The sequence below is a fragment of the Flammeovirga sp. MY04 genome, assembly GCF_001682195.2.
GTDB classification, from domain to species: domain Bacteria; phylum Bacteroidota; class Bacteroidia; order Cytophagales; family Flammeovirgaceae; genus Flammeovirga; species Flammeovirga yaeyamensis.
Genome location: NZ_CP003561.2, coordinates 1,740,515 through 1,798,185, shown reverse-complemented (window position 1 = coordinate 1,798,185; position 57,671 = coordinate 1,740,515). Strand labels below are relative to the sequence as shown.

Annotated in this window: 36 protein-coding genes (1 of these 36 cut by a window edge); 20 read left to right on the top strand and 16 right to left on the bottom strand. The window is 35.4% G+C overall.

Going from position 1 to position 57,671, the window contains the following annotated elements; all coding sequences use genetic code 11:
* Together MY04_RS26430 and MY04_RS26425 are read left to right on the top strand one after the other, a co-directional pair.
* Positions 1-2,345, top strand: partial view of an RHS repeat domain-containing protein gene (locus tag MY04_RS26430; RefSeq protein WP_158297934.1) — the end only. 4,897 nt of this gene lie to the left of the window's left edge; 2,345 of the gene's 7,242 nt are visible here — the last part of the coding sequence; its start codon lies off the left edge, out of view; it ends in the stop codon at positions 2,343-2,345.
* On the top strand, positions 2,335-2,946 hold the full coding sequence (locus MY04_RS26425) for a hypothetical protein (RefSeq protein WP_066216018.1): 612 nt from the start codon (positions 2,335-2,337) through the stop codon (positions 2,944-2,946). The genes MY04_RS26430 and MY04_RS26425 overlap by 11 nt, the downstream gene beginning before the upstream one ends.
* A gap of 172 nt (positions 2,947-3,118) precedes the next feature.
* Here MY04_RS26425 and MY04_RS26420 read toward each other — a convergent pair whose 3' ends face one another.
* Positions 3,119-3,358, bottom strand: a complete 240-nt coding sequence (locus MY04_RS26420; protein WP_158297933.1) for a hypothetical protein — start codon at positions 3,356-3,358, stop codon at positions 3,119-3,121.
* Positions 3,359-3,450: 92 nt separating this feature from the next.
* Positions 3,451-5,142, bottom strand: coding sequence for an AAA family ATPase (locus tag MY04_RS26415; RefSeq protein WP_066216015.1), 1,692 nt, complete (start codon positions 5,140-5,142; stop codon positions 3,451-3,453).
* Positions 5,143-5,319: 177 nt separating this feature from the next.
* On the opposite strand from MY04_RS26415, the gene MY04_RS26410 reads away from it, so the two are divergent.
* From MY04_RS26410 to MY04_RS26395, 4 genes are all read left to right on the top strand, one after another.
* Entirely contained in the window at positions 5,320-7,647 is a 2,328-nt protein-coding gene (locus MY04_RS26410) for a WD40/YVTN/BNR-like repeat-containing protein (protein WP_066216012.1), read from the top strand.
* 323 nt (positions 7,648-7,970) lie between these two features.
* Positions 7,971-10,283: a WD40/YVTN/BNR-like repeat-containing protein gene (locus MY04_RS26405; RefSeq protein ID WP_066216011.1), complete on the top strand. Its 2,313-nt coding sequence runs from the start codon at positions 7,971-7,973 to the stop codon at positions 10,281-10,283.
* 163 nt (positions 10,284-10,446) lie between these two features.
* The gene (locus MY04_RS26400) at positions 10,447-12,366 is read left to right on the top strand and encodes an ADP-ribosylglycohydrolase family protein (protein ID WP_066216010.1); all 1,920 of its coding nucleotides are present in this window, start codon (positions 10,447-10,449) and stop codon (positions 12,364-12,366) included.
* Between the two features lie 13 nt (positions 12,367-12,379).
* Positions 12,380-13,873, top strand: coding sequence for a hypothetical protein (locus MY04_RS26395; RefSeq protein ID WP_066216007.1), 1,494 nt, complete (start codon positions 12,380-12,382; stop codon positions 13,871-13,873).
* Positions 13,874-13,948: 75 nt separating this feature from the next.
* Here MY04_RS26395 and MY04_RS26390 read toward each other — a convergent pair whose 3' ends face one another.
* The 3 genes from MY04_RS26390 to MY04_RS26380 are packed head-to-tail and all read right to left on the bottom strand — an operon-like array spanning position 13,949 to position 16,668.
* Positions 13,949-14,521 carry a LutC/YkgG family protein gene (locus MY04_RS26390; RefSeq protein WP_066216001.1) on the bottom strand — a complete coding sequence of 191 codons (573 nt, stop codon included), beginning with the start codon at positions 14,519-14,521 and terminating at the stop codon, positions 13,949-13,951.
* Complete coding sequence (locus MY04_RS26385) at positions 14,508-15,884, bottom strand: LutB/LldF family L-lactate oxidation iron-sulfur protein (RefSeq protein WP_066216000.1); 1,377 nt, start codon at positions 15,882-15,884, stop codon at positions 14,508-14,510. Before MY04_RS26385 ends, MY04_RS26390 begins: the two co-directional genes overlap by 14 nt.
* Positions 15,885-15,894: 10 nt before the next feature.
* On the bottom strand, positions 15,895-16,668 hold the full coding sequence (locus MY04_RS26380; RefSeq protein WP_066215997.1) for a (Fe-S)-binding protein: 774 nt from the start codon (positions 16,666-16,668) through the stop codon (positions 15,895-15,897).
* A 647-nt stretch (positions 16,669-17,315) separates the two neighbouring features.
* Between MY04_RS26380 and MY04_RS26375 the strand changes: the two genes are divergently transcribed.
* The gene (locus MY04_RS26375) at positions 17,316-17,870 is read left to right on the top strand and encodes a chalcone isomerase family protein (RefSeq protein ID WP_066215996.1); all 555 of its coding nucleotides are present in this window, start codon (positions 17,316-17,318) and stop codon (positions 17,868-17,870) included.
* Between the two features lie 115 nt (positions 17,871-17,985).
* On the opposite strand, the gene MY04_RS26370 is transcribed toward MY04_RS26375, so the two are convergent.
* Positions 17,986-18,843: an AraC family transcriptional regulator gene (locus MY04_RS26370; RefSeq protein WP_066215993.1), complete on the bottom strand. Its 858-nt coding sequence runs from the start codon at positions 18,841-18,843 to the stop codon at positions 17,986-17,988.
* Between the two features lie 124 nt (positions 18,844-18,967).
* Between MY04_RS26370 and MY04_RS26365 the strand changes: the two genes are divergently transcribed.
* Positions 18,968-20,245 (top strand): L-rhamnose isomerase, encoded by a 1,278-nt coding sequence (locus MY04_RS26365; RefSeq protein WP_066215992.1) that lies wholly within the window; start codon positions 18,968-18,970, stop codon positions 20,243-20,245.
* An 11-nt stretch (positions 20,246-20,256) separates the two neighbouring features.
* Positions 20,257-21,684: an FGGY family carbohydrate kinase gene (locus MY04_RS26360; RefSeq protein WP_066215991.1), complete on the top strand. Its 1,428-nt coding sequence runs from the start codon at positions 20,257-20,259 to the stop codon at positions 21,682-21,684.
* 178 nt (positions 21,685-21,862) lie between these two features.
* Here the strand turns inward: MY04_RS26360 and MY04_RS26355 are convergent, their stop codons facing one another.
* Entirely contained in the window at positions 21,863-22,966 is a 1,104-nt protein-coding gene (locus MY04_RS26355; protein ID WP_158297932.1) for a helix-turn-helix domain-containing protein, read from the bottom strand.
* 580 nt (positions 22,967-23,546) lie between these two features.
* Between MY04_RS26355 and MY04_RS26350 the strand changes: the two genes are divergently transcribed.
* Genes MY04_RS26350 through MY04_RS26330 form a run of 5 tightly spaced genes read left to right on the top strand, consistent with a single transcriptional unit; the run spans position 23,547 to position 32,933 of the window.
* Positions 23,547-26,759, top strand: coding sequence for a choice-of-anchor D domain-containing protein (locus MY04_RS26350; protein ID WP_066215987.1), 3,213 nt, complete (start codon positions 23,547-23,549; stop codon positions 26,757-26,759).
* 31 nt (positions 26,760-26,790) lie between these two features.
* On the top strand, positions 26,791-28,227 hold the full coding sequence (locus MY04_RS26345; protein WP_066215985.1) for a sulfatase: 1,437 nt from the start codon (positions 26,791-26,793) through the stop codon (positions 28,225-28,227).
* Entirely contained in the window at positions 28,205-29,134 is a 930-nt protein-coding gene (locus MY04_RS26340; protein WP_066215983.1) for a DUF4380 domain-containing protein, read from the top strand. The genes MY04_RS26345 and MY04_RS26340 overlap by 23 nt, the downstream gene beginning before the upstream one ends.
* 1 nt (position 29,135) lies before the next feature.
* On the top strand, positions 29,136-31,397 hold the full coding sequence (locus tag MY04_RS26335; RefSeq protein ID WP_066215979.1) for a GH92 family glycosyl hydrolase: 2,262 nt from the start codon (positions 29,136-29,138) through the stop codon (positions 31,395-31,397).
* Between the two features lie 12 nt (positions 31,398-31,409).
* Complete coding sequence (locus tag MY04_RS26330; protein ID WP_066215977.1) at positions 31,410-32,933, top strand: sulfatase family protein; 1,524 nt, start codon at positions 31,410-31,412, stop codon at positions 32,931-32,933.
* 45 nt (positions 32,934-32,978) lie between these two features.
* Here MY04_RS26330 and MY04_RS26325 read toward each other — a convergent pair whose 3' ends face one another.
* The 3 genes from MY04_RS26325 to MY04_RS26315 all read right to left on the bottom strand — a co-directional run bounded on the left by MY04_RS26325 (position 32,979) and on the right by MY04_RS26315 (position 37,130).
* Positions 32,979-34,091, bottom strand: a complete 1,113-nt coding sequence (locus MY04_RS26325; protein WP_158297931.1) for a hypothetical protein — start codon at positions 34,089-34,091, stop codon at positions 32,979-32,981.
* Positions 34,092-34,204: 113 nt separating this feature from the next.
* On the bottom strand, positions 34,205-35,350 hold the full coding sequence (locus MY04_RS26320) for a C45 family autoproteolytic acyltransferase/hydolase (RefSeq protein ID WP_066215973.1): 1,146 nt from the start codon (positions 35,348-35,350) through the stop codon (positions 34,205-34,207).
* A 547-nt stretch (positions 35,351-35,897) separates the two neighbouring features.
* Positions 35,898-37,130, bottom strand: a complete 1,233-nt coding sequence (locus tag MY04_RS26315; RefSeq protein ID WP_066215971.1) for a C45 family autoproteolytic acyltransferase/hydolase — start codon at positions 37,128-37,130, stop codon at positions 35,898-35,900.
* A 234-nt stretch (positions 37,131-37,364) separates the two neighbouring features.
* On the opposite strand from MY04_RS26315, the gene MY04_RS26310 reads away from it, so the two are divergent.
* The 4 genes from MY04_RS26310 to MY04_RS26295 all read left to right on the top strand — a co-directional run bounded on the left by MY04_RS26310 (position 37,365) and on the right by MY04_RS26295 (position 44,053).
* Complete coding sequence (locus MY04_RS26310; protein WP_066215969.1) at positions 37,365-38,333, top strand: helix-turn-helix domain-containing protein; 969 nt, start codon at positions 37,365-37,367, stop codon at positions 38,331-38,333.
* A gap of 152 nt (positions 38,334-38,485) precedes the next feature.
* Positions 38,486-40,213 carry a sulfatase-like hydrolase/transferase gene (locus tag MY04_RS26305; protein ID WP_066215966.1) on the top strand — a complete coding sequence of 576 codons (1,728 nt, stop codon included), beginning with the start codon at positions 38,486-38,488 and terminating at the stop codon, positions 40,211-40,213.
* A gap of 146 nt (positions 40,214-40,359) precedes the next feature.
* Positions 40,360-43,452, top strand: coding sequence for a T9SS type A sorting domain-containing protein (locus MY04_RS26300; RefSeq protein WP_084006151.1), 3,093 nt, complete (start codon positions 40,360-40,362; stop codon positions 43,450-43,452).
* Between the two features lie 145 nt (positions 43,453-43,597).
* Positions 43,598-44,053 (top strand): helix-turn-helix domain-containing protein, encoded by a 456-nt coding sequence (locus tag MY04_RS26295; protein WP_066215964.1) that lies wholly within the window; start codon positions 43,598-43,600, stop codon positions 44,051-44,053.
* Positions 44,054-44,123: 70 nt separating this feature from the next.
* Here MY04_RS26295 and MY04_RS26290 read toward each other — a convergent pair whose 3' ends face one another.
* From MY04_RS26290 to tnpA, 6 genes are all read right to left on the bottom strand, one after another.
* Positions 44,124-44,822 (bottom strand): SIMPL domain-containing protein, encoded by a 699-nt coding sequence (locus tag MY04_RS26290; RefSeq protein ID WP_066215963.1) that lies wholly within the window; start codon positions 44,820-44,822, stop codon positions 44,124-44,126.
* A gap of 147 nt (positions 44,823-44,969) precedes the next feature.
* Entirely contained in the window at positions 44,970-45,764 is a 795-nt protein-coding gene (locus tag MY04_RS26285; RefSeq protein WP_066215961.1) for a hypothetical protein, read from the bottom strand.
* Between the two features lie 37 nt (positions 45,765-45,801).
* Complete coding sequence (locus MY04_RS26280; RefSeq protein ID WP_066215959.1) at positions 45,802-46,314, bottom strand: hypothetical protein; 513 nt, start codon at positions 46,312-46,314, stop codon at positions 45,802-45,804.
* Between the two features lie 103 nt (positions 46,315-46,417).
* The gene (gene tnpC / locus MY04_RS26275) at positions 46,418-47,845 is read right to left on the bottom strand and encodes an IS66 family transposase (RefSeq protein ID WP_066215956.1); all 1,428 of its coding nucleotides are present in this window, start codon (positions 47,843-47,845) and stop codon (positions 46,418-46,420) included.
* Positions 47,846-47,869: 24 nt separating this feature from the next.
* Positions 47,870-48,211, bottom strand: a complete 342-nt coding sequence (gene tnpB / locus MY04_RS26270; RefSeq protein ID WP_066215954.1) for an IS66 family insertion sequence element accessory protein TnpB — start codon at positions 48,209-48,211, stop codon at positions 47,870-47,872.
* Positions 48,211-48,498 (bottom strand): IS66 family insertion sequence element accessory protein TnpA, encoded by a 288-nt coding sequence (gene tnpA, locus MY04_RS26265; RefSeq protein ID WP_066215952.1) that lies wholly within the window; start codon positions 48,496-48,498, stop codon positions 48,211-48,213. The genes tnpB and tnpA overlap by 1 nt, the downstream gene beginning before the upstream one ends.
* A 250-nt stretch (positions 48,499-48,748) precedes the next feature.
* Between tnpA and MY04_RS26260 the strand changes: the two genes are divergently transcribed.
* A complete protein-coding gene (locus tag MY04_RS26260; RefSeq protein ID WP_084006150.1) occupies positions 48,749-52,849 on the top strand; it encodes an InlB B-repeat-containing protein in 4,101 nt (1,366 codons plus the stop codon).
* A gap of 300 nt (positions 52,850-53,149) precedes the next feature.
* Complete coding sequence (locus MY04_RS26255; RefSeq protein ID WP_158297930.1) at positions 53,150-57,460, top strand: InlB B-repeat-containing protein; 4,311 nt, start codon at positions 53,150-53,152, stop codon at positions 57,458-57,460.
* Positions 57,461-57,671: the final 211 nt, after the last annotated feature.

The following is a 57,671-nucleotide window of genomic DNA, read 5'->3' as shown; positions in this document are numbered from 1 at the left end:
ACGAAGCCATCATTCAAGACCAAGAATATGAAGGTTATTACTTAAAAAACAGAGTTGCTTGGGTAAAAAGTGAATCGAAAAATGACGAAGAGGAAGCAATCACCCTTTATGATTACGACCCTCACGGAAACGTAAAAGTACTTTATCAACACAACCCTGATGACGATGAAAATATTGCCTTTAGAAAAGTCAGTTACCGTTACGATTTACTCAGTGGAAATGTCAATAAAGTGTATTTTGGCAAAGGTACACCTTCTCAATTTATTCATCAGTATTTCTATGATAGCGACAATCGATTAATTGAAGTTGCTACTTCCACTAATGATATTGATTGGCGCAATGAAGCCAATTATGTGTATTATCCTCATGGACCACTAGCTAAGGTAATTGTGGCTGAAGACATCCAAGAAGTGGATTATTATTACACCTTGGAAGGTTGGATTAAAGGAGCCAATATTGGAGAAGAAGAACAACAGGTAGACTCACCAACGGATATTTTTAGTTATGCACTAGGATATTATTCGGACGATTACCAACCTATAAGTGGGAATTTGAAAGCGGATATGCACACTAATATTAACACAGTGAATAGCCTTTACAATGGTAATATCGCCCAAATGATTACCAAGTTACCTAAAATAAAAGAGGGTGCGACGATCTCCTACGAAGCACAAACGATCAACTACAAATACGATCAGTTAAATCGTATCAAATCGGCTACGTTGGCCAACCAAACTAAAGCTTTAGGAACTTATTCTTATGATGCTAACGGTAATCTTCAAACGCTTCATCGTCATACTTCTCAAAATGAGGATCTTCATCATCTGACGTATCATTATCAACCCGGTACGAATCGTTTAGATCATGTGAAAAATTCAGTTTCAGTTGTGCCTGATGAAGGTTATGAAGCCTTTGTATCTCAAAATGAGAATAATTACCAATATGACTTAATCGGAAATTTAATTTCTGATGCATCAGAGTTAACCAAAATAGAGTGGAACTTACAAGGTAAAGTATCCAAAGTTTATCAATATGAAAACAGGGCACAATTTGATGGAAATACAAATCCTAATAAAGTGGTAACCTATCGTTACGATGCCAATGGCAATAGAATATCAAAAATAGTAACTGGAGGAAATAATCAATCTAAAAATGTGTATATTCGTGATGCAAGTGGAACCACCATGGGTATCTCGAAAGACGATGTATTTACAGAAATACCAATCTACGGCAGCAACCGCCTAGGGCAGTTCGAACCAAAAACCACTCATGATCTAAACCATACAGGCACAAATCACCGCCGTTATGAATTTAGCAATCATCTTGGTAATGTTTTGGTAACACTAAACGATCTTGGTCACGTACTTTCTTATTCTGATTATTTTCCCTTTGGGTTGACCATGAATGAAAGGTCTTGGAGTGAGGAGGGGTATAGGTATGGGTTTAATGGTAAAGAAAACGATACAGATTTAAGCAAATCTCAGCTGATACAGGATTATGGTTTTAGGGTGTATAATCCGGTGATTGGGAAGTTTTTGAGTGTGGATCCTTTGACGAAAAGTTATCCTTGGTATACGCCTTATCAGTTTGCGGGGAATAAGCCAATTTGGGCAGTCGATTTAGATGGGTTAGAGGAATTAATTTATACATTGTCATTTAGTCAATATGAAGGAGATGTGGCACAAACAATATCAAATAGTGAATATTTAAAAAATATAATGAATTCGATTTCTAAACCAGAGAAAAAAAATGATATCAAAATATATTTTGCTATTAACCCAAATACAACTGGTAATGAATATGGAAAAACTATTGATTTAGTTAAGTCAGCTGAAACTTTAATTAAGATTAAAAGGAAATATGGGGATATTATAGATGACCCCAATCCAGAGCGATTTCTTGATTTTCAAAATAGCAATTTTAAAACAGCTATGTATTATCTAGATGCAAGTGATAATTTTGATCGTTTGGGTTTAACTCCAGAAGAAGTTGTAAATGAGAAAAGAAATAATCCTAATTTAGAAATGTATCTAATAAATATTCAAGGTTCAAAATTTGCCGAAAATGAATGTAATAAAGTTATGAAAACATTTTATCATGAAATAGAATTACACTTGAGAAGAATATTAGGTCTTAGAAGTAATCCTAAAGATGATAACCGAAAAAATGGTGTTGTAGATCATGATTGGGGATATAAATTCACTGAAAATGAGAATTATTATGAAGAACGAGGATTTTCTCGTGAATATCTTAATAATGGATTTTCTCCAAAAAAAGAAATAACTATACCTAATAGTCCACAAGGTCAAATTAATTCAGAAGTTGATAAATCATATGAAAAATAAAATAATAATTCTGATCTTATTTTTATTATCATTAAAAGTACATGCACAGATAAATCAAACTTTTTATGTTGCTAAAATAGACATATATGTAACTATAGAACAAAAAAAAATAAAGGAAACGCTTTCAGATATTAATGAAGCTTTAGTTTATTTCCCTTTAAGTTGTTTATATTATAAAATTCAAAATGATACTCTTTTAGTATCCGATGAAAGATTGATTAAAAGTCAGTTGACAAATAATGTTGCAGTATTAATGATTGCAGAATATAAAGGCAAAACTGAGGATTATGTAAATAATTCCATGTTTGCTTCTTTCTTTCATGGTTATATTGAAAAAAAATGTTATAAAAAGGATTTTGGTTGTTCCGAACAAGCATATTTACAATCTTACATTAGTAATGAAAATCTTTTTTTAATTACTAAAGAAGGTAAAGTAAAAAATTTAAATAAAGGGGAATTTATTGAAGATGGTAAGGGTAAATTCCGTTTAACATACAATGGTTCAGATCCTAATTTAGGAAAATATAAAGAAGAGTTTTTAGTGAGTTTCCAGAAAATTCACCATATAAAGTTAATTTCACATGCAAACCCTTGTTATTAGTTGACAACTTTATTTTCGGTATCAATTTCCAACAGTTCCATTTTTTTGATTCTATATTATTATGAAGAAGCATTATCCCTCATTTTTAGTAATGTTAAGTGCTAGCGTCATTAAGAACTATTTATTGATTAAGTTTCTGAACTTAAAACTATAATTACCATTCTAAACTTCGTCACACACCTTTCCGAGAAACCTCTTTCACTTCATCAATACTCAAACCAGAATACAAAGCTACTTTCTCAATGTCTAATCCATCATTCAGCATAGATTTAGCGATTTCAATTGCCTTTTTCTTTTCACCAATTTCCCTCTCCTTAATAATCGCCTCCACTTCTAAAGTACGTTCCCTACTAGCTTCGTCCATAAGGTTCACAATATGGTTTTTGTAACTTACTTGTTCCGATTTAGACATCTTATCTACTTTTAAAATTATCTTTAATTTCGTTGTTTTTGAAGTAATAAATCCACTCATCTAGTGTATTTCGAGCGACATCATCAAACTGATTACTCAGAAACAAACTCCGTCACACAACTTACTTCTTTTCCATCAAAAGCGACCCCAACAAACATAAGTTCAGTTTTGTTATTTTCTTTTAGGGCAGTGATATATTTAGAATCATGTATTTGTTGCATTGCCTCTTTGGCTAATTCTTGAAGAGGAGGTGAACTTGGTCGTAATTTTTTAAATTCTAAGATCCAGCCTCTAGGGTCATGAGTATCTTTTGGATAGATCATTAAATCAGCTCTCCCAAGACCCGTTTCAGGGTTAGATTTTACAATAAATCGGGTAGAAAGATGGGCCATTAATCCTAAGATAAAAGCATGATAAACTTTTTCAGGAAGAGATCCGCTGTGCTGAACATCATGAAAACTAAATGATGTGAGCATATACTCAGATAAGGCTTTTTCAAAATCTATTGCATTTTGTTCTAAAAGAGCAGTTAAAATAGTACTCTCACTCACTACATCAGATTTTGATAATAACCGCTCTAGCATCTGTTTGTAAACGGTTTTGACCTCTTTATTGGGGATTTTTAATCCATGAATTGCGATTCCATCAATTCTTTTAGTGTAGTCAGTCGTCAAGTAACCATTAAATAATAAGAGACCTAAAACGGTTTTTTCTCTACCCATTTCAAGGTCTTGAAAGATGGTAGTTTCATCAATTTCAGATTCCATTACTTGATCATCAATAAAGCCGGTCAGTTTTTTTTCTAGATCAGCATTAGCATTATTGAGTAATTCCCCAATTAATTCGTTTGCTGAAGTATTGACCCAATAAGGTTGTGGGTATTCCTCCATTTCGTCGGCAAAATTGATCACAGACCAAGGGTTATACACTCTACTGTTTCCAAAATTATAACCGTTATACCAACTTTTTACAGTAGCTATACCCTCTTTATTACCACCATCAATAAGCAATTGCTCGACTTCCTCTTCAAGTAATCCGAAATGACTAGAGAAAGGTTTACTTAATACAGAATAGATTTTTAAATTATTTAAGCCCGAGAATATACTTTCTTTTGCCACTCTTAGTATTCCTGTTATGACACCTTTAAATAAATAATCATTGTCTTTAAAACCTGCAGATAAAAATCCCCTCATAAAAGAGATCATTTCCTCATAATATCCAGCTTCCCAAGATTTAATAATACATGAGTCGTATTCATCGATAAGTATGACGACTTTTTTTTGGTGTAGTTTATATAAAATTCTAGAAAATCTACTTAGAAATAATGATAATTGGTTTAAAGAAAATCGATTATTTTTAAAATCATTAATATAGTAGATATCATCTTGATCAAGGATAGATTCATTATTGGCAGTATTATACTTACTAATAAAATCTTTAATTAAATCTGTAATCTTTGCAATAGCTCCTTCAAAAGTAAGCTCTTTTACATCTTTCAGAGATAAATAAATGACGGGATGTTTGCCTTGGAATTGCCAAGCTTCGGTATCTTTAATTTTAAGGTGCTCAAAAAGTACTTTATGTTCATCAGCTTTAATAATATCAAAAAAGGCATGAAGCATAGACATATTTAATGTCTTGCCAAAACGTCTTGGACGAGGTAATAAAATAGATTTTGCACTTGTATTTACAATATCTTCTATAAATAAAGATTTATCTATATAGTAAAATCCATCGTTAATTATTTCCTCAAAATTTGATATGCCTATCGGATATTTTCTCATGCTTTTTGATTGTTTGTGTAAAGATAAGTAATAATCTTGTTAGATAAGTTATCAGATACATTTTCATAAGAAACACTTTCTTCTTTCAATTTCGTCTATACTATCATAGATTTTATAAAACCAAAGACTTTTAAAAAGTAAACTAACTACATTCCATTATCAAAAAATCGAAATGAGATGAAAACTAGTCACTACTTACAAATTTTATTATTCTTTATCACCTCTCCAGTCTTTGCACAATGGGTATCGATCAATCCAGGAGCAGGTGGGCAAGTGCAAGATGTGGTTTGCGATCCTAATAATGTAGGAACGTTATATATCCCTTCAGATATGGAGGGAGTCTACAAGTCAACCAACAATGGGGAGAATTGGCATATGACTGGAAAGTTGGTGAACAATAGGGTGTACAGCGTGGCAGTAAACCCCGAAAATTCTGAACACATTTATGTGGGTACTTTAAATGGTCTACAAACGAGTAATGATGGAGGTGAACATTATCAATTTATTGAAAAGTCTTTAGGAAAGTCCTTTGGAGAGATTAAAGTCAATCCTAATAATCCAAAGCAGATTATTGCAGGAGTGGGTTGGAGAGACGATTACGATTTTGCTCACTTTTTTGGAGATACGATTGATGGATATATTGAAATTTTCATCAGTAATGATGGAGGGGAAAGTTGGGAGAGAAGAAAAGTGAATCCCAATCAAGTACCTGATAAAAACATTTGGACTATATCATTTCACCCAACTCAAAAAGAGACTTGTGTAATTGGGGCATCCGATGGCATTTATATCTCTGAAGACAATGCACAAACATTTACCAAAATAGATGGCCCTGTTGAGGCTAAATTGTGTAGAGGAGTGGGTTTGTCGCCTGATGGAGCAGTAATGTATGCTACTTATGCTTACGAAGGAAAAAAGAGCTATCCTTTTGTAAAAACATGGAATCAAAATCAATGGATAAAAATTGATAAAGGAACAGGTGTGGAACTTCCATTTATTAATTGGTGGTACCCTGAAATCGATCCTAGATCAACGAAAAATGAGCATAAACTTATATTACCGGTAGAGGGGAGTAGAAACGGTCTGTTTGAAGGGACTTTCATTTGGGAAAACGACTCTTTAGTTTCCTATGCTTATGAATGTATTTGGGAAGGAACAAAAGGGTACGATTTCGGTTGGGATATGGCCGATCCAAACCCTCGTTTTGCCCATTATACACCGATCAAATGGCAAAGAGCAATATGGAGTACTACTAATGAGAACTTCTTTGAAGGGATCTCGTCGAACGATGGAAAATATTTGTGGAGAAACAAATACTCAAATCCTCATTTGGAACATATTGTCGATTTTTACGGAGAGAAATATCCTACCTATAGTTCTAAAGGAACAGAATCGACTTATACCTACGATATTTTAGTGCATAAGAATTATGTACTTCAGGCACAAGGTGATAATGGAATGATGGAAAGTTGGGACGGTGGTAAAAGTTGGTCGAACCTTCAGCATCGCCAAGATACGACTTTGAACTTATCAGATGTACAATCATGTGTCCTTGCTAAGATTGATGGTAAAGATGCCGTAGTTATTCAAGCCACTGGTGGATATGGCGGTCGTGCAGTAGACGGAAAATTGTATTACAAAATACTAGAACATTGTTCTCCAAAAGATAAATGGATATTTTTAGGAGGAGGACAAAATCATGTTTTAGGGTTACCCGATGGTGTATTTAGAGAAATTAATGTCGATCCAAATCACCTAGAAAGATTATATGCATTTAGTACTAATAATGGTTTATATAGAATCAATAATCTAACGGAAGCTGTCAAAGATCTAAATTATAAAGCAGAAAAAATTTCTAATGGTGTGGCTGATAAAGCCTTGACTTCAAAGTGTATTCAAGTCGATCCTAATGATGAAAACGTAGTGTATTTTACCGGAACAAGTGGTCTAACAGGTGTCTTCAAAGGAGTATTTGATAATGGCAAGTGGTGTTGGGATCGAATCTATAAAGGAGGTTCTTGGGAAGCCGAAATTGTTGCTTGGAATAGAGGTGGGAAAACCTATTTGGTGTATGAAGGAGAACCTTGTAAAGGAGGATGCGATTATGTTGTTGCCTTGTCTACTGATGATGGGAAAACTTGGAAAAATATATTGACAAAGCCTGAAGCAATGGAGTTAAGAGGGGATAAAAACGATGAGTGGTATCCCCACATAAAAGAAGATTATGTATTCCAAAGCAAAGGTGGTATTGCAGCAACAGAGAACATGATAATAGCCAATTATTATAATCATAAACATCAGAATGGCTGGGGTGTTTTTATGGGAATTATTCAAGATGATGACAGTGTGATATGGACCGATATTACAGACAATTTACACTACATCGGATTAACAAGTAGTCGTATTGTTCAAAGAGAAGAAGACTATTATTTCTATATCAGCACGCCAGGTGCAGGTGCTTGGTTTAGAAAATTACCTATAAATCAAGACATCAAAGTAAACTAATTATTTTCTATGGATTTGATTTGTTTATATCAAGATAATCAGAAGGTTATGGTAAGTAAATTCATTTTTCTTTTCCTTTTGTTTTTTATGAATTTCTTCGTTTTATGAAAACGAAAGGCTTTCCATTTCACTTCCTTCTACTTTAGCATTATCAGTTTTGAACAGATCAAATGACTTTTAAGTAGTTGTACAACTACTTATATAGATTGAAAATCAAACTGACTTACTTAATTATATTAATCTGAGTTCGACGAACTCAGGTTATTACTTTGTTAGCAAACAAATGTACTTGTTAGAGTCACATAAAAAATGATGTAAAACTTATGAAAAAATTAAAATCGATATTATTACTAACTACTATTTTATGTGCTTCTACCTGCTTCGGGCAATGGATTTCGATCAACCCCGGTGCAGGAGGGCAAGTACAGGATGTAGTGTGTGATCCCTCAACTCCCGGAACATTATATTTAGCCTCTGATATGGAAGGGGTTTACAAGTCGACCGATAATGGAGAGTCGTGGCACATGACGGGTCAGTTAGCTCAAAATAGAGTGTTTGCTGTAGCCGTTAATCCATCGGATCCGAATCATTTAACAGTGGGAACATTTAATGGTTTAAATACATCTTATGATGGAGGTAAAACCTATCATTTTGTAAAAAAAAGTATTGAAAATACCATTGCATCTGCACGTGTAGATCCTCACGATAACAATGTAGTGTTTGCGGGATATGGATGGAGAGATGATTATAACTTTTTAAAGTTTATCAATATCGTAAAAGGAGGAGTGCCAAAGTACTTCGTATCTAAGGATAAAGGTAAAACATGGGAGACTATTGTTTTAGATCAATTTCAATTAGAAGATAGAAATATCATAGATTTTGTTTTTCACCCAAAGAATAAAGGAGAGATTTATATTTCTATGTATGGTGGTATTCTTAAAACCACAAACTATGGGAAAGACTGGAAATTATTCCCATATCCTAAAAAACAAAGCGGTCACAGGGGTTTATGTATCTCTCCTGATGGTAGTGTACTTTATGGTATTTTTACTGAAAAAGGGAAAAATGGTTTGCCTTACTATACCTCTACCAAGAATATTAATTGGAAACTTGTTGATAAAGGAAATGGGGTAGCATTAAAACCATTAAAGTTTTGGTATCCTGAAGTGGATGTTAGATCAACAGAAAATCAACATAAATTAATTCTATCTTTAGAAGGTGATAGAAATGGACTTTACGAAGGCACTTTTAATTTTGAAAAAGGAAAACTAAAAGAGTATAGCTATCAAATTATTTGGCAGGGACAAGGTGATTATGACTCGGGTTGGGATTATGCAGAACCCAATCCAAGATACGTTCACTACACGCCAAAATCATGGGATAGAGCTATTTGGTCAACTACCAATCAAACAATATTTGAGGGAGAAGATCAAAAAGGAAAGTATAAGTGGAATAATAAATACTGTATACCTCACGAAGAATTCAAAATACATCATTTTGGCAAAACTTTTCCAACCTATTCAAGCAGAGGAACAGAAAGTACATATACCTACGACATCGCAGTAGCAGATAATTATGTAATACAAGGACAAGCAGATAATGGATTAGTGGAAAGCTGGGATGGCGGTAAGTCTTGGACTAACTTGTTCCATCGTCAAGGTGCAATTGCTCTATCAGATGTACAATCTGTTGAGATTGCTCAAATGGGTGATAAGAAAGTGGTACTTGCACAGGCAACATCAGGTTATGGTGGGCATGCAAAAGATGGACGTATTTACTATAAAATTTTAGAACATTATTCGCCAAAAGACCAATGGCATCTATTGGCTGGCGGTCCCGAGAATAAATTAGGAATGCCTGATGGTATTTATCGAGAAATCTATGCAGATCCTCACAACCCTTCTAGAGTATACACATTTTCATCCAAATATGGCCTGTATGTGATTGATGATTTAGAGAAAGCTATCAAAAACTCTGATACTTATAAAGGTAGATTGATTACGGGTGATGATCTAAAAGTAATCGATGGTGTAAAGACCATTCAGATACATCCAAATGATCCGAATATACTTTATTTCACAGCATCAAGAGGTGATTTAGGAGTGTTTAAAGGAGTAAAAAAAGGAGATGAATGGACTTGGAATAAGATCTTAGATGGAGGCGATTGGGATGCTGAGTTAAGTGTTTGGGCCAACAATGGTAAGACCTATATGCTTTATGAAGGACCAACTGTAAAAGCAGAGTTAAATAATGCAGATTATCAAATTCTATTATCAGAAGATGATGGCAATACTTGGAAAGAGATTTTTACGCCACAGATGGCCAAAGAATTTAGATTAGAGAAAAATAAATCATGGTACAGCTATGTAGAAAACAGCTACAAGTTTACCAGTAAAGGAGGTATCGTTGGTTTTGATGATAAAATCATCATCAATTACTACAATCATAGACAGCAGAATGGTTTCGGTGTATTTATGGGGACAATTCAGGCTAACGGAGAAATTAATTGGGAAGATATTACAGGAGACCTACACTTTGTGGGTCTTACATCTAGTCGAATAGTAAAATCAACCGAAGGGACTTTCTTTTACATAAGTACTCCTGGTGCGGGTGCTTGGTATAGAAAACTTCCCTAAAGAATGTGTGACGAAAATTAAGCTGCCTTTTAGGTGGCTTTTTTTATATCCTGAACTCCGATTTTTACTTTCTTTCTTCGTTTTTGAGAATCAAAAGTCTTCTAAATACATAAATAACCACTTTTGAGAAACAGACGAGTAATCAATTTTTTGAAATAGATATATGTTAAGCAAAGAAGAATTTTACAACAAGATCCTAGGAGGATGGTTAGGAAAATGTGCTGGAGGTATCTTAGGAGCTCCAATCGAAGGCTACAAGTGTTTTAATGATATTGAATTATCTGATAAACTTTTCGAAACAAACTTCCCTAACGACGATCTTGATTTGCAAATACTATGGTTAGACATGGTTGCTAAAAAAGGTCCAAACGTTAGACGTGCCGATTACACTTGGCATTGGGACAATCATGTAGACTTTCCTTGGAATGAATACGGTGTGGCTACAAGAAACATCAAAATTGGTTTAGACAATCCGGATACAGGTAAACATAACAACCCATATTGGAATGAAAGTATGGGGTCTCCTATTCGTTCTGAAATTTGGGGAATGTTGTGTGCCGGTAATCCGGAAAAGGCTGCTTTTTATGCAAAGATGGATTCACAAGTTGATCATCATGGATTTTCTGATGATGCGGAAGCGTATTTTTCTGCAGCAGCTGCCATCGCTTTTACAAACTCAGATACCAATGCAATACTTAAAGAGGCATTAAACTACATTTCAAAAGACTCTTTGATGTTCGATTTGGTGAATAAGGTGATGTACTGGCACGCCACTTTTGAAAAAGAGGTAGTCACAGGAAAAATCAAAAGTGTTTACGGAGATGCAGATTTCACATCGGCTCCAATGAATATAGCGTATACTATTCTAGCTTTGGTGGAAGCACAAGGCGATTTTGATCACTGTATTGAAGCATTACACTATGGTCATGATTCTGATTGTATTGTAGCCACTGCAGGTGCGTTGATCGGTATTATTAGAGGAGCAGACGAAATTCCAGCATTATGGAAAAAACGTATAGGTAATGCCTTGGTAGTAAGTCCAGAAATTACAGGCATCGATTGTCCGGATACCATTTCTGATTTAACAGAAAAGACGGTTCAAGCAGCTAAGTTATTCCAATTTGAAAATCAAATAGTTGATTTTTCTGAAGTGGAAACGTTGGAAGTAAAACATCAACCTACATTCGCATTACACACTGAAGTTACTATTTTCCCGAACTTCGAAAAACAAACCAATGGAACAGTAGAAGTAGTCATCGAAAACTTTGAAGAGGTGACTAAAACGTATTTTGTAGAGTTGACATCAGATTATTATGACCCTCAGAATGCGAGTATTATTGATGTGCCACCGTCTTCAATTGCTAAGGTAGAGTTACCATTGAACTTAAATGGTAAAAAGGTTGAGGGAGTGATTTCAGTTGGTTATACAATTAAAATTAATAAAGAATTCGAATTCCAGAAGGGCATTCCTTTCTATGGACAATGGAGAATGTTCGGACCATTTATTCAAGACGATGCAAGCTTAGCACCAATGAATGTAAAATACCCTGACCATGGGTTACCAAGCATGCCTTCGGCTACCTATATGAACCACGATTTACAATGTGCGAAGCAAGAGTATTTATCTCAAGATTATTTTAAAAACTTATCAGAGATGGATTTAAATGCACAGCCGTTTGAAGTGAAAACAATCACCCCGAGTGCCATGACTGTCGATTTATCTCAGTACTTTTATGGTAAAGGTGAACGATCGCTTTACTTGCAAACCACAGTGAATACCAAAGAGGCTATCAAAAAATGGTTATGTTTCGGTAATAGTAACTTTATTACTGTTTGGTTAAATGGTGAGGAAATCTTTAAGAATTCTAAGCAAATGAGAAGGTGGCCATCCACTTTTTACACAGAACTAAATCTTAAAGAAGGAGAGAATTTAATTGTGATGCGATTGGATGTTATCAACGATGATTTTGTCCTTGATATCGGTATGAAGGATCACAACGAAAGACATCCTCATCAAACACAATGGGCAGTAGATTTGAACTTTTCTACCCATTCTGTTAAAGAAGAATTACTTGAAGTATAACAGACAATAGATCATGATAAGATTACCTAAAATTGTAGTTCTTATGTTCTGTATGGTTTGTGCTCAATTCACTTGGGCACAAACCTTTTCAATAGGAGATAAGAAAAAACTGAACAAAGATGTGATAGGTGTAAATGCCAACCTAACTAGCATACAAAAACCTCAAACCAATAAGAAACTGATCGAGTCGATAAAAGATTTAAATATTAAATCGATTCGTTATCCTGGTGGAACGATTGGCAATTACTGGGATTGGGACAAAGGATGGCTGGATAGTAGTATACCCGACGAAGTGATGATTAAGTGGGTGGTGGAACAAAACCTAACAAAATCAAAACAGAGGTATACCGTAGAAGACTTTTGCGAATTGGTAAAAACAACCAATACAGAGGCCATATTCATGTTGAATATGTTAAGTAAAGATTTAGATCACTCTATTCGAAACTTAAAGAAAGCGAGAGATTTAGGTGTTGATATCAAATATGTTGAATTAGGGAATGAAATCTATTTTAACCTTCCGCTACCAATGAAAGTTTATCCCACTCCAGAAGTATTAGGCGATACTTGTAAAATTTGGATAGATGCGCTTAAAAAGGAATTTCCTGGAGTAAAGTGTGCTGTAATTGGTACAAATATCGAAAGAAGAGAAAGACATATCGATTGGTCGAACAGAGTGTTATCTAGATGTCCTAATGCAGATGCGATTACCTTCCATAAATATAGTCCAGCAAGTTTAAATGGAGCACAAGAAAGAGTGAATATCACTGCAGGTACAGAAGGACAAACTGATAGTAAAACAGCGACAAGACAATGGCCATCCTCAGAAATATCGTATGCAGATTGGGAAAAATCTCTATTAAAAGACGATAAGGCTAGAACCAATATGTGGGTAACCACCCAACACAATGCGGAAGGTTATAAAAAGATGAAGCTTAAAAAAGACCTTCCAATTTGGATTACCGAATTCAATATGAGGGATGATAACTCTATTGTTTTAGGGAGTTGGGCACAAACTTTAATCGTTAGTATTTACTATTTAGAGTTTATGCATGCAAATGTTGAGGTGACGAATATCCATAATGTGATCGGTGCTTTATTTGCTCAAATTGATGCTCAAAATGATACCTATTCTAAAAAGCAATATCCTTTGACAGCAGGAGGAATATCAACTTCATTATTTGCTCAGGCCACTGAAGGGATGTCACATAAAGCCCCCTTATCATTTGATAAAACACCCATATTAGTCAACGATAAGGACGAAGAGTTTTTAGGTTTAAAAGGGTATTCTTTCTTTGATGAAGAAGGAAAAGAAAGATACATCATGATCAATTTTACAGAAAATGAATTGGTTCTTGATGCACCAGCAAATCTTAAAGGGAAAATTTCAAACTCTTATACCACTGATTTAGCAAATCAAGTAGTAGGATGGGAAAGTATAACGAACAGCAAATCTAAAATCAAAAAGAAAATTACTTTACCTGCTTTCTCCATTACTCTTATTCAATAAAACCTGACGTAGTTAGATCTAGGTTAGTAAATGAGACTTGTACGGACGTAGCACAGCTACGTCCGTACAAACTATTTATCCATATAAAAACACCTTCAAAGATCGAGCTCCGTGAGCTCCTTTTACTAAAGATTGCTCTATATCAGCCGTCTTAGAAGGACCAGAAATAAATACTCCGTACCCATGATTTTCTGGTTGAATGTTATCATAAGCTTCGTGCATATTCCATACAATATTTTTCTTTGAAAGAACGATGATTAAGTGCTCCCCAATACACGTTAAAGCACGATGGGGTAGTTTATAATCATTCACCCATATTGCCCCATTTTCTGCCACACCTAGTTCACCTTTTAAGATGGAAAGTGAGATGTCTTTAAGTTTCTCTTCTTTGATTTTCTTTCTATAAGGCAATTCACAAAACTGTGTAAATATCAATTGGTTATCATATCCTAGATGACTAATAATAGGAGGGAGATCTTCCAAGTTTTCACCATTAATTACTTCTACACCCAATTGATAAAGCATATCGGTAAAGTAATTTAAAATATCATATGATAACCCTTGAAAATAGGGGATCCTTGGCAGTTCGACTTCAGGTATTTTTGTGTGTTTAATAGTATCTAAAATACTTGATCTATTGTTCTTCATGTTTGTTTCGTTTCTTATACCAGTGAGAAAAAGTTTGTTTCGGTTGTGGTAGATCCCTGTCTTTTCCCCATGTATTGAATGGATTATTTAAAATTACTTTAGGCGACTTCAATAACGTAGTTCCAAGCAAACTAACTATTTGAAATATTTTAGGATGTCCCATGACTTTACCTGTAATTTTCATGGACCATTTTTTGGATGGAGGAAGATGCCCTTTATCCCCAATAATCTGTCTCCATTTATACAATTGGGTATGTATATCAATTTTTACAGGACATACATCTGTGCAGGAACCACAAAGCGTGGAAGCAAACGGTAAAGAACTGTATTTATTTAAGTCCTGTCCAGGAGAAAGTATTGCTCCAATAGGGCCCGGAATACTATAATTATAACTATGTCCACCACTTCTTCTATATACCGGACAAGTATTCATACATGCTCCACATCGGATACAGTTTAACGAACTCCTGAAGTCGGGTTTACTAAGTTGTTTTGTTCTACCATTATCTACCAAAACGATATGTAATTCCTTCCCTTTTTTTGGTTTATGAAAGTGAGAGGAATAAGTAGTTATTGGCTGCCCTGTTGCACTTCTTGCCAGTAAACGAAGAAAAATACCTAAGTGCTTTTTCAATGGAATGATCTTTTCGATACCCATACTAGCGATATGTATTTTGGCTAGATTAGCTCCCATATCTACATTTCCTTCATTCGTACACACCACAAAACCTCCTGTTTCTGCCACAGCAAAATTGACTCCTGTAATGGCGGCATCAGCGGTAAGAAATTGTTCTCTGAGGTGTTGTCGTGCAGCCAAAGTAAGGTAGGAAGGATCAGTAGCCCCTTTATCAGTTTGTAAATGCTGATGGAACAGTTCACCTACCTCTTCTTTCTTTTTATGAATAGCAGGCAATACGATATGACTAGGTTTTTCTTTCGCTAACTGAACGATTCTTTCCCCTAAATCAGTATCAATTATTTCAATTCCCTCATTTGATAAATACGGATTGAGACCACATTCTTCTGTAAGCATGGATTTACTCTTTACGACTTTTTTAGCCTCATGCTTTATCAAAATATCTTTCACAATTTGATTATGATCCTCAGCATCTTTGGCCCAATGTACTTTTATGCCATTTTTTTTCGCTTGTTTTTCAAACTGAAGTAGATAATCATCTAAGTGAGATAAAGTATGTGCTTTAATCTGAGCAGCCAACTCTCTTAAAGTCTCCCATTCTGGAAGTTGATGCACGGATTTATCTCTTTTTTCTCTGACAAACCAAAGTGTTTTATCATGCCATGTAACTCTTTCTGATTGCTTATTAAAAGCTTTCGCCTCGTCTGGGTGTGTTGATATTCCCATAGTAAATCATTTAAGCGTGAGTGGTAAGTTTTTGTGCCTTTTGTTCTGTTTTCTTTTTGATATCAGAAGAAAGAATTTGAGAAAGATGTATGATTTTAATATCAAGTTTTTGTCTATGAATTAAACCCTCTAAATGCATTAAGCAACTCATGTCTCCTGAGGTAATATACTCTGCTCCATTATTCATATAGTCCTGTATTCTATCATTCCCCATACGAACAGAAACATCGCTTTCTGTAACACTAAATGTCCCTCCAAATCCACAACACTCATCTCTTCGGGAGGGAAAGATTAACTGAATTCCATCGACCATTTTTAGAAGTTGTCTTTGTTTATTGGGAAGACGTTCTACTTTTTCAGAACAGCTTCCTAGGCGCATACCTCTTAAACCATGACAACTTTTGTGCAGTGCTACTTTATAAGGGAAATAACTTTCTAGAGAACGAACCTCTACGACATCATATAAAAATTCTGTAAGATCATACGTCTTGTCTATAACTTCTTTGGCTTCAGGAAATAGTTTTACACCATGTTCTCTAAGGTGTAAAACACAGCTTGCAGATGGTCCTACGACGATATCATATTTCTGGAAAGCTTCAAAGAAGACTTTAATAGCACCAATGCTATCTTTTTCACATCCAGAATTAGCCATAGGTTGTCCACAACAAGTTTGTGAAGTTGGATATTCGACCTCACCAAATTGTTCCAATAGTTTTAGAGTAGCCATTCCAACTTCTGGATATAGTTGGTTGACATAGCAGGGTATAAATAATCCAATTTTCATTTCGTTTGTTCTTTACTAAGCATATACTTTTGATTTCCCCATTTTTACAACTGTAGCTTTATCTCTTTACAATAAAAAAGAGACAATAAATGTATTTTGATTTTAAACTTAATGGAGCGTAGCAAACAGAAAAGTCTATAGGAATTTTCTGTAGTTCTTTCATCAAATAAACACAAGGTAATATTACTTTATCTTTGGAAAGATTTACTTGTGATTTAATAATCTGAATATTTTCATTGAAAATAGGAGTTTAAAGAAAAATGAATTTAGAAAGTTTGTTTTGTTATTGACTGTTTGCAATGTTAAGTAGCAGGTAACATTACGCACTATTCAATTGTATAAGTTTTTTAGTTATCACGATTAAAAAAAATGAATATTGGGTGATATGTCATAGATATAAAACTATGAAGAGTTCTTAGAGACTCCTTCGGCTTAACACAAAGTGCAGAATAGAGATGAGTATTTGTGCTTAAAGTAATTTGTTATATAACAATATGAAATATCATACATCTGTTTACAGGATAACAAATTGAATAGTAAACAAACATTAACAATGTAGATTTAGCGCAACAATAAACACATTTATTAAATTTTGTACATTGCATTATATAAATAAGATATTGTATTTTAAGCTTAATAATTTTTTAATGAAAACGATTTTCATATTTACTTTTACTGTATTTACTACTTTATTTTCTCTAGGTCAAACTACCGAAATTTCAAACGTCACCTTACAAAATTATATTAATGTCCATGGCAAAAAAATGGAACTAAATGGTGCAGGGGTAAGAACTAAATACTTTCTCCCAATGTATGTAAGTAGCTTGTATTTACAGGACAAATCAAGCAATCCGAATGATGTATTGTATAATGTAAAACATAAAGTAGTACAACTTGATATCATTTCTGACTTTGTGACAAAAGAACGAATTGAAGAAACAGTAAAAGAGGGTTTTGAATATTTTAGAAATTCTCTAGAAATTGATGATGAAATTAATATGTTCCTTAGTGTTTTTAAGGATGAAGTAGTGAATGGCGACAAGTTTCAATTTGTTGCGGAAGACACCCTCTGTAGAATTATAAAAAATAACAATGAGTTGCTTGTTATAGATAATATCAATTTTCAGAAAGCACTTTTTTCCATTTGGTTAGGAAATAAACCAATTAACGATGAACTAAAGGATGAAATGTTGGGGAAATAAGCGTTTAGAATAACAAATGTAACTCTTGGACCTGCTATATTTTACTTACTGCTAAGTTATACATATAGCAGGTCTATACATAATAGATTATTTCAAGTATTATTTATTTAAATAATCAACTACGATACTCCTTAGGCGAAACTCCAGTCTTCTGCTTAAACAATCTAGAAAAATAATACACCGAATTAAAGCCCAATTCAAAAGCCACCTCTTTCACTTTTTTCTGATGCCCCACTAATAATTCTTTAGCTTTAATTATTTTTAGGTTTAGATGATACTGCAATGGAGCCAATCCAGTCAACTCTTTAAATGCTTTTCTAAAGTAGGAATAGGAAATGTTATTTTCGTCACAGAATTCTTGGAAATCCACTTCAGTGTACAATGCCTCTTGCATCTTAATTTTAGCTTGTTCTACAAGTTTTTCTCCTTGTCCTAAATCATTTCTCTTTTTTGAAAGCTGAATGACATGTCCAATAATCTGAAGTATAATTCCACAACCTATTTTCTGATAACCTAAACGTTCCTCTTTTACGATATCAAATAGATCATGAAATAGAGAAGTGATTTGTCCTGATGCAGAGGTGGAAATGAGTTGGGTATTTTGAAATGTTTCTTGTTGAATGACATTGCCCATCCAATCACCATTAAAACCAATGTAATATTCTGTCCACCCCGTTTTTTTATTCGGTTGATAGCGGTGCCATTCACCAGGTCTTAAAAAGATAATGTTCCCCTTTTGAACTTCATATGTTGATTCTTTATTCTCAAAAATTCCTTCTCCTTCAACAATATAGAGTATTTGATATTCACGAAGAACTCTACCTTTCTCCCATTTAAAAAAATACCCTGTAGGATGTTGAGGATCGGGATAAGCTTGCCCGGCTTGTACAGTAGCTTGTCCGACTACATTAATATATAGTCCCCAGTTTATATCTTCCTCACTAGGTATCAAATAGTTGTTTAAATCCTTCATATATGCAATATATACATGATATTAATATATATCAAATATCAAAATGTGCAAACTTTTTCCCAAAACGTGTATTTATTGTAACAAGTACATTTATTTCCTTTGTAAAGGACAAATTACTAAAGCGATGAGCAATCAGACTATTATAGAAACGTATAAATTAGCAAAAGACGTCTATTCTAACTATGGAATAGATACAGATAAAGTATTGGAGTCACTTCAAAACTTGTCTATTTCTTTACACTGTTGGCAAGCCGACGATGTGGGAGGTTTTGAGACCAAAGTATCTTCGATGGGAGGGGGTATTCAGGTCACTGGAAACTATCCTGGAAAAGCTAACACAGTGGAAGAAATGAGAGCAGATTTGGAGAAAGTACTCTCACTTTTACCAGGAAATCACAAACTGAACTTACATGCAATCTATGGAGAGTTTAATGGCGAGATGGTCGATAGAGATCAGATTGAAGTAAAACATTTTCAGGGTTGGATCGATTGGGCCAAAAGAAATAATGTAGGTATTGATTTTAATGCTACTTGTTTCTCTCACCCAAAAGCGGAAGATGGTTTTACACTTTCTAGCAAGGACGAAGAAGTTAGAAAATTCTGGATCGAACATGTAAAACGTTGTAGAGAAATCTCAAACGAGATTGGTAAACAACTAGGACAACCTTGTATCCATAATACTTGGATTCCAGATGGTTCTAAAGACATGTGTGTAGATCGTCTTGGCCATAGAACTCTTCTAAAGGCATCTTTGGATGAAATTTTCGAAACGGAATACGATTCGAAATACATGAAGGATGCAGTGGAAAGTAAGTTGTTTGGTATTGGTAGTGAATCAATGGTAGTAGGATCATATGATTTCTACTTAGGGTATGCCATCAAAAACAACAAATTGATTTGTTTGGATAATGGTCACTTTCACCCGACAGAACAAGTGGGCGATAAGATCTCTTCAGTTTTACAATTTGTAGATGAGATTCTTCTTCACATGACAAGAGGTGTACGCTGGGACTCTGATCACGTCGTTACTCTTAATGATGAATCTACACTAATTGCTCAGGAAGTAGTTAGAGCAGGAGCATTAGATAAAACAAACGTTGGTTTAGATTTCTTTGATGCCTCTGTTAATCGTGTAGGTGCATACGTTACTGGCTGTAGAGCTGCAAGAAAAGCATTCTTATTGGCTTTACTTGAGCCAACAGATTTAATTAAAGCACATGAAGAAAAAGGAGAGAATTTCGAAAGAATGTTCTTACTAGAGCAAGCGAAATCGTTGCCTTGGGGTGCTGTTTGGGATTACTATTGTTTACAACAGCAAACGGCTTTAGACAGCGAAATTATTGATGTTGTTCAGGATTACGAAAAGTCACACCTTCTTCACAGAGGGGAAGTACTAGTGTAAAGGAGTACATTATGTTACAAGAAGCAATTGCCGTTTTTGATATCGGTAAAACAAATAAGAAACTGCTGATTTACAATCAGCAGTTTCAAGTAATTGATCACAAAGAGATCAAACTAAAAGAGAAAACAGACGAGGACGGAAGTCCATGCGAAGACATCGATGTATTGGTGATATGGATGGTCTCCTCTTTTTCAGAAAAACTACAATCATCAAAATATAGAATTGTTGCCTTAAACTTTTCTTGTTACGGTGCCTCTATGGTGCACCTTGATAAACAGGGAAACAGAATAGGTAGCTTCTACAATTACTTAAAGCAAACATCAGAAAACTTTTATCAGGCCTTGTATCAAAAATATGGAGGTGCTGATGTATTCTCAGAACAAACGGCTTCACCAATTTTACAATTCCTGAATTCAGGTTTACAATTGTACTGGATGAAGTATCATCGACAAAACCACTGGGAAGAAGTGGCTCATTCGCTACATTTTCCTCAGTATTTGTTCTATAAATTTACCGGTTTACAAGCAACAGACATTACTTCAATAGGATGTCATACCGCTTTGTGGGACTTTAAAAAAGACGATTATCATCAGTGGGTGAGCGACGAAGAGTTGTCGTTTCCTAAGATCGTAGATAATCGATTTATAGGTAGTATAAAGAAAGAAATTACACATCAAGAGGTAAATGTTGGTATTGGTATTCACGATAGTACAGCCTCTATTCAACCTTACCAGAAGATAAGTGATGGTGCTCCTTTCTTGTTGATTTCAACAGGAACATGGGCAATCAATATGAACCCAAATTTCAATGGAGACTTATCATTATCACAATTACAAAATGATTGTCTATTGAATATAAATACAGATAGAAATAAGATTCTATCGTCAAGGTACATGTTGGGAAGAGTGCACGATGTTTACTGTGACTGTTTACGCACATCATTTGATCTTGAAGAAAGTTTCTATCGATTTATAAGATTTAATCAAGCGCATTATCAAAAGGCATGGGAAGAAATGAATAATGGAAACTACATTATTCAAAACCTGAATGCCTACACAGAAGAAGAAGCAAAATGTAATTGGCCCGAAGGAGAATCCATCGACTACTTGTATCATCAATTAATGTTAGAATTAACCTTAAAAGAAATTGATCAAGTGAAAGAAATAATGGAAGAGGGTCAGACTTACGAAAAAATATATATCAGCGGAGGGTTTGTGAAAAATGAAATCTTCACCAAGACCATCGCTACAGTGTACAAAGAAATTGAGGTAAGTACACTGTCGTTAGACAATACGTCTGCCTTAGGTGCAGCTTTAATGGTAGTTCCATCACATTGGGAACAAACAATTCAATGCGATGAATTTAAGATAGCACCTTTAACGAATTTAGACTTTGATGTGCCTGTATTAGTGGACAGAGCAGGTATATCTATTTCATGATCTCTCTTTTTTAAAGATAAGCTCATGATAAAGCATACTTAGACAGTAAAAAAAATAATAATTCATTTCAAAGTATGGTTCAGCCTCATAGTGTTACTATGAGGTTGTTTTGTTTGTATAAAAAAGACCCTACCACATAAGTGATAAGGTCTAGTTCAACATCAGAAAGTTAAATATTCTAAGCTGCTTTTTCTTTTAATTGTGAACGATATTGTCTTGGAGTCATACCAGAATGTTTCTTAAAGTTCACATAGAAAACAGATTCAGATCTAAAACCAGAATCCACTGCAATAGCGAAATTGGTCATTTTTTTATCGGTATCTTCAGCTATTAGGTGCATGGCATGTTGAACACGTTTCTCGTTGATGAACTCACTAAACGATTTTCCTAGATGGTCATTCAATAGTTTTGAAAGAAGGTACGATTGAATTTCTAGTTGTTCAGCCAATCCTTTTTCGTTTAACTCAGTTTCTAAATGTACTTTTTCAACATCAATAAGCTGATTTAAACGCTCAACATAATATTTATAGATTGAATTATCTTCTTGTTTGTCTTCCAATTTAATCTCAATAGTATTTCCTGAGAATGCCTTCGGATATTTCATTACAAAGAACATTGTTACTAAGATAATGCTACTGTTAAAGATGATATAATTGAATTCAATAATCTGACGAATCACCTCCTGTGTAGGATTGTTTGATAATGGAATGACAAATGAATGATAGGATAATAACAAGAAAGCTACCCAAAGGCTTAAACCGATAAACATTAATAAAATGTTCGGCCAAAGTAAGTCCTCTTTTTGTTTATTCTTAGCAGACGCTTTAGCTAGCTTTAATTGCTTATACACTTTGTAAAAAACAAACGATTTCCACATGACAATACCTGCAAGTAATCCGATATGGAAAATCGAACCAATAAAATGACTAAAAGTAAATGGTTGGAAAGAAGTAATATAAGTAATTGAACAGATGAGTGAGATGACTGCTGGAGCAAAAATATAGTAATCCTTTTTGTTTAAGGTCTTACCAAATAATTCCCAAACATACCATAAGATTAAGCTTGGAAGCATAAAGTCCAACATGTCAGATACAAACATAAATTCTGGCATATTGTGCTTTAAATCGGTAAAACGATTTAAGTATTGCAATAGAGTATTTCCACCCAAAGTTAAGAAGATGCCAGATAAAATATAGTTAAGTCTGCTTTTGTTTACAAAGCTTATAGCTATTGCTGTAAGCGTGCTTTGCACAAAAGACCATAAGAATAGAATTAGTGCCATAATTAATATTTTTTTAGTGAAATCGTAGATTGAAATTCCCATGCTTAAATAAATTAAGACATGTCTAGTTTATAGAGTGATAGTACTGTTCATTTCATACAATAGAGTATTTATTAAGAGTTTAAATTAAAATTGTCGGACAAAATTACTAGTAGTAGCGAAAGCAAATAGCTTATTATAGAAAGTTAAACGTTTTGTTTACGCTTATAAAGGTAGTTATCTATTCTTTTTTATCAAAATGCTATGCTTTTGATAATGCGTTGTTTTTTACACTTTTTGGAGATTGTTGAGTTAGTTGTGTCGTGTTGGTTATTTATGTTGTACGGTTGTAATCTGCTTTAAATAGTGTTTAAACCTTATTTTTTAGGATGTTGATCAGTTTTTTTTGAAAATCCGAAGACTTTTAAATCCATATTTTTTTTTCTGTGGATTTCCAAATCCGATGAAAATTTATTCCACAAAAAATCTCTTCTTGTTCTGATTTATAAAATAGAATATAAGAGCATTTTCTATTGTTTTTCTTTGTAATGTGAGAAGATGAACAGGTCTTTTTGCCTCTAATAATAGAAATGGATGAACTATGAAATATACAATTTTTTACATTATACTATTTGGTCTTGTCAACTTAACGGCAAACGCACAGATTTCGATTTCAGGGGAAGAAGAAGGAGTGAAAATATTACCTGATATGGCAGGTTATAATAACAACACTACGAATATATTTAATCCTTGGTCCAACGATGCGAGAAGAAATACATGGGTAAAAACAAACTCTCCTTTAATAAGGTATCCGGGTGGTACAGTAAGTACTTATTGGGATCATAGAAAAGGACGTTTATTTGGTATGCCTGAAGGAAATGAGATTGATATTACCAACTATGATTTAAGACCTTTCGTTCAGAGGAAACATGTGATTAATTGGGTGACGACTTTTACAAGAGGATCAAACCCAATGTATGATCTCAAACTATTGTATGATGAGATGAATGGTGATACCAATGTTATGTTTGTTTTAAACATGGTGACACCTGGAGCTGATTATTATGAAAAACTATGGGGACGTTCTGTAAATCAATCTCCCGAAAGCGACGATTGGTGGGCAATGATGGACGACCGTTTTGCAAATGCTTTAGCTATGTTAGAACAAGCCGAGCAAAATGGAATTCCTGTAAAATATATTGAATTTGGTAATGAGTACTTTTTTGGAATTGGACCATCAGGAACAGGTTCCAATGGAGGTGCAGCTGTAGAACCCTATTCGGCAGGGTCTTCGAGCGATTCAAAAATGAGAGGAGCTTTTCCTGGTGATGGCGTCAGTTATGCAACTGCTGTAAATAATTGGGCAGCTAAATTAAAAGCATTGTATCCCAATGCTCGATTAGCAGCGACAGGATCGGATAATAATTCAGACTCACCATCTCGTAGAAACAGTTGGAATGAGAAAGTAATTACTCAAATAGACCGCGATTTAGTGGAAGCCGTTTCGTTTCACATTTATGGTGGAGTACACGAAGGAAGCGTTACTGAAGATGCGACTGAATTAGGACTTGCTTTAAAATCGCTGAAAGAATCTTGGGAATTCGATAGCCTTCGTTCTAAAATGCCAGACGACATGGAATACTGGTTCACAGAATTTGATTTATCGAGTAATAATTCTGCACAAGGCGAAAAAACTTGGGGCTTAGGTTTGGCTACTATTTTCCAGTCCAATAACTGGATGAAGAACGGTAATCTAGGTTTATTGGCATTTCATCAATTTGCTGATGGAGGAAGTAATAATAGGTTAACAGGTTTTGGAAGAGCTTATGCCATGTATTCTTGGGCATCAAGATTTTGTACTAAAGCACAAAAACTACAATTTGATGGAACCACAGACTTAACCACCGGAATTGCCAATGTTCAGGGTTGGAAGTTTTCAAATAATCCGTTGAATAACGACAAATATTTACTTATCAATTTCTCTGGAGAAGCTCAAGATTTAACGGTTGTTCCTGAATTGGTTGGACGGGATTATCAAATAGCGAGCTCTTGGCTTGGAAGTTTTAATGATGCCGATGTGGAAGATGGACAATTGGAGAACACCATAAGTATGCCTGCTTTCAGTATTCTAATTGCAGAAACAGCTGCAGATAATCAATCAGCTAGAATTGGTGTATCTATCGATAATCAATCAATGGATAATGATCAAATAGTGAATTTGGGTATTGTTCCTTTAACTACTTCAACATCAAAAGTGATCGAGATTTCTAATAACGGTCAGGAAGATTTAGTATTGGATAATGCATTGGTAACAATAATTGGAGATACAGATAATGAGGTCACTATTCAGTTAGATCAATTGACAGGTAGAATTTCATCTGGAACATCAGAAAGCTTTACACTTGATTTTGAAGGGAAGTTAGAAGGTGCAAAAAAATTCTCTTTGGAGATCGTAAGCAATTCTGTAGCAAACAATAAATTCACCATTCATTTTCAAGCCAATGTAGAGGAACTTTCACCTTCATATACTTTATCGTTAAATGCTAAGGATATTTTAAATAACACCACTCATGACTTTGGAGACTTTACCAATGAAAGTGCTGCAATTAAGCGATCAATAGGGATAAAAAATACAGGTAACCAAGATTTAATCATCGATGTAAATGCTACCCAACTAACGGGACATGCTGACTTTATGTTGGAAAAACTGCCTGCACAGATCAAAGTAGGCACTACTGATTACGTAGAACTTATCTATACTCCGAATGCTGTTGGAGATATTTCTTCTACTTTAAATGTGATCTTCGAAAACTACGATGATGATGTGGAGTTGACTTTCGAAGCGTCGAAAACTGATATTGAATACACTTATAAAGTGGAGTATAAATATAACGGTACAGTACTAGAAAATAATGCCACTATAGATCTAGGTGATTTAGAATACAATGGAGGTGAGGAAATAGTGAGCATTGAAATGAAAAGCTTAGGAAATACAACCATTCTTGTAGATCAAAACCAAAGTAAAATTGAAGGTTCGTTGTATAATCTTCAAGCCTTACCAACTGATATTGACCCGAATAAATATAAGTTGATCATGGTACGTTTCCGTCCTTTGAGTTATGGTAATTATGATGCCAAGTTAACAGTGGTAACAAATGCTGAAAATAATAGCACTATGGTCATTAATTTCAAAGCGGCTGTTATCAATAAGAATCCTTCTTTTGTACTATCTGTAGAAAATGAAAAAGTGGAAAAGGAGTTTGATTTTGGTGAATATGATGCTTCTGATAATGTAAAACATTTTGAGATTCAAAACGACGGATTTGTTGATTTAGAAATAAATGAAGTAAAGATTACAGGAGAAGATAAAGATCAATTTATTCTAAATGTTGATGGCCTTAATAATGTACTCGAGCCATCTCAAAGCACTGATTTTTCAATAGAATTTAAGCCAACTCAATCGGAAGTTTCTGCGGAATTGAGCATCTCTTCTAATGTTGGATCGACTCCAAAAACATATAGAATTAATGGTACGGGAGGAAATATTACCTCAATTTATCCAACGACTTCTAAGGTGGATATTTACCCAACAATTTGGAAGTCAGGATCAACACTTCAGTTTAAGCTGCCCCAAGAGGAATTGTACTTATCCGTTATTTCTGTGATAGGAGAAGAAATAATTTCTATAACTGGTAAGCTCTCTGATGTTCAAAAAGCCATTCAGGACATTTCTTATTCACTACCAAAAGGACTCTACATTTTCCAAGTTCAATCGGGTAACGAGCATTTTGCCAAAAGAATAGTAAAACAATAATTGGCTAAAAACTGATAAAAAATCGAATGTTATGAAAAAGATCTTCATTCTATTTGGGCTATTGCTGGGACACCAGGTTTTTGCTCAAAACGATAAACCCAATATTGTTTTTATTTATATCGACGATATGGGTTGGGCCGACCTAGGGTGTTATGGGAATACCTATCATGAAAGTCCAGCAATTGATGCCTTTGCAAAACAGGGTATTCGATACACCAATGCATATGCACCTGCTCCTGTATGTTCGCCAGCGCGAGCCGGAGTCTTTTCAGGAATGTATCCAGCTAAGTTGGGTATTACCGATTGGATGCCAGGACATTGGCGTCCTTACGAGAAGAAATTAGCAGTAATTAACCGGACACAATATTTACCACTTGAGATCGAAACTTTTGGTGAAGCACTTAAAGATGCTGGCTATAAAACAGGTTATTTTGGAAAATGGCATTTAGGTGATGATGAGGAACACTTTGTGGATAAACAAGGCTTCGACGATATTGTCATGTACCAAGGCGGTGGAAGACATTATAAACTGTCAGACAAATTTTATCCGAAACAAGAAATTGATGATGAAGTCTATTTAACAGATGCCCTTACTGATTATTCTTGTGACTTTTTGGAGAGAAATAAAGACGAGCAATTCTTATTGGTCATTTCTCATTTTGCAGTGCATATTCCTCTGCAAGCACCAGATAGTTTAGTACAACATTTCGAAGAAAAATCAAAGACAATGCCGGTCAACAATCCATTGTACGGAGGCATGATCAAGTCGTTGGATAATAACATAAAAGTGGTGTTAGATAAACTGGATGAACTCGGTTTATCGGAGAATACTTTTGTGGTCTTGTATTCGGATAACGGAGGTCTATATCAGCCGTACGATTTAAAATATCTAGAGTTTTGCGGTAACATACCGGTGACATCAAATGCTCCTCTGAGAGGTGAAAAAGGCAATTTATATGAGGGAGGAGTAAGAGTACCAATGATGGCAAGATGGCCCGGTAAAATATCACCAAATACTGTGTCAAATACTTCTGTAAGTGGCATCGATCTTTTTCCAACTTTCTTGGAATTAGCAGGTGTGAAGAAAGGCAATCGACCATTAGATGGTCAAAGTTTAGTGGCCACATTCTCAGGAAAAGATGTAAATCATGATAGGCCATTGTATTGGCATTATCCCGTTTTTCATCATGGAGATCCAGCTTCTTCGGTACGTATGGGCGATTATAAGCTCATCAAAAATTATGTAACTGAAGAGGTGGAACTGTACAATTTGTCGGATGATATTGGAGAACAAAACAACCTTTCTGATACCCATAAAAAGATGAAAAAGAAGATGTTGAAATCTTTAGAAGCACATCTTGATAAAGTAAAAGCAGACTTACCTACAGACAATCCAAATTTCGATCAGGAGAAACGATTGGAATGGGGTGTACATCCAGATAAGCATGAAAAAAAAGCAAATAAATAATATTGTATTACTCTTACTGATTGTTTTTCCAATGTTGAAAGTAGAAGCACAAAAACTTCAATCAGAAAGTACAGAAGTCACTTTTGATATAGAAAGAGGAGGAAGGATTGCCCAAGTTACTTTTAACGGGACACCTCTTTTATTCGATGGTCATAAAGAACTAGGAGGTTCGGTATGGTGGCCGGCACCTCAAACTTTATGGGGTTGGCCTCCGCCGGAAGAAATTGATTTAGCAACCTATAGTGTGGTGTCAACATCAAGTACTCGATCTGAATTTGAAAGTAAGGAATGTCCTTCTATCGGGATTCAATTAAAGAAGGAATATAAGCTGAAGAATAAGCATCAATTATCGATTACTTACACCGCTACAAATATCTCGAATAAGCAAGTAGATTTTGGTCACTGGGAAGTTTCTAGAGTGCCAAAAGGCGGGGAAATAATGGTAAAAGTAGATCAACGTTTTGATGATAATATTCCATTAGCAAATGAAAAATACCTCTACATAGATCATCAAAAATTTGACAAGATCTATGATCCTAAAAATGAGATCATACATTTTAATATTGGTGATGAGGATTTAGAATTACCTTATAAAGGCAAAAATAAATTATTTATAGATAGCAAAGGTTGGGTAGCGTACTTGATTGATAATGTACTATTTATCAAAGTGATTAAAAACGAACCTTTGGCAAGTATCACACCTTCACAAGGGGAAATAGAAATCTATGTTTCTCCCATTTTACCTATGGTTGAGGTCGAGCAACATTCGGCATATCAACATCTCTCACCCCAAGAAACCTCCTCATGGACGGTCGATTGGTTGATGTATGAGGTCAACCTAAATGATAAAGAGTTATTACTCGAATTTATTGAACAAACGGTAGAGAATTTTAAAGCAACTAATTAATATGAGAAAAATTATTATTGCTGTAATTTTAGGAGCACTATTTTGGGAGTGTCAGCCTAAACTAAGCGAACATTTAGTGATAGATAAAAAGGATTATACCCAAAAAGTAAATCCTTTTATTGGAACAACAAACGAAGGAAATACACACCCGGGGGCGATCTTACCTTGGGGAATGGCTTCTGCACTTCCACATACAAAGAACTTTAGAGAAAAGGCCAATGGACCTGCATACTATGAGTATGGTGATAAAGAAATATTTGGTTTCGGAAGTGTGAATTTATCTGGATTAGGATGCCCTATTGCGGGAGCCGTTCCATTAAAATTATCAAGAGGTGTGTTCGATTGGGAAATTGATAATTTTGCATCTACTTATTCTAATGAGGAAGCACATGCCGGTTATTATAAGGTGACTCTCGATAAGCATCAAATAGAGGCCGAAATGACAGCCACTCAGCGTTCGACTTATTTTAGATTTAATAATCAGAAGACAGACGAACCTTTCAATTTATTCCTTGATTTAGGAGCGAATACATCACATAAAAAAGGAGGGAAATTAAGATTGGTGAATCCTCAGTTAATTACTGGAGCACAATACGATGGTGGTTTTTGTGGTTTTCCTAAATCTACAGAAATATATTTCGCTATTGAGGTAAGTGTATCGACAAGAAATGTAGAGATTTATGAAGATCAAAAAGCGGTGAAAGGCAATGACGCGGAAGGTAATAAAGCAGGGGTGGTTTGGACCTTTGATAAAAACACAGAAGAGGTAGAAGTTAAGGTGGGTATTTCTTTAGTCTCGACTGAGAATGCTTTAGAAAATTTAAGAAAAGAACAAGGGGGTTATACTTTCGAGGAAGTACATCAGTTAGCGGTTAACGAGTGGAATGAACAATTGTCTAAGGTAGAAATTGAAACTTCTAATGTCGATAACGAAACTATTTTTTATACCGCCCTGTATCATTCATTACTTCTTCCACACGTAGTAAGTGATGTAAATGGTGAGTATTATTCGAGAGAAACAGAGCAAGTTTTAGTAGCCAACGATTACACTAGATATAGTACTTTTTCTTTATGGGATACTTACAGAACACTACATCCTTTCTTGGCTCTTATGTATCCGAAAGAACAAAGAGATATGGTGGTGACTATGGTCGAAATGTACAAGGAATGTGGACGTTTACCGAAATGGGAACTCTTTGGTTACGATACTTTTTGTATGGTAGGCGATCCAGCAGTTCCAGTAATTACTGATTCATTTTTAAAAGGGATTACCGATTTTGATACAGATTTAGCATTAGAAGGAATGTTGAAATCGGCTTTAGATACCAACGATAATTTAATTAGACCGGGTATCAAACAATACATTAATCATGGATTTATTCCTATTGATGATCGAGGTGGAGATCCTAAGAAATTTAGTTGGACCAACGGTATTGTTTGGGGGCCTGTATCCACCACACTAGAATACAATTTAGCTGATTTCAATATCGCTCAATTGGCCAATGCGATTGGTAAAAATCAAGTAGCGGAAACGTTCTATCAGAGAAGTCAGTCTTTCAAGAATTTATACGATCCTAAAACGACTTTCTTTAGACCTAAGATGAAAAACGGAGAATGGTTGGAAAGTTTCGATCCTACCGACAGATTCTTTGATATCCGTTGGGAAAGAAGTGGAGGTAAAGGCTTCGTAGAAGGAAATGCATGGCAATACAATTTCTTTGTGCCACATGCTATGAAGGAGTTGAAAGCATTAATGGGCGAAGAGGTTTTTCATAATAAGTTGTCGGAACTATTCGAAAATGGAGAATATGATTTGACCAACGAGCCAGATATTACTTTCCCTTATCTATTTAATTATGTAAAAGGGAAAGAATCGAAAACCCAAGAATTGGTGAGGAATCAAGGAGATTTACATTTTACAAATTCACCTGACGGTATTCCGGGTAATGATGATGCAGGTACTCTTTCAGCTTGGTTAGTATTTTCACAACTAGGTTTCTTTCCAGATGCACCAGGCATTCCAACCTATCAGTTAACCACACCAAAATTTGATAAAGCAATATTGCATTTAGATGATTATATTTATAATGGGAAAACGATAGAAATTGTAAAAACGGGTAAAAACGAAAGATTTTTTAATCAAATCACAGTAGGTGATAAAACCCGAGATGAAATCTATCAATTGTCGCATTCGGAGTTAGTGAATGCCGGAAAATTGATATTCCATACGAATTCTGGACAATTATCAGAAGTAGAGAATTAAGCTAGACATGAAATGAAAAAAAGAAATATAATCCTTCTTTCCCTTTTTATTGTAGGCTTGCTTTATGCTAAAACGGAGAAAGACAAGACAAAAAATAAATTGCCCAATGTGGTACTCATCTTAGCCGATGATTTTGGGTATGGTGATATATCAGCACATCAAAGTGACTCTAAAATTGAAACTCCAGCATTGGATAAACTGGTCATTTCTGGGTTATCCTTTTCGAATGCACATGCTGCCTCATCAGTTTGTACTCCTTCAAGATATTCCTTATTAACCGGTCGATATTCTTGGCGTTCTAAATTACAAAGTGGAGTTTTATTTGGATACGATCTTCCATTAATTCAGAATGAATACACCTTAGGTAAAATGTTTAAGGAAAAAGGGTATGCGACAGCATCAATTGGTAAGTGGCACCTTGGATTACCTTGGCAATTAAAAGAAACATCAAACTACAAGAAAAGAACACAAAAGAAAATCTTCTTCAATGTACTAGCAAAGGAAAAGGATGTTGATTTAACGGCATCATTTACAGATACTACTTGGCATCATAAAATTGGTTTCGATTACTTTTATGGCACAAGTGCATCTTTAGATATGCCTCCTTATGTAATGGTAGAAAATGGAGGGTTATCAGCTCCTTTAACACATTCTATCAACGATTCGGGTCCAAGTGAATTGTATAATAAAGGAATTTGGAGAGGAGGACCGGCAGCAGAAAATTTCGATCATAATGATGTATTGCCTGATATCGTTCAAAAAACGGCATCATTTATAAAAGAAAACAAAGACCAACCGTTTTTTGTGTACATGCCTATTACGGCTCCACATACTCCTTGGCTACCTGATGAAAAATTCAAAGGCAAATCGAATGCAGGTAAATACGGCGACTTCTTGTACATGGTCGACGATGTAGTGGCTCAAGTCATGAAATCTCTCAAAGAAAATGGTGTAGAGGAGAATACGATCGTGATATTTACTTCAGATAATGGAGCACCACTAAAGAATATTCAGAAGTATGGAGGGAATGGACATCATGCTAATGCACATTTTAGAGGGCAGAAAGGTGATCTATACGAGGGAGGACATCATATTCCGTTGGTGATGCACTGGCCTAAAGGCATCAAAGCAAAGCAAAAGTCAAACGATTTGATTGTACTTACTGATATACTTTCCACATTATCAGATATTATCGGAGGTGATGTGCCATCAGGGCAAGCAGAAGACAGTCATAGTTTTGCTAAAGTCATCCATCAAGAAGCTGATTTTGAACCAAGGAAAACAGCCGTTTATCATTCCCAAGTGGGCCTATTTGCTATTCAATCTGGAGAGTGGAAATTGATAGAAAATTTAGGATCAGGAGGTTTTTCCAAACCTCGTTTTGTAGAATCGGAACCAAAGCACCCTAACAAACAATTGTATAATTTATCTATCGATCCACAGGAATTCGATAATCGTGTAGTCGATACTCCAGAAGTTGCAGAGGAATTACAACAGTTATTGGACGATATTCGAAAACATCAGACTATAAACTAACAACCACTCATGATGCCACTCTTTTCAGTTGATAGGAGTGGCATTTTACCATCCTCTGATCATATCGAACCCAATACGAACACCCGCACTAATTCTTATTCTTGAATTAAAGAATTCGTTTTGATCATATGTTTTATATTGATGTGAATCAGAAGCATAAGCTCCAACTAAATGAAACCGGAAGTTTTTATCAGAAAATGGATAATATTGTAATGCCACTTCTAACGTATGAATATTTGCAGTTTGTAGATCTGCATAATCACCATTGATTTTATCGATCATCCTATCGCTATTAAACTGAATGTTATCATAAATATATTTGATATATGGCCTAAACTTTTTGCCATAATACATCAGACGGATAGGGACAGATTGATAGATGGCATTATCAGTAAAATTGGGCATATTTTTCACATAAGCGTAATCGGTATCCAATTGCCAATTCTTCCAACTCCACTGTATACCCAAGTTGATGGCATAAGGTGTTGAAGAAAAACTTTTTGATAAATCGTTGATCGTCGTATAACTCGCAAAGGTTTTGATTTTGTCGTCCATCAAACGACCGTACCAATAAAAGTTATATTGTAAATTAATTTGCTGCCCTAAGGAATCCACATTGGCATTCACGATTTGCATACCTACTCTCTGTCCAGTTTTCGATCGGTATTCTGAAGTGACACCCGTTTTAAAAACCCCTAATTGATTTCCAATAATCGAATACGTATATACATCGTTTGGGTTGTAGGTTTGTTCCACCGTACCCACATTTAAGAAACTTCTACCGGCTTTAAAATGCCATCTTCCATTATGGGTGGTATAATGTACATTGGCATATAAAATATCGTCATTCAGGTTGTTCATTCCCACTCTTGCATCGTTAGGTGAATAGAGAAATTGAAACCCAAAATACTGGTTGAATTTCCCCTCTAAACCGATTCTGAAATTTGAAAACTGAAATCGCTGATCGTTGTAATAAGGATCAAATTGTTCTTGATATCGAGTATTCTGGAAATCTAAACGACTATCTAATGTGAACTTCAAGCTGTCTTGAAAACTTTTCCAACTTTCGTTCAACAAGTGCTGTTTTGGATCATCAGAAGCGAAGGAAAGATGTAGGGAGGAAAATAAAATTAAACAGAAGGAAAGCAGCTTTTTCATAGGAGTGGATGATAAAGTAAGAGGTAAGAAGTAAAAGGGAAGGAGTGGTTTCGTATCGATCACCCCGGAATTCCAGAGCAATTGATACGAGACCACTTCTTCTTTTTAGAATCTTAGTTCCAAAGTTTTTTCAAATCGATCTCAGTCCAGTCTGCAAAGTATTCTGGAACTGGAATTTTGATCCATACTTTTTGATCGTTGATATCAAATACTGTTTGATAGTTAGTAAGATCGGCATCCTGTAATGAAGGTTTTGTACAACCGCCATTTTCTTTGAAAGTACCGTCTTCGTTAAACAATCTGATATCCATTAAATCACGCGTCATTTGTGCGTCTACATGACCACGATTTTCTCCCAAACGATCAGTCATATTTGAGAAACGTCTCATTGAATTACTCACAGTCTCTCTTAAACCAAGACCCCAATCGTCGTTAAAGAAAGAATTGGCCACAACTAAAGTATCGTCTTTTGCTCTACGAATTCTGTTACCACCTAGAGATGAACCTTCAACAGAGGCAGCCTCGTTTTTATCAGCAAGTGTGAAAATGATGGAAAGGCTATTCTGCATACCATTAAATCTACTTTTTACTGACTGAAGGTCTTTAGTTTCACTTAAAATATCAGTTAAAGTATTCAAAATTGAAGGTCTTTCAAGGAAGACTAAAGAACCACCCATACTTGTGCCATCATGTACATCAAGATAAACACCATGCTCGTTCATAGCAGTAAAAGCACAGTACATGCCAGGCCATCCTGCAGTACCTATTTTGTAAGAACCATCATTTGGTTTTCTGACTGTAAAAACGGTAGGGAATTTATTAAAGGCAGGGCTCCAATCGAGGTTACGACCAATGTACATTCCACCATCTTTCGATTGTTCACCGTAAGAAACAATTGAAGTACAACCAGCAAAAGAATGAAGTTTCTCTTTGTAGATACCATATTCCATAATCTGATCTAGTAGCACTACGTCTTCTAAGCTCCAACCAGTGCCTAAAGCTACACCATCGTAAAAGTCTTTCGTTCTAATTGTTCCCGTTCCATATGCTCTATTTACCCATAGGTCTTTAGCCGCTTGGTCAAGGTATCCATTTTCAATTTCTGGACGAACAACTAGGTCAAATGTTTGTTGCATAGATGCTAACATTAGAGCACCATATTGCTCACCCATTTCGATGTTAGATCCTTCCAATACTGGAATCAAGAAGTTGTTTGCTTCATAAAGTTTACCCGCTTTGAATTCTTTTACTAGTTTCATTTTCTTTTCTTTTTAACAATGATAAAATAATTAATGTAATGTTCTCAGGTGAAGTGTTTTAAGTAGGTTTCCCGATTGATTACATTACAAATATCTTGCTTTCTGAAGCCAAAGATTTGTACGAATTCTTTAAGCGGTTGTCAAAAATCGTCAGATTGTTTTTTTGATGAAAAAAGGGGAGAATGAATAAAATAATACATAAAAAAAACGGGGCTTTCTCAAGGCCCCGTTCAAGTCAATCTAAATACTTTCGAAAAACAATCCGTAAAGGAAAGGATGGGTTGAATTTCGATTTTTTTTCATGAACATCAAATACTCTCATCTTTATTTGATATCACTTTGTAATTAAAGGGTTAAACGTCTATTTCCCTTTTGATTACATGACAAATATCGTGGAATCACTTATTAATCCGTTGTAAAAAATCGTCATGTAGTTATGCTTTTTCGTTAAGTTGATCGTTCCATTTCAATAATAAAAATGCATAAAAAAACGGACCTCAACATGAAGCCCGTTTAATCAATTATCAATCTTAAATACTAAAATATATTATTTCCATAATTCGTTTAAGTCGATCTCAGTCCAGTCAGCAAAATGTTCAGTAACTGGTATTTTGATAGCGATTTTTTGTTTATTGATATCAAAAACTGTTTGATATACAGTGATATCCGCATCTTGTAATGCAGGTTTAGTACAACCTCCATTTTCTTTGAAAGAGCCATCTTCATTAAATAATCTGATATCCATCAATTCTTTGGTTACCTCATAATCAATTTTTCCTTTGTGAGCAGCAACTTGAGCTTCCATGTTGGAGTATCTTCTTAAAGAATTACTTACAGTTTCTCTTTTACCTAATCCCCAATCATCAACTAAGAAAGTATTTACAACAGTTAAAGATTCACCTTTTGGTAGACGCACTCTATTTCCGTTCAACGAAGAAGCTTCTACAGAAGCAGCACTGTTTTTATCCGCTATAGTGAAAATAATAGAAACACTGTTATTCATACCATTGAATCTTGATTTTACAGCGTCAAGAGAAGGAGACTCGCTCATAATATCGATTAGTTCGTTTAAGATAGAAGGTCTTTCTAAGAATACGACCGAACCACCCATACTAGTACCGTCGTGAACATCAATATAAACCCCTTTTTCGTTCATTGCCGTGAAAGATGCATACATCCCAGGCCATCCAGTAGTGGCCATTTTATAAGAACCATCGTTAGGTTTTCTAACAGTAACAACTGTTGGGAATTTTAAGAATGCTTCCGACCAGTCCATATTACGGCCAATGTACATTTCACCATCCTTAGAGTTTTCTCCCCAAGCCGCAATCGATGTACAACCCGCAAATGAGTGAAGTTTACCATAGTAGATACCGTACTCCATCACTTGGTCTAAGAAGACAACATCGTTAAGTGACCAACCGGCCCCTTTAGCAACACCTTCATAGAACTGTTTCGTTCTCATCGAGCCAGTACCGTAAGCACGCGTCACCCAAAACTGAATAGTTTCTTGATCTAAAATTCCTTTATCCAATTCTGGTTTTATCAGAAGGTCAAATGTCTTTTGCATTTCGTCTTTCATCAAACCTCCATATTGTTCACCCATTTCTTCGTTGGAACCTTCAATAACGGGAACTAAGAATCCATTGGCTTCATAAAGTTTTCCACCTTTATATTCCTTTATTAATTTTAAATCAGATGATGAATTATTTTGTGCGATAACATTTGCAGAGAATAATAATCCTAGAACAACGTAGAAGTAATTTTTTAAAGTTTTCATTTTCTTTTTATGTTTTAATTGAAGATATATTTTCCTTTGTAACGTTCACAGGAGAAGTATTTCCCGATTGATTACATTACAAATGTCAGACTTTTGAAAATGAAAGATTTGTACGATTTCTCTAAGCAGTTGTCAATTATCGTTAAACCAAAAAAATCACTGATAATAAGCCCTTACTATATGATTTCGAAGGATAGAATACTATATTAGTTACAGGATTTGACATTAAACCATATGGAAGATAAATACATTCTCTCAACAACTGATACGAACCACCAAAGTGGTTACGAACAAATAGCAAAAGAACTTGGAGGTTCTTGGGATGGGGAAGAACTTTTGATCAATAATAGTTGGTTAGAAGTAAAGGCCAATTCAATTTGCTTCTTAGAAGATATGTTTATTGACATCTTTAATCTCTATAGTAAGAAACCCATTTTGGTAAAATACAGCCCAGACGATGAGAAACATTTTATTATTGTTCGTATTGGTTTTACAGGATCATTTTATAGCAAAGAGCAAACAAAGAAATTTACCAATCTTGGTGTATTTATCTATAATTCTAGTCAGAAGTTTGAACTAGAGTTTCCTGTTGATGCACATTGTCAATGGATCACCTTACGTTTTTCTTTAGAGCTATTCAACAGCTTTAATACACCAAATCCGGATTATAAACTAAAAACACTTTTTGATAATAAATCGCCATGGTTACAATATTTTTCTCTTGATGTAGAGATAGAGAACCATGTGAAAACCATTATTGCCAACGTAGAGAAGGATAAAAGAAGACACATTACTTTCTTTAGTAGATCGGCCGATATTATGGGTGCGATAATAGAGAAGATGGAGAAAGAGTCTTCTAATATAAAAACCAATATCCATCCTGAGGATTTAAAGGCCATGATGCAATTAAAAGATACCTATCTTTCTGATTTTTCTGAACAACCTAATCTCACTGAATTAAGCGAGGAATATGGAATGAGTGTTTCGAAATTGAACCGTATTTTTAAATCTATCTTCGATCAACCGGTGCTTCAGTTTTATAATCAAATGAAAGTAGAGGAGGTACACCGTCAAATCTCTTATACCGATAAAAGCTTAACCGAAATTGCCTTCGATTTAAACTTTAGTCATATCGCCCATATGAGTAAGGTGTTCAAAAAATATTATGGATTTCCGCCTTCGGATCTGAGGGATAAAAAATAGGTGATTGTTTATTTTGGAAATAATTATATCAATTAAAATTTATAAATACCCCCAAAGACATATTAAGTCCACCTAATTCTATTCTAGTTTATCAATTAAAAGTCTTTTAAGGCAGAGAAGTGAGAATTTGCGATAGAAAATTAAACATCATCATGAGAATATTTTTTTATTTATCGCTTCTCACTTTTTTATTGACAAACTGTAATACATTAAAAAAGGAAAAAGCAACTGTTGCATCAGAAACGGACCGACCTAATATCATTTGGTTGGTAGCAGAAGATTTAAGTCAGCGTTGGGCCTGCTATGGAGATTCTTTAGCGTATACGCCTAACATTAATAAATTAGCCAATGGAGGTGTGGTTTACGATAATGCCTTTTCGGTGGCAGGGGTGTGTGCGCCAAGCCGATCTTCGATAATAACAGGTATGTATCCGACTACTATTGGAACACAACATATGCGTCAGAGTAAGAGTGTGATTCCAATGCCTGGATTCCCCAATTATAATGCAGTTCCACCATCAGAAGTAAAGGCTTTTCCAGAGTTACTTAGAGCCTCTGGGTATTGGACGGCGAGTTATAGAAAATTGGATTATCAGTTTGGTGATCCGTTTACAATTTGGGATGAAGTAGTAGATTATCCATCATGGAGAGATCGTTCGGAAGAAGACAAAGATCGTCCATTCTTTATTTATTATACATTTGAAATTACTCACGAAATCAATATTTGGCCAGACAGTACAAAAGAACGTTTCTTCGAGGACTTTAATATTGATGTCAGTAAATTGGCTCCCGATGTGCAAAAAAGACCTCCGTACGATGAGTCGAAAAAGGTAGCTTTAGAAGACGTGACTGTTCCTCCATATTATCCTGATAATGATATTTCGAGATCACATATAGCCCGTTTATATGATAATGTAAGTCGTATGGACGTACAGATCGGGAATATCTTGAAGCAATTGAAAGAAGATGGCTTGGAAGAGAATACCATCATTATGGTGACATCAGATCACGGTGACTGTTTACCAAGAGCAAAAAGATGGATATACGATAGCGGTACTAAATGTCCATTGGTGGTGTATATGCCAGAGAAATATCAAAATGAGCATTTTCAACCGGGAACAAGAAATGATGATTTAGTGAGTTTTATCGATTTTGCTCCAACGGTTCTAGAATGGGCTGGTGTTGAAAAACCGAGTTGGATGCAAGGTCGTTCGATGGCTTCATCATTAATAGAACAACCAAGAGATTATGTATATGGTGCGAGAGATCGTATGGATAATCGTTACGATGTGAGAAGAACAATTCGAGATAAGAAATATAGATATGTGAGAAACTTCCAACCAGAGGTGAATTACAGCCAGCAAATTACTTTCTTAAATCAAATGCCTCTGATGCATCACTTATTGGATCAGGACGAGAAAAAGAAATTAAATAGAGATCAGTCGTATTGGTTGTATCACCCTAAAAATGTTGAAGAGGAATTATACGACACAGAAAATGATCCTTATGAATTGAATAATCTTGCTGCTAATAAAGAATACAAAGAGGTTTTAGAAAGATTGAGAAAGGATCTTACACAATGGCAACAAGATACCAAAGATTTATATGAGTTGAACGAATTTGATCAGGCAGAACAAATGTGGCCAGGTGGAGTTCAGCCAAAGACACAAACTCCAAAATCGCAAGTACAAGATCAAAAAATGGTATTGACTTGTGATACAGAAGGAGCATCGATTGCTTATCAAATGAATGATGACCAACGATGGCATATATATACTTCTCCAATTCAGATGGAAAATATCACTCAGCTAAAAGCTAAAGCCATTCGATATGGTTATGATGAAAGTGATGAATATTCTTATGCGGGAATACCGCAATAAAAAACGGACAAAAATGTACAAAACTCTCCTGCCTATGGTAGGGGAGTTTTTCTTCTATTTTAGAAATCAAATTCTTCTGATTTTCAAAATAGGACTATAGAACGGCATTTCCTTCTTTAGTTCGAAGAAATCTAAACGAATTAGCAATGAAATTTACACTACGAATACAAAGCGTATTATTACTTTTTTTAATGTGCCCTTTTTGGGTCTTTGCTCAAGAAGAACAATGGGGGGAGATTGACCGTTGGGAAAGTTTAAACCCTGGAGCTGGCGGACAGGTACAAGATATTTACTTTGATAAAAATGTGGAGGGTAGATTGTGGTTTTCCAGCGATATGGAAGGGGTTTACCGATCGGACGATTTTGGAGAAAGCTGGCAATATGTTTCTAATGATTTGAGTCACGGTATGGCCTTCTGTATTGAACAAGAAGCAGGAGGAGAAAAATTATATCAAGGTGGTTTATATGGGGCAAGTATTGCTATTAACCCCAATGCTGACGACCCACACAATGTTTCCTGGGAAATGATTGATATTACTAAAGGAGATGCGATTGCTGCTATAGCGGTATCTAGTGATTATCAAACAGTTGTTTTGGCACCGGGATGGCAAAATAAAGACCCTCAAAAAGGGCAGACGGCTATTTGTACACCTAGTCAGGGTTTAGGATCAGATAAGCTGAATGGAGAACGTATCATTTATTTATCAAAAGATAGAGGAGAGACGTGGACGACTGTAAAATATGACCCAACAGATGGATATAGAAACGTATTTAGTGTGGCCATTCATCCAACCAACGATAATATATATATAGGTGCAGCCTCTGGAGTATTCGTCTCATCTGATGGAGGAACAACTTTTCAGAGAATTGCAAAACCTTCAGAAGCGTTGAATCCGGCAGGATCTTCTTCGAATTTGAATAGTCGTCCAGATGGAGGATCAAGAGGTTTAGGGTTATCCCCTGATGGAAAATATATGTATGCGACCTATCAAACTCAAGGTGGAGGTAATTATGGCAACAAACGTTGGGCGGTATTTATGGCCAAACTTTCTGATACAGGAATTGAAGGTGGTTGGACAAAAATAATGGATGAGTTACCAGCTAATGCTGAGTGGTACGACCCTAAAGTGGATCCTAGATCAACAGCAAAAGAACATAAAGTTGCGGTTGGTACTGTATGGAATAACAACAACAATAGAATTGGCCTATGGGAAGCTACCGTTAATTTTGATGATGCAGGCGATTTATCAAATTACCAATGGGATATGATTCTAAACCTCCCTAAAGACGGAAGATGTTTCGATTTTGAACCAAGTTGGGAAAACAGAGATCTTATTGTAAGGTCAGTAGATTATACCCCTACGACATGGAGTAAACATCAAGTAGTCGCTATGGGAGGAATGAATTTATTTATTTCAGATGTGGATGTACCTGAGTTCCCGTGTTCTAGTTGGAAAGAAATATATGGTGAGGTGATCTATCATCATGATGACTTAGCAATGTCTCATGAAAGAGGTTTTTCATCGACGTATTGTTATGATGTGGATGCTTATAAAAGCTATATGATTCAAGGTTGTGCAGACCATGGAATTATGCAAAGTTTGGATCATGGTTATTCTTGGACGGCTCACAGAGGACCGAATGGTATTACCAATGCAATGTCAGTATTAACAGTACCTACCACGCCAGCTCTAGTACTTATTGATGCTAGAAAAGGGTATGGTATTCCTAGTCATAGTGCTGGTGGGTTATATGCTAAAGAGATAAACTTAGACAATATCGGGTGGCCTGGTAACTGGAAATTAATTGGTGGAGGGGTGCCTAACCAAGTACAAACTACGAATGGATTACCTTCAAGAAATTACAGGGCAATGACCTACGATCCAAGCCTTGTAAAAAGAGTTTATGTGACGATGAGAGGCAAGAACTATGGTGGAGAAAATATTGAAGGAGGAATTTATGTTGCCGATGATATTGTTGCTGTATTTAATGGGACAGCTCATTGGAGGAAGATATCTTTATCATCCATGGGATACAAAGACTTTAGAGATATTTGGGTGGATCCGAATAACAATAAATATGTTTATGTTCGATCGGATGGATCAAATGCACATTTGTATAGAGGAGAAAGACAATCGGATGGTTCTTACACATGGACCAATATGGAAAACAATGTTAGTGGAGCGACTGATTTATATGCTTGGGATTTCAACGGTCAGACGTATTTGGTCGTGGCAGGAAATATCAATAACAAAAAGGGAGTATACCTTAATACAAATCCACAAAGTAATGATTGGAACGCTACTTCATCATGGGAATTTACAGGGTTAGATGTCGCTAAAACGTTAGAAATTCGTCCTCAAGATTGGTGGGAGAATCAGAATATTACGTTAAGAGGTTTGGCCGCTTTTGGAAATCATATTGTCATTTCTTCTGAAGTAAGCACACATAAAAAAGGTAATGGAACGTACTTGGGAGAGATTCAGGAAGATGGTTCGGTAGCATGGTCGGATTGGACTAGAGCTCCGGGTAACAACAGAGATATTGAAAACCCAATGTCTTTACAAGCAAAAGTAAAAATCGAAAATGATCGACCTTATTATTATGTAGCATTAGCCGGGACAGGTCCTTGGAGGCGACAAATGGATGTAAAAGAAGTAGTTACTTGCGACTTCTCAGTCGATGAACAATCCTTATCATTTACAGAGGTAGGAGGAGAAGATCAATTAACAATTTCTTCTGTTGAAGCATGGGAAGTAGAGTCGTTAAGTGATTGGATTACTGTAGAGAAGGTAGATCAGGTATTGAATATCACTGTAACAGAAAATACATCAGAACAAGATCGTATAGCTGAAATTGTCTTGAAAGGTTGTAAAGATATTGTTGTAGATATTCAACAAAAAGGAGCAGTTGTAGAAGAGGAAACTCCTGAAGAGCCTGGAGAAGAAGAGGGTGAAAATGAGGAAGAGGAAAACGAAGAGGAAGAAACTCCAGACGAACCTGAAAGTCCAACTTCTATTGGTGGGCAACATCAAACATTAACGGTATACCCCAATCCTTTCAACTCTGAAATCAAAATCAAAGGGTGTGGACAAACGCGGGTATATATTTATAATTTGTATGGTCAGGTGGTGCATCAAGAAGATTATTTGGAAGGCAATTTGATTGATTTGAGCCATTTATCAAAAGGACAATATGTGTTGAAAGTGGAGGATGAGTATTTGAAAATAGTAAACTAATAATCATATAAATCTGTTATTTGATAAAGAGGTTATTTCCTTAATGATGGGGGTAGCCTCTTTTTAATTGAAGATTTATTTTAAAAATATTGAAATGATTTTTGAAGAATAAAAGTTGTTATATATGTTAGAGCGGGTTTGACTCATGCTGAATATAGCAAAATTAATATTTGTCAAAGTTATGGTACAACAGAATAAAAATATATCGTTTTCCTTGATAACTAATGATGAACAATATGATGAGTATTGTGAATTACTTTGGGATCTTGAGAGGCAAAAAGACGAATCAAATAGTGATTTAATTGATCATCTGGATTTTTTAATCACTAAGTATGAAAGTAAAGGTCAGAAAGAAGAGATTATTTTTGAACCCGTAACATATCTAAAAGAACTTATGGACCGTCATCGTTTTTCTTTAAGGAAAGCTGGTGAATTCTCTGGAGTAGGGTATGGTGTGATTAATAAAATTCTAAACAGACAGATAAATATTAGTGATAAAAATGCTGTAAAATTTGGGAAAGCTTTTGGTGTTGATCCTAATGTCTTTTTAAAATTATCATCTGATCGTATTAAAGAATTGGAAAATAGATTAATAAAATAATTTATTTCATTTTTAATTATAAAAAAAGCAGCTTTGGAACTATCCAAAGCTGCTTTTTTATTTTGAGCGATTACTTAATCTCAAACCTTGTTCGAATCTCGTATCTCAGTTTAATGTTCTTTTCAGTATCTGCTTCGGCACTTTCGCCAGCACTCATCATCACATTGCTTCTTGCTGCAGCAGGTCTATAATAAGCATTATCATTATTTATTTCTTCAATAGAAATAATAGAACCTAACTCATTACCTAAGGTTTCTACTAGGTATTCCGCTTTTTCTTTAGCAGCCAATAAAGCTTGTTTCTTAACGTCTTTTCTAAAATTCGGAAGCTCTTTATTTTTCAACTCACCGATGTACATATTTTTAATGCCTTTTCGATCGACTGTAGAAACAATCTTGTTGATGACACTGAAATCGGTTAAACTTATTTCTAATTTTTTACTTACTAAGAACTCTTTTCCTTGGTGTCTCCAATAATTTCCTACTTCAGTAGATTTAATCTGATCTTTTTTGATACCTATCGCTTTTAAGTCTTTTAATAACTGACTTTCTATCTCACCAATAGCGACTTTATTTTTGTAATCTTTGAATTCTTTTTTCTTTTCAAATTCCTCAATCCAGTACTCTGATATACCAATGACGAATACGAATTCATCTGCTTCGACAAACATTTCGGCACTTCCTGTGACTTCGATATATTTTGAATCTTGGGCTAATAAATTGAATCCCATAAGGATGAATAAAGTGAATAATGATATTTTAATTCTCATGGTAGATTGGATTAAAGTGTGAATTATTTACCTCAAGGGTCGTATACTTGAGCCTATAAAAAATGTATACTACTATATGATATTGACACTTAGAATAGTGCTTTTGCTAATTTTTTTAAGGTTTTATAACCCTTGGATTAGTTAGTTTTATTTTAGAACCTGACCTTCTAAACTCAACACATTATCCCACATTGCATCCGTTTCACACTCCAATTCTTTCATGAGCAACTTCAATTTATCATCCACAAAAAAAGGATAAAACCGAATAAAACAGACATTCTTTTCACTTCTATAAACTTCTTTAATTGATTCACTTTCTTTATTGTAATTGAAAATGAAGTATTGGTTTTGAAGCTTGCTTAGTAAAAATACTTCATCATTAATCTCAATGGCTTCTACACTATAATAATCATAGAGAAGAGAGATGTTATTGGATTGATAATACTCTAAAACAACCTTTTCATAATTACCTTCATCGAGTGTTTTCTGATTTGCTACATCAAAATGATCTTTGAGAAGAGAGGAAATATAAAAGTAATATCCTTGATTAGGAGTTACATTTTCTATTTGATAGACACAGTAAAAATCCGTAGAAGGTGATCCATCATAAAATTCAACATGAAGAAAGTGGGCTTTACCCAATTCTTTTGATTTTCCATCAAATAGTATGATGAAAGGTAAATGTTTAAAATAAGCATCTACAATATGTTGAGGTATTTTATAGGAGGTAGAATGTCCATTAGAAGAAACTATTTCTCCTTGTGCTTTAATTGTTTTTGTGACTTTTTCATAGGTATCAAAATTCAAAGAACTTTCAGCTTGAATGTACACCTTATTATCTTGTATGTAGACGACTTCTCCTGCATCAATTTTTGATAGGTTTTGTGAGTGTAAGATGAAAGGGAAAAGTATGAATGAAAGAAGAAGTTGTGTTATTTTCATTAAAATATAATTGAGTTTTTAATCATTAAGAGAGGAATTACATGATTACTCGTGAATCATATTTCTCACCATCTAAATTATAATAATCATTCCTTATCAAATTATTTGATTGATCATAAATATATCTCTTTTGGTAACTATCAGTCTTTGAATTTGGACCTGAAATAGAATATGAAACCTTAATTTCATTATTTGTTTCGGTTATTATAAAATCATATTGATTGACATACCAATTATTACTTTTAAAATGGCTAATTTCTGTGATGAGAAGATTATCATAGTATACTTCTAAAGTTGTATGGCCATACTCTTGTTTCATATTATTTTTTTGATGACCATTTGCAAATACAATTTGCCCATTGTTTCGAATTTCAATTTTTTTCAAATCAACATTTGATTTTACATTTATAGAATTAAATTCATAAAGTCTACAACCTATTTTATTTATAAGAGTATCTGTGTTTTTGTAACTTTCAAATATTGGTTTTGATAAGAAAAAAACAAAAATGATAATTATTGAAATTAATATAGTATAGCTATTTTTTTTCATAGTCAAGTCAGTCAAGTTTTATGGAATGATAGTTTAATAAAGCAAACTTAAAACTATTCATTTATATTATTACAACGTAAGCAGTCGCCCATCCCGCTATATACTACTTCACCGGCAGTAATTCCTCAATTTTATTGATCGGCTGATCATCTATTTTTTCTAGCGTTGATTTTAGCCATTCAAAAGGTTCAATGTCGTTCATTTTGGCTGTTGCAAAAAAGGCATAGAACATGGCAGCTTGTTTTGCTCCTTCTTCATTTCCTGCAAACATGTAATTTTTTCGACCAATAGCAAGTGGACGAATTTTATTTTCTATGGGGTTATTATCAATCAAAAGTTTACCGTCAGTTAAGTACATTCGGAGTCCTTTTTCTCTATTGAGAAGATAATGTATTGCTTTTCCTAACTGAGATTTAGGTAAGACGGTTAGCTTTTTTGCCCACTCAAAAAGTGTATTGATTACTGGAAGAGCATACTTTTGCCTTTGCTGATAGATGATTTCTGGATTAGATTCTTCTTTCAGTGATTTTTCTAGTTCGTACAGCTGACCAATAAGGTTCACTGCCTCCAATGCCCTTTTATCTCCACCTTTATGTGCTTCAAAAAAGTATCGACGTGCGTGAGCCCAACAATTGAGCTGTGTAATTGTTGTTGTTTGGTCAAAATAATCGTAAGCTTTATAGCCATCGGTTTGAGCATAACCTGAAAAATTATGCAGATGTTCTTTTAAATATTTCCGATCTCGACCGCTTGCATAATGAATCGATAATAATTTGGCTTTAGGATCAAGGTAATACCACATATATCCTTGGTGTGGTTTTCCTTTTTTACCTGTCCCCATCACCTTTATGGTCGATTCATCGATTTGAAGGTAGTTACTTTGCTGTATTTTTTGAGTGAGCGTGTCGTATAAAATACTCAGTTTATCCGCCGTTCTTTTTTGTAAGTCTATGAGCGTTGTATTTTTTAGATAAACGCCTTGTCTTTCAAATTGCTTGATAAAACGATGGATGGGGATATGATCGATAAATTTACTCACGACCATCTGTGCGGCTAAACTTGCCGATGTACTTGACTTGGGAAATGGTAAATCTGACGGTAAATTCGCTTGACTAAACTCGCTGTTCTCTTGATCTGCATCACGAACGTAACGAGGGCGAATAATTCTACGAACGAATAAACGGGCAGGTTCACATTCGAGTACTTCCGTAATATCTTCTCCTACTTTATGCCATCCATCCAAATCGTGATCAGGTTCAATCACTTCTTCTACACGTTCCAGGTGCTCTGGTAAAGCTGTTCGTACAGGCTTTTTCTTTTTGCGTTTGTGAGCAGGAACGGTAATCTCCTGAGAAGGCTCCGTTTTCTGCTCTTTGTCTTGAGCGAAAATAGAGAGCTGATTATCGGGTATATCCGCTTGTTTTCGTTTCTCTGATTTAGAACCGTAAAGCATACTTTGAAGCATTGACAACTGTGTCTTCAGTTGTGCATTTTCTTGTTCTAAATTCGCTATTTTATCATCCTTACTCACCTTACAAAAGTAGCGATTTTAATACTAAAAACGTACTTTTTGACCTCTTTTTTCTAAAGAAATACCTTCAATTATCATCATCATTTCGGTGGAGGTTAGTGCTATATTTTTGCGTTCTCCAAAACCTTTAGGAAGTTCAAATCTACCTCTTTCCAGTCTTTTATAGTATAAACAAAAACCTCCTCTTTCAAACCTAAGAAGTTTAATCTTGTCTTTACTCCGGTTGATAAAAACAAAGATATCTCCACTTGTTACCGATAAATCCATCGTAGAAATAATGATATTACTCAAACCATTAAACCCTTTTCGCATATCTGTAAATTTACTGTACAGGTAAATACGATCTGTATTACGAAGAGATAACATTAGAAAAAATGAATTGCTTCTTTTAATAGTTCTCGATCTGAAAGATGGAGTTTTACTCCATTGGGATATTCAAGAGTAACGGTCTTAACGGTCTGTTCAACCTTCTTCGGTACTTTGACAGGGATGAAACTCCCCATAGCTGGATTTGTATTTTCTTTACGTTGTTTTACTACCCAATAATGAAAAGTGGATAACTTAATTGAATGAAGTTGACAATAAGCTTTTTGTTGTAAACCACTAGTTTTCCATGATGCTATATGAGTATACATTTCTGCTTTTTTTGACATAATATCTACGTTTTAATGATGACGTAAAATTAAGTCAGGAATTTGAGGCATAATAGATGGGGATGGGCGACTGCTTACATTACAACCAAGAATTGTTAAGCTTCACACTTAAATCCTCTTCTAACGATTTCTCCTAATTTACAAAATAGAACACATTTGAAGTATCCCCAAAAGTACTTTGGCCACAGAATTTTACTTATGCGAAGTCCTACGACGGCTTCAATGAATTACTAACTAAAGTATAATTGAAATGAACCGAGTACTACTCAAAACCAGCTTCAGAATGCTATTTATTCTGGCTATGATTCCTTTTATAGGAAATGCTCAAGACCCGAATTGGGGTAAAGAGAACCGTTGGGAAAGTCTTAATCCTGGCGGAGGTGGACAAATTCAAGATGTCTATTTTGACCGTAATGTTGAAGGCCGTATTTGGTTTTCAAGCGATATGGAAGGAGTGTATCGCTCAGACGATTTTGGTCAGTCTTGGCAGTATGTGTCCAAGGATTTAAGTCATGGTATGGCTTTTTGTATCGCCCAAGAAGAAGGAGGCAGTAAATTGTATCAAGGAGGTTTGTATGGTGCACATGTTGCCGTTAATCCGGGAGCAAGTAACCATCATAATGTTTCTTGGGACATGATTGAAGAAACTAGGGGAGATGCCATTGCTTCTATTGCTATTTCTTCTGATTTTCAAACAGTTGTTTTGGCTCCGGGTTGGCAGAACAAAGATCCTCAAAAAGGGCAGGGATCGTTAATCGACCCTAATCAAAATCTTCAATCCGATAAGTTCAATGGGGAAAGAAACATTTATTTATCGAAAGATAGAGGAGCCACTTGGACCAAGGTAAAGTATGATAATACTAATGGATATCGTAATGTTTTTGGGGTGGCCATTCATCCTACAAACGATAATATCTATTTGGGTGCAGCATCGGGAGTTTTTGTATCTTCTAATGGTGGCAATTCATTTAATTTAATTGCTAAACCATCGGAAGCTATTGGTCCTGCAGGGAATGCTACTTCAATTACAAAACGACCAGATGGAGGATCGAGAGGTGTTGGCTTATCGCCTGATGGAAAGTACATTTATGCGACTTATCAAACGCAAGGAGGTTCTACGTATGCCGATAGAAGATGGGCAGTTTTTGTAGCGAAAACGTCATCTACGGGTATTACCGGCGGTTGGACGAAAATTATGGATGGCTTAACAGATACAGCCGAGTGGTATGATCCTAAAGTGGATCCAAGATCGACAGCTACGGAACACAGATTATTAGTAGGAACTGTTTGGAATGATAATAAAAACAGAATTGGTTTGTGGGAGGCTACCGTGAATTTTAATGGTTCTGGAAATATAACTTCTTACAATTGGGAACAGATTCTAAACCTTCCTAAAAACAACAGATGTTTTGATTTTGAACCAAGCTGGGAACGTCGAGATTTTATCGTAAGAACATGTGATTATACTCCAAAATCTTGGAATCAACATCAAATTATCTCGATGGGAGGAATGAATGTTTTCTTAACGGATGCTGATGCTGTTGATTTCCCTTGTTCTAGTTGGAAGGAAGTTTATGGAGAAGTGATATATTATCAAGAGGGATTGGCAATGTCACATGAAAGAGGTTTTTCTTCACCATATTGCTATGATGTCGATAGTTATAAAAGCTATATGATTCAAGGGTGTGCTGATCATGGTATCTTACAAAGTTTGGATAATGGGTATTCTTGGACATCAGAACATGGTCCTCAGGGAATTACCAATGCAATGTCTGTTTTAACAGTACCAACTAATCCTGCTCTTGTATTAATGGATGCACGTAAAGGTTATGGAGCACCGAGTCAAAGTGTGGGTGGTTTGTATGCTAAACCAATCGAATTGGATAGAATTGGAAATGCAGAAGATTGGAAATTGATAGGTGGTTTTACACCAAATAATTCGGGTACAACCAATGGTTTGCCATCAAGGAATTATCGTGCAATGCAGTACGATCCGAGCAATCCTAAGCGTGTTTATGTGACTATGAGAGGAAAGAATTGGGGCGGAGCAAATATCGAAGGAGGTGTGTACATGACCGATGATATTTTAGCAGTGTATAACGGAAATGGTTCTTGGAGAAAAATCTCAGAATCGAGTATGGGATATAGAGATTTTAGAGATGTTTGGGTTGATCCTAACAACGGTAATTACATTTATGTACGTTCGGCTGGATCAGGTTCTGCAGGCTCCATTTATAGAGGTGTTCGTCAGTCGAATGGTTCTTACACTTGGACGAATATGGAAACAGCAAGTAAGAATACATCGGATATTTATGCTTGGGAAAAAGATGGTCAAACTTGGTTAGTAGCTGCTGCTCAGATCAATAATGTGTATGGAGTTCATATATTGAAAACACCAAGAAATGCAGATTGGAATGATCCGAGTAATTGGACCTTTACAGGATTAGATGTTGCCAAAACATTGGAAATTCGACCTGAAAAATGGGTAGAACCAAACGAACCGATTTCCATTGGTGGTTTAGCTGCTTTTGATGATCGTATTGTGGCCAATTCAGAGGTAAGTAATCATAAAAAAGGAAACGGATCTTTTATTGGGGTGATTCAAAATAATGGAACAGTGCAATGGTCGGATTGGACTAGAGCATCTGATAATGATAGAGATATCGAAAACCCTACTTCACTACAAGCTAAAGTGAGAGTAGAAGACGGAGTGCCGTACTACTATGTGGCTTTGGCGGGAACTGGACCTTGGAGAAGACAAATTTCTTCAGCTGTTACTCCTCCAACTTGTTCGTTATCTGTTAATCCAAATAGTGTTGCCTTTGCTAGCAATGGCGGAACGCAAAATATTTCAGTGACGAGTACAGACGCTTTTTCAGCAAGCTCTAATCAGGGGTGGTTGTCAGTGTCAACATCAAATAACCAAATTAGTTTGGTAGCTTCTGCAAATACATCGGAACAATCTAGAAATGCGACATTAACAGTGGCTGGATGTAAAAATGTATCCATATCAATCACTCAAGAAGGGGCATCGATTACTCCTCCTCCTTCAGGAGATTTGTTCACTGAAACATTGGATAATATGCCAACAGAGAACCAATGGGCCGATGGTAGTTTTGTGGGAAATTATGGTCTGACTTGGGATTATGTTCAAGTGAAAAGAACATCCACTATCAATGGGAATACCATTAAGTTAGACAATAGTGCCAACGGAAGTTTATCTACTTCTTTATCAAATGGTCTGACTTATTTGAGTTTCTGGGCAGCACCAACGGGAACGGGTTCTCCAAGTGGTGTTGAGGTGTATGTAAATGGTCAGATGAACCAATCATTTGAAATTGCTAAAGGAGCAGCACCTCAAGAATTTGTGATTCCGATTTTGGATGAAACAGGTACAACAGCTCTAGAATTTAGAGGAATGAATGCCTCTGATGTTCAGTTGGATGATATCAGTTGGAAAGACAATTCGTCGGTAACACTTTATCAACTAACCGTAAATAACGGATCGGGAAGTGGTAGTTATGCAGCTGGGGAGACAATAACTGTTACCGCAAATGCTCCGGCTGCTGGCAAACAATTTAACGAGTGGACAGGAGCAGTACAGCATTTAGCGAATCGTAATAATGCTTCAACTCAATTTACAATGCCATCTAATGGAGCCACAATAACTGCGACTTATGTGGATATTCCATCAGATGATAGTGGATTTGAGACTTTTGACTTATTGGGTACCCTAAACGATTGGTCATCAGGATCATTTGTAGGAAATGATGGTCAGGTGTGGAATTATAGTGTGATTAAGAGAACACAAACCATTAATGGAAATACGGTGAAATTAGATAATAATGCGGGTGGTAGTTTATCGACGACATTGAATGGATTATCAACGCTTACATTTAAAGCGGCACCTACAGGATCTGCAAATTCAAGTGGTGTTATTGTAAAAGCAAATGGGAATACCATTGGACAATTTGATATCGCAGCCAATTCTGGGTCGAATACATTTACGATCAACAATATTGATTTAACAGGAAGTGTTGCTCTAGAATTTACAGGTTATAACAATGCTGATGTTCAATTAGATGATATTGAATGGAACGCACCATCTGGAGCAAGAAGAGTGGTTTCTAATCAGCTACTTGATGAGGAAGTTAAGGTTTATCCAAATCCATTTAATGATCAAATCAAGCTTCAAGGGGTTGATCAAGGAACGGTGACCATTTTCTCAATCACTGGAAATATTGTGTATCAGAATGATTATCAAAAAGGAGATACGATTGTTTTAAATTATTTACCTAAAGGGATGTATATCCTAAGAGTAAATGATAAGACATTCAAGATCAAAAAATAAAGTATCTTATTAGAAAAAGTGGAGATCGTAAGCTAGAAAAAGGCCAGCGATCTCCCTTTTTTTTATGAACGAACTTCAAAAGATTAAAACTAAAGTAGATTATAACTACCTGATTGTCATCTTTTAATAGTCTTGAATAGACTTCTGATTTACTACTAAATTGCAAATTGGAAGTATTCCCCCCTCATCAAGTCTTAAAATTGTAATGTCGTTCAAATAAGAACTTACGGTTGTAAACTCTTTTTAATTTTTTGAGTCTAACATAACTACATAAAAATCTTAGACTACATAAGTATGACTATGATGAAAATTTTACTTAAACTATTCAGCTTCTTATTCATGTTCACAGCATGGATAACAGTACAAGCCCAACCGGATACATGGGGGCAAGAAAATGCTTGGGAAAGTTTGAACCCAGGTGGTGGAGGTCAGATTCAAGACCTTTATTTTGATAGAAATGTGGAAGGACGAATTTGGTTTTCTTCTGATATGGAAGGTATTTATCGTTCTGATGACTACGGACAATCTTGGCAATATGTTAGTAGAGATTTAAGCCATGGTATGTCGTTTACCGTTGAGCAAGAAATTGGTGGATCTAGAATGTACCAAGGAGGTTTATATGGTGCTTCTTATACAGATAATGCAGGAGCAGCCAATTACCATGAGGTGACGTGGAACATGATCGATATTACTAGAGGCGATGCAATTGCTTCTATTGCAGTATCAAGAGATTATAATACTGTTGTTCTTGCTCCAGGTTGGCAAAACAAAGATCCTCAAAAAGGACAAGCAGCTATTTGTGATCCTGTCCAAAATATATCATCTGGTAAATTTAATGGGGTAAGAGAAATATACTTATCTCAAGACGCTGGAGTGAACTGGAAAAAGGTGGTTTACGAACCGACTGAAGGTTACCGTCATGTATTTGGTGTAGAAATTCACCCTGTTACAGATTACATATATTTAAGTGCCGCTTCCGGCGTGTATATCTCAAAGGATAATGGAGAAACGTTTACAAAAGTAGCCAAGCCGACAGATGCTTTGGATGGTGCGGGTGAAGCAGCGAATGTTAACAAAAGACCTGATGGCGGATCAAGAGGTATCGAATTATCTCCTGATGGTCGTCATGCGTATGCGACTTATCAGACAGTAGCTAATGATAATTATGCCGACAAACGATGGGCGGTATATTATGCAAAAGTAGAAGAGAATGGTGATTTAGGTGAGTGGGTGAAAATTATGGATGGCTTAATTGATTCTGCGGAATGGTTCAATCCTAAAGTGGATCCGAAATCGCCTATCAATCAAAATAAAATGCTTATCGGAACGGTATGGAACGATAATGCGAACCGTGTTGGCCTTTGGGAATGTACTTTAAACTTTAATGATAATCACGAATTAGTCGACTATGCTTGGGAGAAAATTATTGAAAAACCTACGGCAGGGTCTAACGGTAACTGTTTCACTTTTGATGTAGGTTGGGAGAGTAGAGCATTTATTGTTAGAGCATACGATTATTCTCCATCAACATGGCAAGATCCTTATGTGATTTCAATGGGTGGTATGAATGTATTCCTTGGAGATCCATCAAATAATGGTTTCCCTTGTTCAGCAGGTAGCTGGTGGGAAGTGTATGGTGAGATTGTACCAAGTGCAGGAAGTCATACAATGGCACATACTAGAGGTTTTGCATCACCATATGCTTATGACGTTTTTAGTTATAAAAACTATATGATTCAAGGTAATGCAGACCATGGTATGTTACAAAGTATAGATCATGGATATTCATGGACATCACACGAAAACCCACAAGGTGTAACCAACGTGATGTCAGTTTTAGTGACTGAGACGACACCTGAATTAGTATTAATTGATGCGAGAAAAGGTTTTGGTGCGCCATCGCAAACTGCAGGTGGTCTTTATGCTAAAGAGTTAGATCTAACAAGTATTGGAGAAAAAGAAGATTGGAAATTAATTGGTGGTTATGAACCAAATAACCCTGGTGTGACACAAGGTTTGCCATCTAGAAATTTCAGAGTAATAGTTGCAGATCCTAATCATCCCGAAAGAGTGTATGTAAGTATGAGAGGATCTTCTACAAACCCTGGAGGTATTTACATGGCAAATAATATTGTCAATGTATATAATGGAACAGAAGATTGGGTGAAAATATCCTCTGCAGACTATGATGAATTGGACATTAGAGATGTATGGGTAGATCCAAATAATTCTGATATTGTTTTTGGGCGTTCAGATACAAATAATGCAGATGGTATTATTTTCAGAGGTGTTCGCCAAGCAGATATGTCGTATGTATGGACTTCATCAATTGGTCTTTCGAATTCTAAAGATGCCTACGTTTGGGATAGAGGTGATGGAACATCATGGTTAGTGGCTTCTACTACAATTGGTGGAAATACAGCAGTATATATCAATAAATATTTAAGTGATGATACTTGGAATACGGAATCGAATTGGGTGAATGCTGGTTTTGATGTCCCTACATCTTTAATACTTCGTCCAGAAAAGTGGGTGATTCCTGGTAAGCCTATCAAAATGTCTGGTTTAGCGGCATACGGTGATCATGTAATCATCAATACATCCGTAGATAACCATAAGAGGGGATTAGGTTCATTTATTGGAGAATTACAACAAGATGGCTCTATTGAATGGTCGGATTGGACATTAGGCGTAGCTAACAATACAGCGATTGTTCACTCAGTGAGTAATCAGTCAAAGATTATAATGGAGAATGGTGAGCCATATTATTATGTTGCCACTGCAGGTACTGGACCATGGAGAAGAAAACTTCCTAAAGTGGATCTTTCTTGTGACATTTCAGTATCAGAAAGTGTACTTGATTTTGCTTCGACTGGTGGAACAAAAACGGTTACAATTACTGCATCAGGTTCATATGATGTACATGTGGATAAATCTTTTGTAGAAATTTCAAAAGAAAATGATGAGCTAACGGTAACTATGCCATCAAACAATACAGCAGATATAAGAACGGCGATTATCACAATTGCAGGGTGTGAGAATAAAATCATCACTGTTTCCCAATCAGGTTTAACTTCAGGTGGACACGAAACTTTTGATTACTTCCCAGATATTTCTACTTCTTGGGGAAATGGAGATTACGTTGGTGATGGTGGAATAACTTGGACATTCGTTCAAGCAAAAAACATCAACACATTAGACGGAAGAAACATTAAACTTAGAAAGCCAGGCACAAATCCAGCTCCTAGTTTTGAAGGAGTTGTATCGGGTGGTATTACTACATTCTCAGTTGATGTAAAGAACAATAAAGATTTAGGTGGATTAGAAATCTATTTAAATGATGAACTTCAAGGTGAATGGCAAGTGGATAAAAACCGTAAACAGATCTATTTACAGAACCTATCTTATGAAGGTGATGTTAAAATCAGATTGGTAACGACAGGTCAGAATACAAGTACATACGGTGATATTAATATTGATAATATCAAATGGAGCGGTGCTGCACTCGATAAAGAATTAAAAGTGGTAAATGGTACAGGGTCAGGTTTCTATCCTCAAGGACAAGAAATTGATATTGTTGCAGACGATGCACCTGCTGGGTATGTTTTCAAAAACTGGACGGGTTCAACAGGTTATTTAGAGGATGCGAATCAAGCATCAACGAAGTTAATCATGCCAGGAAGAAATATTGAGTTAACTGCCAATTATGTAGAATCGACTACTCAATCATATACTCTGACAGTGAATGAGGGAACAGGTTCAGGTACTTATTTTGAAGATGCACAAATTGAAGTAGCTGCAAACAATTTAGCCGGAAAGAGATTTGTGGCTTGGACTGGAGATACAGATTATTTGGTGAATCCTAATAGTGCTACAACTACGCTTACGATGCCTGCCATGAATGTAGAAATTACAGCAACATATGCAGATGCTACTACTTATACATTAACCGTAAACAAAGGATCAGGATCAGGAGATTACGAAGCAGGAACAACAGTAGAAATTTCTGCAGAATTACCAATGGACGGTTATGTATTTGATAAATGGACTGGAGATACGGAGCATATAACTGATGTAAATTCTACTTCGACAACGGTAACTATGCCTTCTTCAGCGGTTTCATTAACGGCTACTTATAGAGAAGCTGATGTTGAAACATTTGCATTAACTATCGAAAAAGGTACTGGTTCAGGTGTATATGAAGTAGGACAAGTGGTGAACATCAAGGCGGATGCTGCAGAAACAGGTTTTGTCTTCCTTGAGTGGTCTGGTGATGTTGAGTATTTAGCCGATGCAATGGCTGAAGAAACAACAGTAACGATGCCTGAAAAAGCAATCACGATTACAGCCACTTATAGACAAGATGATCTAACTTCTATTGGTGATCATTTAAAAGAAGAAAAATTATTGATTTACCCTAATCCTGCATCAGTACAAATTATAGTAGAGGGGTTAGATCAACAAGCAGATATTATCATTGTTAATGCAATGGGTCAGGTGATTAAGTTGAATCCATCTGTAGAAAACAATAACATTCAAATAAGTGAATTACCAAAAGGAATTTACTTCTTAAAGAATGGAAGAAGAACTTCAAAAATCATAATTAAGTAAGTCAATTTGTTAAGTATTACACGTTGTGTTTTACGTAATGAAGGCATTAAGGCTACCTCATAGTATTTGAGGTAGCCTTTCGTTTATTCCACATACTAATCATCCTATGGAATATATTGAAAGGAATATTATCGCTTAAATTTTAGCATTGTCTAACAATAAATACACCTCAGAATAATTGGTTGAAATAATAAAAGAATGTCACTAACCA

What these genes read in the sequence shown, in the direction of transcription:
- MY04_RS26280 (WP_066215959.1), bottom strand. Translation starts at nt 46,314, where the DNA reads ATGAAAAAAAATAGCTATACTATATTAATTTCAATAATTATCATTTTT.
- MY04_RS26320 (WP_066215973.1), bottom strand. Translation starts at nt 35,350, where the DNA reads ATGAAACTAGTAAAAGAATTCAAAGCGGGTAAACTTTATGAAGCAAAC.
- MY04_RS26350 (WP_066215987.1), top strand. Translation starts at nt 23,547, where the DNA reads ATGAAATATACAATTTTTTACATTATACTATTTGGTCTTGTCAACTTA.
- MY04_RS26330 (WP_066215977.1), top strand. Translation starts at nt 31,410, where the DNA reads ATGAAAAAAAGAAATATAATCCTTCTTTCCCTTTTTATTGTAGGCTTG.
- MY04_RS26300 (WP_084006151.1), top strand. Translation starts at nt 40,360, where the DNA reads ATGAAATTTACACTACGAATACAAAGCGTATTATTACTTTTTTTAATG.
- MY04_RS26395 (WP_066216007.1), top strand. Translation starts at nt 12,380, where the DNA reads ATGATAAGATTACCTAAAATTGTAGTTCTTATGTTCTGTATGGTTTGT.
- MY04_RS26420 (WP_158297933.1), bottom strand. Translation starts at nt 3,358, where the DNA reads ATGTCTAAATCGGAACAAGTAAGTTACAAAAACCATATTGTGAACCTT.
- MY04_RS26400 (WP_066216010.1), top strand. Translation starts at nt 10,447, where the DNA reads ATGTTAAGCAAAGAAGAATTTTACAACAAGATCCTAGGAGGATGGTTA.
- MY04_RS26375 (WP_066215996.1), top strand. Translation starts at nt 17,316, where the DNA reads ATGAAAACGATTTTCATATTTACTTTTACTGTATTTACTACTTTATTT.
- MY04_RS26365 (WP_066215992.1), top strand. Translation starts at nt 18,968, where the DNA reads ATGAGCAATCAGACTATTATAGAAACGTATAAATTAGCAAAAGACGTC.
- MY04_RS26360 (WP_066215991.1), top strand. Translation starts at nt 20,257, where the DNA reads ATGTTACAAGAAGCAATTGCCGTTTTTGATATCGGTAAAACAAATAAG.
- MY04_RS26310 (WP_066215969.1), top strand. Translation starts at nt 37,365, where the DNA reads ATGGAAGATAAATACATTCTCTCAACAACTGATACGAACCACCAAAGT.
- MY04_RS26410 (WP_066216012.1), top strand. Translation starts at nt 5,320, where the DNA reads ATGAAAACTAGTCACTACTTACAAATTTTATTATTCTTTATCACCTCT.
- tnpA (WP_066215952.1), bottom strand. Translation starts at nt 48,498, where the DNA reads ATGTCAAAAAAAGCAGAAATGTATACTCATATAGCATCATGGAAAACT.
- MY04_RS26385 (WP_066216000.1), bottom strand. Translation starts at nt 15,884, where the DNA reads ATGGGAATATCAACACACCCAGACGAGGCGAAAGCTTTTAATAAGCAA.
- MY04_RS26295 (WP_066215964.1), top strand. Translation starts at nt 43,598, where the DNA reads ATGCTGAATATAGCAAAATTAATATTTGTCAAAGTTATGGTACAACAG.
- MY04_RS26315 (WP_066215971.1), bottom strand. Translation starts at nt 37,130, where the DNA reads ATGAAAACTTTAAAAAATTACTTCTACGTTGTTCTAGGATTATTATTC.
- MY04_RS26285 (WP_066215961.1), bottom strand. Translation starts at nt 45,764, where the DNA reads ATGAAAATAACACAACTTCTTCTTTCATTCATACTTTTCCCTTTCATC.
- tnpB (WP_066215954.1), bottom strand. Translation starts at nt 48,211, where the DNA reads ATGTTATCTCTTCGTAATACAGATCGTATTTACCTGTACAGTAAATTT.
- MY04_RS26345 (WP_066215985.1), top strand. Translation starts at nt 26,791, where the DNA reads ATGAAAAAGATCTTCATTCTATTTGGGCTATTGCTGGGACACCAGGTT.
- MY04_RS26305 (WP_066215966.1), top strand. Translation starts at nt 38,486, where the DNA reads ATGAGAATATTTTTTTATTTATCGCTTCTCACTTTTTTATTGACAAAC.
- MY04_RS26425 (WP_066216018.1), top strand. Translation starts at nt 2,335, where the DNA reads ATGAAAAATAAAATAATAATTCTGATCTTATTTTTATTATCATTAAAA.
- MY04_RS26260 (WP_084006150.1), top strand. Translation starts at nt 48,749, where the DNA reads ATGAACCGAGTACTACTCAAAACCAGCTTCAGAATGCTATTTATTCTG.
- MY04_RS26340 (WP_066215983.1), top strand. Translation starts at nt 28,205, where the DNA reads ATGAAAAAAAAGCAAATAAATAATATTGTATTACTCTTACTGATTGTT.
- MY04_RS26405 (WP_066216011.1), top strand. Translation starts at nt 7,971, where the DNA reads ATGAAAAAATTAAAATCGATATTATTACTAACTACTATTTTATGTGCT.
- MY04_RS26390 (WP_066216001.1), bottom strand. Translation starts at nt 14,521, where the DNA reads ATGAAGAACAATAGATCAAGTATTTTAGATACTATTAAACACACAAAA.
- MY04_RS26255 (WP_158297930.1), top strand. Translation starts at nt 53,150, where the DNA reads ATGATGAAAATTTTACTTAAACTATTCAGCTTCTTATTCATGTTCACA.
- MY04_RS26380 (WP_066215997.1), bottom strand. Translation starts at nt 16,668, where the DNA reads ATGAAAATTGGATTATTTATACCCTGCTATGTCAACCAACTATATCCA.
- MY04_RS26355 (WP_158297932.1), bottom strand. Translation starts at nt 22,966, where the DNA reads ATGGCACTAATTCTATTCTTATGGTCTTTTGTGCAAAGCACGCTTACA.
- MY04_RS26290 (WP_066215963.1), bottom strand. Translation starts at nt 44,822, where the DNA reads ATGAGAATTAAAATATCATTATTCACTTTATTCATCCTTATGGGATTC.
- MY04_RS26325 (WP_158297931.1), bottom strand. Translation starts at nt 34,091, where the DNA reads ATGAAAAAGCTGCTTTCCTTCTGTTTAATTTTATTTTCCTCCCTACAT.
- MY04_RS26415 (WP_066216015.1), bottom strand. Translation starts at nt 5,142, where the DNA reads ATGAGAAAATATCCGATAGGCATATCAAATTTTGAGGAAATAATTAAC.
- MY04_RS26370 (WP_066215993.1), bottom strand. Translation starts at nt 18,843, where the DNA reads ATGAAGGATTTAAACAACTATTTGATACCTAGTGAGGAAGATATAAAC.
- MY04_RS26335 (WP_066215979.1), top strand. Translation starts at nt 29,136, where the DNA reads ATGAGAAAAATTATTATTGCTGTAATTTTAGGAGCACTATTTTGGGAG.